Genomic DNA, 55,793 nt, shown 5'->3' with positions numbered 1-55,793 from the left:
GGACGACGAGGAGGCGTTCAAGGCGCCGATCAGGGAGCGGTACGAGGCCCAGGGCGACGCCTACTACGCCACCGCCCGGCTCTGGGACGACGGCGTGATCGATCCGACCGAGACCAGGACGGTGCTCGGGCTGGCGCTCACCGCCTGCGCCAACGCGCCACTGGCCGACGCCGGTTACGGCGTCTTCAGGATGTAGGGGGCGAGCCATGACCCGACCGACGGGGTTCGACACGGTGCTGGTGGCCAACCGGGGCGAGATCGCCGTGCGGATCATCCGCACGCTGCGCCGGCTCGGCCTGACCTCCGTCGCCGTCTACAGCGACGCCGACGCCGACGCGCGCCATGTGGCCGAGGCGGACAGCGCGGTGCGTCTCGGTCCGGCGCCGGCGGCCGAGAGCTATCTCGACGTGGCGCGGCTGCTCGCGGCGGCCGAGCGCGGCGGGGCTCAGGCCGTGCACCCCGGCTACGGCTTCCTCGCCGAGAACGCCGCCTTCGCCCGCGCGGTCACCGACGCCGGCCTGGTCTTCGTCGGCCCGCCGGCCGAGGCGATCGAGGTGATGGGCGACAAGATCCGCGCCAAGGACGCCGTCGGCGCCGCCGGCGTGCCCGTGGTCCCGGGCGGGCATGGCGCCGATCTGGCGTCGGCCGCGGCCGAGTTGGGGATGCCGGTGCTGCTCAAGCCGTCGGCCGGCGGCGGCGGCAAGGGGATGCGGCTGGTGCGGGACGCCGCGCTGCTGCCCGAGGAGATCGCCGCCGCGCGGCGGGCCGCGCTGGCCGCGTTCGGCGACGACACGTTGCTGGTGGAGCGCTGGATCGACCGGCCGCGCCATATCGAGATCCAGATCCTCGCGGACGACACCGGGCGTGTTCTCCATCTGGGGGAGCGCGAGTGCTCGTTGCAGCGCCGGCACCAGAAGATCGTCGAGGAGGCGCCGAGCCCGCTGCTGGACGAGGAGACGCGGGCGGCGATGGGCCGGGCCGCCGCGCGGGCCGCCGCGGCCTGCGGCTACCGGGGCGCCGGCACCGTGGAGTTCATCGTCGCCGGCCACGGGGTGGGCGCCGAGCACTACTTCATGGAGATGAACACCCGGCTGCAGGTGGAGCATCCGGTCACCGAGCTGATCACCGGGCTCGATCTGGTGGAGTGGCAGCTGCGGATCGCCGCCGGCGAGGAACTGCCGTTCCGACAGGACGAGATCACGTTCGCCGGCCATGCGGTGGAGGCCAGGATCTGCGCCGAGAGCGCCCGGGTCACGGGGGTGGACGGGGCCCGCCGGGTGGATTTCCTGCCCTCGTCGGGTCCGGTGCTGCTGCTGCGTGAGCCGGCCGGCGAGGGGATCCGGGTGGATTCCGGGATCGCCGAGGGCACCGAGATCGGCGCGCACTACGATCCGCTGCTGGCCAAGGTCGTCGCGCACGGTCCCGACCGGCCCACCGCGCTGCGTCGGCTGCGGGCCGCGCTGGCCGGGACCACGGTGCTCGGCGTGGACACCAACACCGGTTTTCTGCGCGCGCTGTTGGGCCATCCCAGGGTGGTCTCCGGGGAGTTGGACACGGGCCTGGTCGACGCCTGCGCCGCCGAGCTGGCCGGCGGCGGGGTGCCGGACGAGGTGTATGTGGCCGCCGCGTTGCTGCGGCAGCGGGAGTTGGCCCCGGCGCCGCGCGCCGACGGCTGGACGGATCCGTTCGCCGTGCCGTCCGGCTGGCGGCTCGGGGGTCAGCCCGCCGAGGTCCCGCACCGGCTGCGGGCGGTGGGCGGCGAGCCGGTGACGGTGTGGCTGCGCGACGGCGCGGCCAGGATCGGGGAAGGCCCCTGGGTACCGGCGCGGCTGCTTCCGGCGCGGGAGGGGAGCGCGCGCCTGGACTACGGGGGGCGCGTGGTGGCCTTCACGCACGCCGGTCGCTGGCTGGGCCTGGCCGGTTCGGCCTGGCAGGTGGTGGAGCACGATCCGGTGCTCTCCCGTGCCACGGCGGGGCCGCCGGGCGCCGAGGCCCTGACCGCGCCCATGCCGGGCACGGTCACGGTGGTCAAGGCCGCCGTGGGCGACGAGGTGGTGGCCGGGCAGAGCCTGCTGGTGGTGGAGGCGATGAAGATGGAACATCCGGTCCTCGCGCCGCACGACGGTACGGTCACGGCCTGCGAGGTGTCCGTCGGGGACACCGTGGCGATGGACCAACCACTGGCCCGGGTCACTCCGCACACGGCCGAGGAGACGTCATGACAGCACCAACCCTGCCCGCCCGGGTCCGGATTCACGAGGTGGGTCCACGGGACGGCCTGCAGAACGAGTCCACGGTGATCCCGGTCGAGGTCAAGGCGGAGTTCATCCGTCGGCTGGTCGACGCCGGCCTCGACACGGTCGAGGCGACCAGCTTCGTCCACCCGAAGTGGGTCCCCCAACTGGCGGACGCCGAGGAGCTGTTCCCGCAGGTGCGGGAGCTGCCGGCGCGGCTTCCCGTGCTGGTGCCCAACGAGCGCGGGCTGGCGCGCGCGCTGGATCTCGGCGCCCGGCGGGTCGCGGTCTTCGCGTCCGTCACCGAGTCCTTCGCGCGGGCCAACCTCAACCGCACGGTCGCCGAGTCGCTGGCCATGTTCGCGCCCGTGGTGGCCCGCGCCAACGCGGAGGGGCTGGCCGTGCGCGGCTATCTTTCGATGTGCTTCGGCGATCCCTGGGAGGGCGAGGTCCCGGTCTCCCAGGTGGTCGAGGTGGCGGTGCGGCTGCGGGAGCTGGGCTGTGGCGAGCTGAGCCTGGGCGACACCATCGGCGTCGCGACGCCGGGCCGGGTCGCAGAGGTGCTGACCGCGCTGAACGCCGCCGGGCTCCCGACGGACGGCCTCGCCGTCCATTTCCACGACACCTATGGCCAGGCATTGGCCAACACCCTGGCCGCTCTTCAACACGGCGTCACCACCGTGGACGCCTCCGCCGGCGGTCTCGGCGGCTGCCCGTTCGCCCGCAGCGCCACCGGCAACCTCGCCACCGAGGATCTGCTGTGGATGCTGCGCGGGCTGGGCATCGAGACCGGCGTCGACCTCGACCGGCTGGTCGCCACCAGCCGTTGGCTCGCCGACCGGCTCGGCCGGCCGAGCCCATCGCGTACGGTCACCGCGCTCTCCCACAAGGAGTCCTGACCGACCCGACCGCTCGTAGCAAGGAGTCGCTCATGTCCCTCGACCACCGCCTCACCCCCGAGCACGAGGAACTTCGCCGCACCGTCGAGGCGTTCGCCCATGATGTGGTGGCTCCCAAGATCGGCGAGTTCTACGAGCGCCACGAGTTCCCCTACGACATCGTCCGCGAGATGGGGCGCATGGGCCTCTTCGGGCTGCCGTTCCCTGAGGAGTACGGCGGGATGGGGGGCGACTATCTGGCGCTGTGCCTGGCCATCGAGGAGTTGGCCCGGGTGGACTCGTCGGTGGCCATCACGCTGGAGGCCGGGGTCTCGCTCGGCGCCATGCCGATCTTCCGGTTCGGCACCGAGGAGCAGCGCCGCCGCTGGCTGCCGGCGCTCTGCTCGGGGGAGGCGCTGGGCGCGTTCGGCCTCACCGAACCGGACTGCGGCTCGGACGCCGGCGGCACCCGCACCACGGCGGTGCGGGACGGCGGAGACGGCGGAGACTGGGTGATCAACGGCACCAAGAGCTTCATCACCAACTCCGGCACCGACATCACCGGGCTGATCACGGTGACGGCCGTGACGGGCCGCAAGCCCGACGGGTCCCCGTTGATCTCCACCATCGTCGTGCCCGCCGGCACCCCCGGCCTCACCGTTGCGCCCGGCTACTCCAAGGTGGGCTGGAACGCCTCGGACACCAGGGAGTTGTCCTTTGTCGACGTGCGGGTTCCGGCATCGCATCTGCTGGGCGAGGAGGGACGGGGCTATGCCCAGTTCCTGCGCATCCTTGACGAGGGCCGGATCGCGATCGCGGCCATGGCCACCGGTCTGGCCCAGGGCTGCCTGGACGAGTCCCTGTCCTATGCGGCCACCCGCACGGCCTTCGGCCGGCCGATCGGCGACAACCAGGTGATCGAGTTCAAGCTGGCCGACATGGCGACCCGGGCGTACACGGCGCGGATCGCCTGGCGGGACGCGGCGTCCCGGCTGCTGGCCGGCGAGTCGTTCAAGACGGAGGCCGCGATGGCCAAGCTGCACGCCTCGGACGTCGCGGTGACCAACGCCCGCGAGGCCACCCAGATCCACGGCGGCTACGGCTTCATGAACGAGTACCCGGTGGCCCGGATGTGGCGCGACGCCAAGATCCTGGAGATCGGCGAGGGCACCAGCGAAGTCCAACGCATGCTGATCGCCCGCCACCTCAAGGCCGCCTGACCCCCCGCGCCGGCCCGCCTCGACGCGTCGGTGGGCCGGCGGCCGGCGGTGATGGCCGCAGGCCGAAGAGGGGGAGGCAGGGGATGAGGCCGGTGATGGTGGTCGGGTGGGGAGTGGTGGCGGGCCGGCGGTCGGCGGTCAGGCGCATGCGGCGCATCAGGGTCGGCCGGCCGCGCACCAGCCGCCGTTCCACGCCGTCCGCGACATAGCCCAGCTTGGTCGACACCCGGTGCGAGGCCGGGTTGTCCTGGAACGCCCCCGAGACCGCGTCCCCGGCGCCGAGCCCGTCGAAGGCCAGCGCGAGCACCGCCGCGCGCATCTCGGTGCCGAGGCCCCGGCCCTGGTCGGCCCGGCCGATCCAGGAGGCGGTGGACACCTCCCGCAGGGTGCGGAAGTCGCGCGCCCACAGGGACTGGCGGCCCACCGCCCGCCCGTTCTCGAAGGCCGTGAGGTTCAGCTGCCAGTTGTCCGGGGTCCAGTTTCCCAACCTGCGCCTGTGGTGTCGGATCACCGAACGGGCCCGCTCCGCCGGCGGCAGCGGAGCCCCAGCAGCGGCCAGTGGTCGATCAGCATGGGGCATTCTCGGCACCAACACCCGCACCCCGCACCCCGTTTGGTCGTCGAGTCCCATCGGGGAACCGGCACTCTCCGGGCTCCGGACCCGCGCTCGGCTGCGACAATCGGGCCATGGTCGCCATGGCAGAGATCAGTCAACCGTCCGGCGCTTGGTACTTCGAGGGCGATGTGCTGCGCATTGTCCCCGGGCATGGCAAGGGCGTGCATCTGCTGCGCGCCTCGCTCGGCGAGCTGGTGGTGCCGCTCACCGCCGTGGCCTCGATCTCCTACGAGTCGGGCCGTAAGAGCGGCCGGCTTCGGCTCCGGTTGCGCCGCGGCGCGGATCCCCTGGTGCAGGCGACGGGCGGTCAGCTGCCCGACGCGGCCGATCCCTACCAGCTCGAAGTGCTGAAGGACCGGTCAGGCGTCGCCGAGTACCTGGTGGAAGCGGTACGGGACGCGCTGCTGATCGAGCAGGTGCCGAACAGCCCGTGCGACCGCTATCTGCTGCCCGGTCCGGCCGTGCCGCTGACCCTGCACGCCTCCGACGGCGAGGTCGTCTTCGACGGGGAGGAGGTGCGGATCTCCTGGAACTGGGGCGCCGAGGAGAGCAAGAAGAGCGCGGGCCCCCGCACCCTGGCCCTCGACGATCTGGCCGCCGTGCAGTGGACCCCGCCGGTGGGCTGGGAGAACGGTTCGGTGCGCTTTCTGCCCAAGGGCGCGGCGCTGGCCGCCGTGAAGCCGGCGCACGATCCCAACAGCGTGGTGCTCTGGGGGCTGAAGATGGCCAAGGACATCGCCGAGTCCGCCCTGCTGGCCGCCGCCGTGCTGGCGCGGCTGCCGCATCCGCTGAGCCCGACGCCGCGCCTGCTGGAGAAGGCCCCGGCCGAGCCGCAGGAGACGGGGGCCGGCGGCCATGACACGATCCTGCGCCGGCTGCGCGAGTTGGGGGAGCTGCACCGTTCGGGGGTGCTGACGGACGAGGAGTTCACCGCGGCCAAGAAGGCCATGATCGACCGGCTCTAACCGTTTTCCCGCGTTTACGACACGTCCCTGCCCGATATCGGGCAGGATTGTTGCGAAAGTCTGCGGAGATCCGCAGTATCGAGGAGTGCCCGAACGTCGTACGCCTCATGATGACCTCGTGGACCACCTGGTGCGCAGCAGCACGCTCACGCGTGGCGAAGCAGCGCGGGTGGTCCTCGATGTGTTGGCGTATTTCGACGAGACCACCGAGGAGTTCGTTCGTCGTCGGCACCGTGAGCTGCGCGTCCACGGGCTGACCAACGAGGGGATCTTCGAGCGGATCGCGGACGAGCTGCCCCACCGCGCGGTGGCGCCGCCGACGCTGTCCCTGCGACAGCTGCGACGGATCGTCTACGGATAGCGGGTCCGCCGGAGCGCGCGGGCGGGACGGGCAGGCAGCAGGCAGCCAGGTGAACAACCAGCAGGAGGAAACTCTATGTGCGGAATCGTCGGATATATCGGCAAAAGGGATGTCGCCCCGCTCCTGCTGGAGGGCCTCCAACGTCTTGAGTACCGAGGCTATGACTCCGCCGGTATCGCCATCCACAGCAGCGGCAGGGGCGGCGGGCTGAAGACCGCGAAGGCCGCCGGCCGGGTACGGGAGCTGGAGGGCCGGCTGCCGGCCAGGTTCGCCGGCACCGCCGGCATCGCGCACACCCGCTGGGCCACCCATGGCGCGCCCAACGATGTCAACGCCCATCCGCATCTGGACGGCGCCGAGCAGGTCGCCGTGGTGCACAACGGCATCATCGACAACTCGGCCGAGCTGCGCGCCAAGCTGGCCGCCGACGGCATCCCGCTGGTCTCCGACACCGACACCGAGGTGCTGGCCCATCTGATCGCCCGCGCCCAGGCCGCCACCCTGGAGGAGAAGGTCCGCGAGGCGCTGCGCTATGTCGAGGGCACCTATGGCATCGCGGTGCTGCACGCCGAGTTCCCCGACCGGATCGTGGTGGCCCGCAACGGCTCCCCCGTGGTGCTCGGCATCGGCGAGAAGGAGATGTTCGTCGCCTCCGACGTGGCCGCGCTGGTCAGCCACACCCGCCAGGTGATCACCCTGGACGACGGCGAGATGGCCACCCTCAAGGCCGACGACTACCGCACCTACACCACCGACGGCAGCCGCACCGCCGCCGCCCCCACCACCGTGGAGTGGGAGGCGGAGAGCTATGACATGGGTGGCCACGACACCTATATGCACAAGGAGATCGCCGAGCAGCCCGACGCGGTGGACCGGGTGCTGCGCGGCCGGATCGACGACCGCTTCGCCACCGTCCGGCTCGGCGGGCTCAACCTGGACGCCAGGGCCGCCAGGGGCGTGCGGCGGGTGAAGATCCTCGGCTGCGGTTCGGCCTACCACGCCGGCCTGATCGGCGCCCAGCTGATCGAGGAGCTGGCCCGGATCCCCGCCGACGCCGAACCGGCCAGCGAGTTCCGCTACCGCAACGCGGTGGTGGACCCGGACACCCTCTACATCGCGACCAGCCAGTCCGGCGAGACCTATGACACCCTCGCGGCCGTCCAGGAGCTGAAGCGCAAGGGCGCCATGGTCCTCGGCGTGGTCAACGTGGTGGGCTCCGCCATCGCCAGGGAGACCGACGGCGGGGTCTATGTGCACGCCGGGCCCGAGGTCTGTGTGGTCTCCACCAAGTGCTTCACCAACACCGCCGTCGCCTTCGCCCTGCTGGCGCTCCACCTCGGCCGGATCCGGGACCTGTCGGTCGCCGACGGCCGACGGATCATCGAGGGCCTGCGCAAGCTGCCCGAGCAGATCGGCGAGGTGCTCAAGGAGGAGGAGCGGATCGCCGAACTGGCCAGGGACATCGCCGGCTCCAAGAGCATGATGTTCGTGGGGCGGGTGCGCGGGTTCCCGGTGGCCAAGGAGGCGTCCCTCAAGCTCAAGGAGGTCTCCTACATCCACGCGGAGGCCTATCCGGCGTCCGAGCTCAAGCACGGCCCGCTCGCGCTGATCGAGCCGGCGGTGCCCACCGTCGCGATCATGCCCAACGACGAGCTGCTGGAGAAGAACCGGGCCACCCTGGAGGAGATCAAGGCGCGCAGCGGCCGCATCCTGGCGGTGGCCCACGAGGAGCAGGCCAAGGCGGACGACACCATCCTGGTGCCGCGCAACGAGCCGGAGCTGGATCCGGTGCTGATGGGCATTCCGCTGCAGCTGCTCGCCTACCACACGGCGTTGGCCCTGGGCCGGGACATCGACAAGCCGCGCAACCTCGCCAAGTCGGTGACCGTGGAGTGAGCTTCGCCGCCGGCGGCTGACGGCCGACGGTCGACAGCCGGCCCGCCACGGAAGGCGGCGGCCCCCGGGGGAGTGCGTGCCACCATACGCAACCCCGGGGGCCGCCCCAGGTTGCCGGCGTCGCCCATTACGCCGGCAGGGGAGAGCCGCTACCGGGTCCGTCACCTCCCGGCAGGCGGCCTGAGCCGTCAGATCCGCGCCGCTGAGGGCGGTTATGCGGAGCTGGTCTCACCTTTATGCCCATCACAAACGCACAATCCACCCCGAAGAGTCGGTGAATTTGGTGAATGCTCGGTGAGCGCGGCCGGGAGACCGGCCCCATGGGGCCGGTGGGGGCACCGGGACGGAAGGGACTCGCGAGGGCGACGCCCCGGACGATCTAGGGGATGACGATCACCGGGCGCTGGGCGCGGCGCGCCAGGCGGCCGGAGACCGAGCCGAAGACGCGGCTCAGCAGGCCCTGGGTGGTGCCCACGACGATGGCGTTGGCCGCGTACTCGCGGCCCACCTCCTCCAGCTCGTGGCAGATGTCGCCGCCACGCTCCAGCAGCACCCAGGGAAGCTCGGAGAGGTGCTCGGCGCAGGACAGCTCAAGGCCCAGCACCTCCGTGCGGTGGTCGGGCACATCGACCAGCGCGGGCGGCTCGCAGCCGGCCCAGACCGTCGTCGGCAGCCGGTTGGCCACATGCACGATGATCAGGCCCGCCTGGGAGCGCTGGGCCAGCCCTGCGGCGTACGCCAGCGCGCGCTCACTGGACGTGGAGCCGTCGAATCCGACGACCACGCCGTGCTGGAACGCGGGATCACGCGCGGCGTGGTCCTCGGGCGCCGGGTCGGGCGTGTCGGAAGGTTCGGCGACGCGCCTGCGATCCGCTGGTTCGGGGAACTCGTATCCAGCCATCGGAGCCTCAGCGGTGGGTCGGTGAGAAAACCTCGTGAATGTGTACAAGCTGGGGGCGGAGCGGGTGAAGGGGGAGGAGGATACTCCATCTCCTCACAGGTTCCACCTCCAGAGTACGGCGTTCAGGTACCTAGTTCCCAGAGATGGTGTGTACAACCCTGGAAACCGGTCCCAGGACCGTGACCGTGCAGGATGCCGCATCGGCGACGGCCGATGCAACGGTTTCGGACACTTTCGGATACCGGCGCCGCCTCAGGGTGATCGGTTCCGGGCGGGGGTGCCGGCGCCCCGGAGGAGGGGCGCATGGGTGCTCCTGTTCTGGACATGATCACTCTCCGTGCCTAAGGCGATGCGGCGTGGGCGGGCGCCGAACGCCCCCGGCGTACGCCCGGCGCGCGGTCTGAAGGTCGTGCTGACGGCTTTTATTTTCAGCCAACTTCCAAGTGGACGCTTCGCCTTGCTCGCGAGACACTCCAACACCTCGGGTATACCGGCCGGATGAGCCGCCCCTGGCCTGCTGCCTTCAGATGCGGGTGCCCGAGCGGAGAGGCGTACTTCCCCCAACTGCCGCTACGTGAAACGCTTCCTGATCGAATGCTTCGCGCCACGTTGTCATGTCGATTTAGCGCCGAGTGATGAACTTGTCCCGCCGACCTCACCCGACACAGTAGATTCGATCTTGGCAAACACGTCGGGGGAAACGTGCAGGACCGAGAGGATGCGACGACCGAGGGAACTGAGGAGCATGAGCCAGGACCCAACGCACGGCCCCGAGCCCGCTGTCAAGCTGGCTGCCCGACGCCGCCGCGAAGTCGTCGCGGTGCTGCTGTTCAGCGGCAGTCCGATGTTCGAGAGCTCCATCCCGTTGTCCGTCTTCGGCGTCGACCGCCAGGATGCCGGGGTGCCGCGTTACCGTCTGCTGGCCTGTGCCGGCGAGGACGGACCCCTGCGTACCACCGCGGGACTGGAGCTGCGCGCGCCCTATGGGCTCGGCGCCGTGGCCCGGGCCGGAACGGTGATCGTGCCAGCGTGGCGGTCCATCACAGGACCGCCGCCGGTGGCGGCGCTCACCGCCCTGCGCAGGGCACACAGTGAGGGCGCCAGGATCGTCGGCCTGTGCACCGGGGCGTTCGCCCTGGGCGCGGCCGGTCTGCTGGACGGCCGACCGGCCACCACGCACTGGATGTACGCCCCGACGCTCGCGAAGCGCTACCCGTCGGTCCATGTGGACCCGAGGGAGCTGTTCGTCGACGACGGGGACATCCTGACCTCGGCCGGCACCGCGGCCGGGATCGATCTCTGTCTCCACATAGTCCGCCAGGACCACGGCCCCGAGGCGGCGGCGGCGCTCGCCCGTCGTCTGGTGCTGCCGCCCCGCCGGGGCAACGGCACGGACGGCGGCGCGCACCGCCATCTGGACCGCTCTTTACCAGAGGACATCGGAGCGGATCCGCTGGCCGAGGTGGTGGCCTGGGCCCTGGAGCATCTCCACGAGCAGTTCGACGTGGAGACGCTGGCGGCCCGCGCCTACATGAGTCGGCGCACCTTCGACCGGAGATTCCGGTCGCTCACCGGCAGCGCGCCGCTGCAGTGGCTGATCACCCAACGGGTGCTCCAGGCGCAGCGGCTGCTGGAGGTGTCGGACTACTCGGTCGACGAGGTCGCGGGGCGCTGTGGCTTCCGCAGTCCGGTGGCGCTGCGCGGCCACTTCCGGCGGCAGTTGGGCGCCTCACCGGCGGCGTACCGCGCCGCCTACCGGGCGCGACAACAGGACGGCGCCAACCGGAACAAGCCGCTCGCCGACGGCTACTCGCCCCGGGTGCCGGGGCAGCGGCCACGCCCCGAACGCTGAGGGGGGACGAGCGAGGACATGCCAACACGGGCCCGGAGCGGATGGACCGCGACGGGCCCGTCGCGGTGCGCGACGTAAGGTTGTTCGCATGAACGATCGCATGGTGTGGATCGACTGCGAGATGACCGGTCTCTCGCTGGCCGACGACGCGCTCGTGGAGGTCGCCGCGCTGGTGACCGACTCCGAGCTGAATGTGCTGGGCGAGGGTGTGGACGTGGTGATCCGCCCGCCGGACGCGGCGCTCGACTCGATGCCCGAGGTGGTGCGCGCCATGCACACGGCCTCCGGGCTGCTCGACGAGCTGCCCGGCGGACGCACGCTCGCCGAGGCGGAGGAGCTGGTCCTGGAGTACATCCGCGGGGAGGCCCCCGAGGCGGGCAAGAGCCCGCTCTGCGGCAACTCCATCGGCACCGACCGGGGCTTCCTCGCCCGGGACATGCCAGCCCTTGAGGGGCATCTCCACTACCGCGTGATCGATGTGTCCTCGATCAAGGAGCTGGCCAGGCGCTGGTATCCCAGGGCCTACTTCAACAGCCCGCAGAAGAGCGGCAACCACCGCGCGCTGGCGGACATCAGGGAGTCCATCGCCGAGCTGCGCTACTACCGCGAGGCGGTCTTCGTGCCCCAGCCGGGGCCCGACTCCGAGACGGCCCGGCGGATCGCCGCCCAGCAGGTGGCCCCGGGCTGACGGCGGGCGCGAGCACCCTCCCCGAGCCTGTACACTTGTGGAGCGGTTGGCGGCGGTGCGCCGCAGGTGGAGCTGTCAGTAGGCGAGATGGACCACCGGTGAGCACTGTCCGGACCGGTCGTGGTGGGTGTAGCTCAGTTGGTAGAGCACCTGGTTGTGGTCCAGGTGGCCGCGGGTTCAAGTCCCGTCACTCACCCCAGGAACGAAGGCCCGGCTCGCGGTGACGCGGTCGGGCCTTCGGCGTTCCCAGGCCCGTTCTCTCACCCGTTCGAGGGACCCCGTTCCGGCGGACCAACTTCTAGACTCGACAGATCAGTTGGCGGCATTCCGGGTCGGTTCGGGGTCGGTTCGGGTCATCGGGGAAGGTGTCGGGGAGAGTCGTGCGGCCAGCGCGCTTTCAGGAGTTCGCCGGGGATAGCTATGCGGCGGCCGGTGCCGTCCAGGAGGTCGAGTCCTGGTCGGAGGGGACGGCGCGGCCCTTCGGTCTGGTGGTGACGTTCGCCTCCGGCGCCCGGCTGTGGCAGGCCGTCACGGCTCAGGCCGCGCCGGGCGAGGAGTCGGTGGAGCGGGCGGCGCCCGAGCCGGTGCCGTTGCCGGAGTTGGGCGCCGGTCGGCTGCGGCTGCCCGAGGTCGAGCGCTATCTGGTGGCGGTGCTGGCCAACGCCGGCTGCGCCGAGATCGCCCGCGTCTGGGGATATACGGACCGTGAGCCGCCGGCCAGCACGCCGGGCCTCGGCGTCGAGTTCCACAGCGGCGCCAGGGTTTTCGCCCCCTTCGTTCATGCGGCGGGGCGTGGGCAACAGCGCGGTGACGCCTATGAGTTGGCCGCCGAGGTGTAAGGGTGCTCCGGCCCGTCGGTGGTCGGGTGCGGTGGCGGTCAGGCCCGGTGGTGTCCGGTCCGCTGCCGGGGCAGCGCGTGCCGGGGCGGGTTGGTCAGGGTCAGCTGCCGGACGATCTGGTGGAAGGCGACCAGCGCGGAGATCGGCGGCACGGCGGCCACGGCGATGTCCACGGCGGTCAGCGGCGCCTGGGCCACGCAGAGGCAGACGGCCAGGCCGGAGAAGAGCACCACCACGACCCAGGAGTGCCGGGTGGTGCGCTGGTGCAGGGCCCCGCGCAGGATGCAGAGCGAGGCCACCAGCCACGGCCCGTAGACCAGCAGCGGCCACCAGGCGTTCAGCAGATGCGACTGGCCGGGGGCCGCCGCCTCGCGCAGCGGCTGGTAGCTCACCAGTCCGCCCAGCACGCTGAGCATCGCCACCAGCACGGCGGTCAGCGCGGCGAGGAACAGGCTCGACCAGCGCAGCCAGCGCACCTTGGCCGGCTCCCGGGAGGCGGACACCCGCTGCCTGGCCCGGCGGTGCCGGGGCGGCGCCTGCGCCGGCAGCTCGTCCGGCTTCAACAGATCGGTGAGCCGCGCGGTTTCGTCGGCGAAGCCCCAGCCGCCGGCGACCGGATGAAGATCGGGGGGCAGGAAGACGCCCATCTCCTCCGTGCCGGGCGACCAGGTCGCGCTTCGGGAGTCGTGCATCATCGGTCGCGGTCCTCGCCCTCGCGTGGCAGTGCGGTCACATTCCGCCAACGAGGCCGATGCCTCCTGGATGTGAGGCATTGGGGTGAATGGCGTCCTGCGGGTGGCCCAACGGGCGCCCCCTTGACCGAACCGTTTCTTCTGCCGTCCGGAGTCGTTAGAGGGCGTCGGTACCGGGCCGCGAGGGCCTAGGATCGGGCAGTCATGGACATCGCGGATTTCGAGGAGCTGTGGGATCGGGTCACCGGGACCCAGCCCACCCCCGAGTTGTGGCTGATAGTCGGGACGGCCGTCGTCGCGCTGGCGACGGTCGTCCCGTTCGGCGTGTGGCGGTTGGCCCGGAACACCATCACCATCGCGCACGAGGGCGGGCACGGTCTGGTGGCGCTGCTCAGCGGGCGGCGGCTGGAGGGGATCCGACTGCATTCGGACACTTCGGGGCTGACCGTCTCCCGGGGCAAGCCGACCGGGATCGGCATGATCCTCACCGCGGCGGCCGGCTATACGGCCCCGTCGCTGCTGGGCCTCGGCGGTGCCGCGCTGCTCGGCGAGGGCCGGATCACCGCGCTGCTGTGGGGGGCCACGGCGCTGCTGCTGGCCCTGCTGGTGATGGTGCGCAACGCCTACGGCCTGCTGACGGTGCTGCTCACCTGCGCGCTGTTCCTGCTGGTCTCCTGGCTCACCGAGCCGGAGGTGCAGGCCGCCTTCGCCTATCTGGTGGTGTGGTTCCTGCTGTTGGGCGGGGTGCGCCCGGTCTTCGAGCTGCAGTCGAAACGGCGCAGGGGCGCGGCGCGGGACTCGGACGCCGACCAGCTCGCCCGGCTGACCAATGTCCCGGCCTTCTGCTGGCTGATTCTCTTTCACGCGGTCACTCTCACGTCACTGATCGGTGGCGCACGTTGGCTCCTTGACCGTTGAACATCGGCGATCACGGTCTGTCACGCACTAGAGTGAGGGCCATGACCGATCGCAGTGAGACCCTGGCCCATTGGCCCGCGCCTTTCGCCTCAGGCGCGGTGGACGCGACCGTGACGGTGCCCGGCTCCAAGTCGGTCACCAACCGTGCCCTGATCCTGGCGGCGCTGGCCGCCGACCCCGGCTGGCTGCGCCGTCCGCTGCGCTCCAGGGACACCCTGCTGATGGCGGAGTCGCTCCGTTCGTTGGGCATCGCCATCGAGGAGACGGTCTCCTCCAACTCCGCCGTCTCCGGGCTGCCCGAGGGGCGGGGCGAGGCGTGGCGGGTGATTCCGGCCAATCCGCAGGCCCCCGCCCACGTGGATGTGGGCAACGCCGGCACGGTGATGCGCTTTCTGCCGCCGCTCGCCGCGCTCGCCGAGGGGCCCGTGCGGTTCGACGGCGATCCCCGGTCGTACGAGCGGCCGTTGCACGGGGTGATCGACGCGCTGCGGGTGCTGGGCGCGCGGATCGACGACGAGGGGCGCGGTTCGCTGCCGATGACGGTGCTGGGCGCCGGCTCGTTGGACGGCGGCAGCGTTTCGCTGGACGCCTCCTCGTCCTCGCAGTTCATCAGCGCGCTGCTGCTGTCCGCGCCGCGCTTCAACCAGGGGGTCGAGGTCCGGCATGTGGGCGAGCGGCTGCCGTCGCTGCCGCATATCCGGATGACGGTCGACATGCTGCGCCGGGCCGGTGCCCAGGTGGACACGCCGGATTCGGGCGGCGAGCCCAATGTGTGGCGGGTCACCCCCGGCGCGCTGCTCGGCCGGGATCTGGTGATCGAGCCCGATCTCTCCAACGCCCAGCCGTTCCTGGCCGCCGCCCTGGTCACCGGCGGCCGGGTCACCATCCCCGACTGGCCGGCCCGCACCACCCAGCCGGGCGACGCGCTGCGCCGCCTGTTCACGGAGATGGGCGGCGTCTGCGAGCTGGACGAGCGCGGGTTGACGTTCGCCGGCAGCGGTCGGGTGCTGGGCATCGACGCGGATCTGAGCGAGGTGGGGGAGCTGACCCCGGGCATCGCCGCCGTCGCGGCGCTGGCCGAGGGGGAGTCCACGCTGCGCGGCGTCGGCCATCTGCGGCTGCACGAGACGGATCGGCTGGCCGCGCTCACCGAGGAGATCAACGCGCTGGGCGGCGATGTCACCGAGACCGAGGACGGGCTGCACATCCGCCCCCGCCCGCTGCACGGCGGCGTCTTCCGCACCTACGAGGACCATCGGCTGGCCACCGCCGGCGCGCTGCTCGGCCTGGTGGTGAAGGACGTCGAGGTGGAGAACATCGCCACCACGGGCAAGACCATGCCGGACTTCCCCGAGCTGTGGCACGGCATGCTGGCCTCCGAGGGGCCGGGCGCGGCAGGGGCGAGGGACTAGGCGCGGGGGCGGCGGCGATGCGTCGTTACGGCAAGCACACGGACGAGGACGACGTCCCCTTCCGCCCCAGTCGTCGGAACACCAGGCCGCGCACCCACCGCCGTCCGGCGCACGAGGACGCGGCCGAGGGCTTTGTCCTGACGGTGGATCGCGGCCGGATCACGTGCCTGGTCGACGAGCGCAGCGTGACCGCCATGAAGGCCAGGGAGTTGGGCCGCAAGAGCGTGGTGGTCGGGGACCGGGTCGCGGTGGTGGGCGATCTCTCCGGCAAACGGGACACCCTGGCCCGGGTGGTGCGGGTCGAGGAGCGCAGCTCCACGCTGCGCCGCACGGCGGACGACGACGACCCATTCGAGCGGGTGGTGGTCGCCAACGCGGACCAGCTGGCCATCGTCACGGCGCTGGCCGATCCGGAGCCCAGGCCCCGGCTGATCGACCGCTGCCTGGTGGCGGCCTTCGACGCGGGCCTCGAACCGCTGCTGATCCTCACCAAGGCCGATCTCGCCTCGCCGGAACCGCTGTTGGAGACCTATGCCCCGCTGGGCGTCAGCCATGTGGTGACCAGCGCCGAGCGCTTCGACGAGACCTCGGTCGGCGCGGTGCTGCAGCTGCTGGCCGGCCGGATCACCGCGTTCGTCGGGCACAGCGGGGTGGGCAAGACCACGCTGGTGAACGCGCTGGTGCCGCAGCGGCAGCGGGCCACCGGGCATGTCAACGCGGTCACCGGACGCGGCCGGCACACCACCGTCTCGGCCCTGGCGCTGCCGCTGCCCGACGCCTCGGGCTGGGTGATCGACACCCCGGGGGTGCGGTCGTTCGGGCTGCACCATGTGGATCCCGCGCGGGTGATCCACGCCTTTCCCGATCTGGCGCCGGGCGCCGTCGACTGCCCGCGCGCCTGTAGCCATGACGAGCCGGACTGCGCGCTGGACGCCTGGGTGGCCGACGGCCACGCGGATCCGCAGCGGCTGTACTCGCTGCGCCGCCTGCTGGCCACCAGGGAGCGCCACGAGGGGGACTGATCAGCCGCTCCCGTCCGGCGGGGCGGCGGCCGGTTCCGGGGGCGCGATCAGATGGGAGAGGGCGAGTCGGATCGCCGTCTCGCAGGCGTCGGGGAACGCCGCGGTGCCGGCCCCGGGCGGCAGGGCGCGCAGCGCGCTCTCCCGCAGCTCGGCGACCAGCCGGCTCGGCGGCCGGACGGGCGGCGGGAGCCCCGCGCAGCGGCAGCCGGTGAGCGAGGCGCGTACCAGGCGGTCGGCGTGGGCGCTGCGCACGATCCAGTCGGTGGCCTCGGTCAGCGCGCCATTCTCCCCCTCGGCGCCGCGTGCCGCGCAGAAGGCGCGGAATCCGTCCAGAAAGGCCGTCACCCGATGGTTGGTCAGGGCGCGGCCGAGGCCCGCCTTGTCGCCGAACTCGTTGTAGAGGGTCTGCCGGGAGACGCCGGCCCTGGCGGCGACCTCGACCATTCTGACGACGGGCCACGGCCGTCGTTCGACGGCGAATCCGGCGGCCTCCAACAGGGACTCGCGAGCGGTGGGCATCGTCGCCTCCTCGCCTCCAGGTACGGCACCGGCCTGGTCCGGGGACAGAATTGACGTGCTCGCGCCGGGTGTCAAGGGTGGGGGGCCTCCCGCCCGCCGAGGCCGGGCCCCGGTCCCGGATACTGGGGGCATGCCCGACTATCACGATGATCTGCGCCTCGCCCATGTGCTGGCCGACGCCGCCGACGCCGCGACCATGGACCGGTTCAAGGCGCTCGACCTGAAGGTCGAGACCAAGCCGGACATGACGCCGGTGAGCGATGCCGACCGGGCCGCCGAGGAGTTGATCCGCTCGTCGCTGCGTCGGGCCAGACCGCGTGACGCGGTGCTGGGCGAGGAGTACGGCAGCGAGGGGCAGGGGCCGCGCCGTTGGGTGATCGATCCGATCGACGGCACCAAGAACTATGTGCGCGGGGTCCCGGTCTGGGCCACGTTGATCGCGCTGCTGGAGCGGGGCGAGGGCGGCGACGAGGCGGTGGTCGGGGTGGTCTCGGCGCCCGCGCTCCAGCGTCGTTGGTGGGCGGTGCTGGGCGGCGGCGCCTGGACGGGCCGCAGCCTGACCTCGGCGTCCCGGTTGCGGGTCTCCGGGGTGCGGAGGCTGAGCGACGCCTCGTTCTCCTACTCGTCGCTGGGCGGCTGGGCCGACCGGGGCATGCTCGGCGGCTTTCTCGAACTGACGCAGTCCTGCTGGCGCACCAGGGCCTACGGCGACTTCTGGAGCTACATGATGGTGGCCGAGGGCGCGGTGGACATCTGCGCCGAACCCGAGCTGTCGCTCTGGGACATGGCCGCTCCCTCGATCGTGGTGAGGGAGGCCGGCGGCGTCTTCACCGGCCTGGACGGCGTCTCGGGCCCGCACGGGGTGGACGCGGCGGCCTCCAACGGGCTGCTCCACGGGGAACTGCTCGGATATCTGCGGCCCTGAGGCCCGGCCAGCGGCGAGCGCCCGGAACGACAGGAGCGACAGGAACGGCAGGAACGCCCGGAACGAGCCGGAACGGCCGGCGCCTTGGGGCAGCCGGCCGCTCCGGGGTCATCGACAAGCGGTCCTCCCGGGGGAGGAGGATCAGGCGCGGAGGGCCTGGACCGCGGCCTGCAGCCGCTTGCCGAAGTCGTCGTCCGCGTTGCGGAAGTTGTCGATCGCCCGCTCGGCGATGTCGTCGCGGGAGACCTGGGAGATGAAGCCGGCCAGGTTGTCGATCAGCCGCTCCTTCTCGTCCTCGGACATCAGCCGGTAGAGGTTGCCGGCCTGGACGAAGTCGTTGTCCTCGGCGTGCGCGGGCGCCGCGTGGTCGCCGGTGGGGCCCGAGACCTCCGTCGACTGCCACAGCGGCTGGTCGGTCTGCGCCGGGCCGCCGAAGCTGTTGGGCTCGTAGTTCTTCGCGCCGCCGTGCCGGCCGTCGTAGCCGAGGCCGTCCCGGCCGTGGGTGTGGGCGACGGTGGCGTGCGGCTGGTTGACCGGCAGGTGGTCGGCGTTGATGCCGACCCGGTAGCGGTGCGCGTCGCCGTAGGCGAAGAGCCGGCCCTGGAGCATCTTGTCCGGGGACGGGCCGATGCCCGGCACGAAGTGGTGCGGGGAGAAGATCGACTGCTCGACCTCGGCGAAGACGTTCCGCGGGTTGCGGTTCAGCTCAAGCCTGCCGATCTCGATGGGCGGGTAGTCCTCGTGCGGCCATACCTTGGTCAGGTCGAACGGGTTGAAGCGGTAGCCGGCCGCCTCGGCGACGGGCATGAGCTGCACCTGGACCGTCCAGCTGGGGAAGTCGCCGTTCTCGATCGAGACCCGGAGATCGCGCTGGTGGCTGTCCGGGTCCTGGCCGGCCAGGACCGCGGCCTCCTCGGAGGTCAGGTTCCTGATGCCCTGGTCGGTCTTGAAGTGGTACTTGACCCAGAACGCCTCGCCGGCCTCGTTGGTCCACTGGAAGGTGTGCGAGCCGTAGCCGTTCATGTGGCGGTAGGAGGCCGGGATGCCCCGGTCGCCGAAGAGCCAGGTGACCTGGTGTGTCGACTCGGGGGAGAGGCCCCAGAAGTCCCAGACGTTGTCCGCCTCCTGCGAGCCGGTGTACGGGTCGCGCTTCTGGGTGTGGATGAAGTCGGGGAACTTGATGGCGTCCTTGATGAAGAAGACCGGGGTGTTGTTCCCCACCAGGTCGTAGTTGCCCTCCTCGGTGTAGAACTTCAGCGCGAAGCCCCGGGGGTCACGCACCGCGTCCGCCGCGCCGAGGTTGCCGGCGACGGTGGAGAAGCGGAGGAAGACCTCCGTCTCCTTGCCGATCTCGGAGAGGAAACCGGCCCTGGTGTACGGGGTGACATCGGCCGTCACCGTGAAGGTGCCGTAGGCGCCGGCGCCCCTGGCGTGCACCACGCGCTCCGGGATCCGCTCGCGGTTGAAGCGCGCGAGCTTCTCGATGAGGAGCTGGTCCTGGATCAGCACGGGGCCCCCGACGCCCGCGACCTGGCTGTTCTGGTTGTCCGCGACAGGAGCGCCCGACTCGGTGGTGAGGGGGCCCGCAGCGATCTGGTCGGTCATTTACCGGTCACGCCCTTCGGATGGTGAAAACGCTCTGGGTGCCGCCGGGGCACTTGGCCTTCTGCTGAGTCGATCCTATATTGGACTTTGTCCAAGTCAAGATGAGGCCTTGATCGAGATCGATACCGAACTAGTATCAGGTCCCGAACCGTACAGAGTCGGCCCACGAAAGGCCGCCCGGGCTAGGGTGGAACCATGAGCGACCTGCTTCAGCGACTGCGTGACCGTGGCTGGCGACTGACCGCCCAGCGGCGGGTCATCGCCGAGGTGCTGGACGGTGAGCATGTGCACTTCACCGCCGACGAGGTGCACGCGCTGGCGGTCGAGCGGCTGCCCGAGATCTCCCGCGCCTCCGTCTACAACACGCTGGGCGAGCTGGTGGCGATCGGCGAGGTCATCGAGGTGGCCACGGACGGCCGGGCCAGGCGCTACGACCCCAACGCGCACCATCCGCACCAGCATCTGGTCTGCTCCGGCTGCGGTGCGATGCGCGATGTGCGTCTCGCCGGCGATCCGATGGCGGCGTTGCCCGAGGCGGAGCGGTTCGGCTTCAGCGTCTCCGAGGTCGCCGTCACCTACTACGGGCGCTGCCCCGAGTGCGCCGCCGGCGGCTGATTTGCCTGGCCAGGCGCGGGGGGTCTAGAGTGGAGAACACGACGCGGGGTGGAGCAGCTCGGTAGCTCGCTGGGCTCATAACCCAGAGGTCGCAGGTTCAAATCCTGTCCCCGCTACCAGTGCCGAAGGCCCGGCCCTCTGTGAGGGGCCGGGCCTTCGTGCTGCCGCCGGCCCGCCATGGCACCCTTCGGGCGACCGCGTTCTCGGCGACCGGGGACAATCGACCCATGGACGCTACTCTTCAGTATCTTCTCGGTCTGCTCGACCTGGAGCGCATCGAGCACGACATCTTCCGGGGCGACAGTCACCAGTCGGTGATCCCCCGTGTCTTCGGCGGGCAGGTGGCCGCGCAGGCACTGGTCGCGGGCTCCCGGACGGTCCCGGAGGGGCGGCTGGCCCACTCCCTGCACTCCTACTTCCTGCGTCCTGGGGATCCGGGGGCGCCCATCGTCTACACGGTGGACCGGATCAGGGACGGACGGTCCTTCACCACCCGCCGGGTCGTCGCCGTCCAGCACGGCCAGCCGATCTTCCATCTCTCCGCCTCCTTCCAGGAGTTGGAGGAGGGCCTTGAGCACCAGGAGGAGATGCCGACGGTGCCCGACCCGGAGACGCTGCCGACCGCCGACGAACTGCTCCCGCGCCACGCGGAACGGTTTGTCGACCCCGCCGTGGTGCAGCTGCTGCTGGACGCCAGGCGGGCCGTCGACCTGCGGTATGTGAACGAGCCGCCGTTCGCGACGCCCGGCATCCCGCGCGAGCCCCGTTCCCAGGTGTGGTTCCGGGTCAACGGGAAGCTGGACGGGGAGTTCGACTCGCCCGTCTCCCATCTCTGCCTGGCCACCTATGTCTCGGACATGACACTGCTGGACTCGGTGCTGCTCGCGCACGGCCGGGGCGGTTGGACGGTGGGCGACATCGTGGGGGCGAGCCTGGACCACGCCATGTGGTTCCACCGTCCGTTCCGGGCCGACGAATGGCTGCTCTACGACACCGACTCGCCGACCGCCCAGGGCGGCCGGGGGCTCGCCAGGGGCCGCATCTTCACCAGGGACGGCCGGTTGGCGGTCTCGGTGATCCAGGAGGGGCTGATGCGGGTGCCGCGCGGCTGAGCGGACCGCTCAGTCCAGCGCGGCGGGGCCGGCGAGGCCCGCCGCCTCCAGCAGGTAGTCGGTCATCGGCTCGTAGAACCGTGGGTTGATCACATGGTCGTCGAGCGGCACGCAGACGCTCAGCGTTCCCTCCTGCTCGCCGAGGAAGAGCGCCGGATCGTTGCAGTCGGCGTAGCCGATGGTCTCGATGCCGAACTGGGCGGCGCAGCCGGCCCAGCCGTGGTCGGCCACCACCAGATCGGGCAGCGACTCGCCCTCCTGGGGCAGCGCGCCGAGGATCTCCGCCATCGGCTGCGGGGAGTGGGTGTGCCAGAGCGTGGCGCCCCGCTCGTACATCGCGACCCCGGCCAGCTGTGCGACCACGCCCTCGTCGGCGGTCAGCCCCAGCGGGACCCGGACCAGCTCGCAGCCGGCCGCGCGCAGCGCCGCCGCGGTCTGCGCGTGCACATCCAACAGGCCCCCGGGGTGGCCGGTGGCCACCAGCACCCGCTGTCGGTCCTGCGCCGCCTTGCGCAGCAGCGCGGCCGCGCGGTCGAGCCCGTCCAGCGTCAGCTCGGGGTCGATGGTGTCCTGGCCCTGGCGGTGCTCCGGATCCCCGTCGACGCCGCAGCGCTCGGCCATCACGGCGAGCACGTCCTGCTCGTCGGCCCAGCGGTCCCCCAGCTCCAGGCCGAGCCAGTAGTAGCGGTTGCCGTTGGCCAACTCCCGGTAGTGCGCCAGGTTGTTCTCCCTGGGGGTGGCCACCTCGCCGGCGATCCGGGTGCGTATCAGGTGTTCGATCAGTTCTCCACGCGAGGGGGCGGCGATGGTCGGCATACGCCCAGTATCGCCCGGAGGAGTCCATTCCGGTGCGGGCGTCGCCGAGCTGTGATCTCCGCCGGACGGGCGCCGTGCGCTGGTCGCGGGGGCGTCCGCACGGACGCGTGCCCCCGGCCGGTGGGCGGCCGAGGGGCACGGGAGGGACGGAGCCGGGGGCGTCAGGAGGCGGAGCCGCCGGCGCGCGCTCTGGTCCTGCGCGCGGCCTGGCCCGCGGACTCCCGCAACTCCTCGGCCGCGTGGCGCATGGCGCCCCTGGCGTCCTCGCCGAAGTCGCGGGCGGAGCGGGCCGCCGCGTCCGTGAGCGGGTCGACACGGGGCGCGGCGCGTTCGGCGACCCGGCCGGCGGCCTGCCGTTCCGGGGCGCTGCCCGGCAGTACGGCGGCGGCCAGCACGCCCATGGCGAAGCCGATGGCGCCGCCGGCCAGCGGGTTGTTCCTGGTCCCGGTTGAGGCCCGTTCCCTGGTGCGGTCCAGCGCGGCGGTGGCCTGGCCGCCGCCGTCGCGCAGCGCCTGGCCGGCGCCCTGGCCGCGTTCCCTGGCGCGCTCGCGTCGTTCGCTCAGGCCGCCGCGCAGCTGGTCGCCGCCGCGGCGGACCGCGTCCACCGGGCTGACCCGGTGGGCCAACTGGTCGAGATCGCTGGCCAGTTGCGATCGGGTGTTCTCGATATCGCTCTTTATGTCCTTGGATGACGTGCCCATGAGGCGTCCTCCTTCAGGCTGTCCAGGGTTTTGGTCGGGGTGGGTGAGAAGTCGCGCAGCCGGCCTCGGCCCAGCAGGAACAGGGCGCCGCCGATCAGCGCCCAGGCGCCGGTGACGATCAGCGCGGCCCAGCCCAGGTCGAGCACGTTGCCGAGCGCGAACATCAGGGCCAGGGAGAGGAAGAGGACGACCAGGGCGCCGGCGAGGGCGGCCGCGCCCATCATGCCGGCGGCCTTGCCCGCCTTGCCGAACTCCTCCCGCACCTCGGTTCTGGCCAGCTCGGCCTCCTGGCGGAAGAGCCGCTGGATGTCCGAGGTGACCTCGGCGAACAGGTCGCCGACCGATCCGCCGCCGGGGGCCTGGGTGCGTTCTTCGGTGTGCTGAGCCATGTCACGCCTCCGGGTAGCCGGTCCGCTGGGGTTGGTCGGCGGTGTCGAACGGGCCGCGTTCGGCGACCCGGTCGACCGGGTCCGACGGCTGGTCGGCGCGTTGGTGCCCGCGGCCGCCGCCGGTGGCGCCGCCGGCCGCGAGGCCGGCCTTGGCCAGGCGGCCCACGGCGAAGCCGGCCAGCGCCGTGGCGCCGACAAAGGCGGTGGGGCGCTGTCTGGCGAACCGCTGGGTGCTCTCCAGCAGCCCGTCGACACCGTGTTCGTCGAGATAGCCGGCCGCCCGGTGGCCCCCGTTCGCTGCCTGGGAGACCAGGCTGCGGGTGGGGGAGTCCTCGGGCGCCTGCCGGGCGAGTTCGGCCAGCTCGTCGGCTATCCGGCGGACCTGGTCGGCCGCCCGGTGGGTCCCGCTCTCGGCCTGGTCACCGGCGCGTTCGCGCACCTGGCGCGCGGCGGCCCTGGCCTTGGCCGCGGGGGCCTCCCGCTCGCCGGTCCACAGGTCGCTGCTCAGTGAATCGCTCATGGTTCGCTTCCTCGGTTCTGGGATTCCTGGGTTCTGGGATTCCGGCTGTCTCGGATGTTCCGGCTCGCTTTCCGAAGCGCTCGGGTAACCCCGCGCCGGCGATGGAAACCCGCCCCGGGGGACTCAGCCGCCGGGGCGCAGCGCCCGGTGCACCCGTAGCCACTGGGGCGGGGTGATCCGCCCCACCGGCGCCTCGGGGTCGATCCCGGCGGCGGCCAGGGCGGCGCGCACCCGGCCGGTGTGCCGGGTGCGGCGCAGGGTGGCGCCCAGCGAGCCGCCGACCCCGGTGAACCCCTCGGCGACCAGCGCCCGGTACGCCGCCAGCTCGCGGTGCGGCAGCAGCGGGGCCGGGCGGCGGACCAGCCGGAGCACCGCCGAGTCGGTGCGCGGGACGGGGGTGAAGTGGTGCCGGGCGATGCGGGGACCGAGCCGCCAGTCGAACTCCGGCCAGCTGCTCACCGTGAGCAGTGGCCAGCTGCCGAAGTCACCGGTGCGCTTGCGGGAGTACTCGCGCTGGGTGACCAGGGTCGCCGAGGTCAGCGCGGGTGCGGCGAGGCACCAGCGGACGATGTCGGTGGTGCGGGAGTAGGGGATGTTGCCCACCACCGCGAACGGGCGGCGGGGTGGGCGGGCGTGCAGGAAGTCTCCCGGCACCACCCGGACGTTGCGCTCGTTCGCCAGCCGGCGCGGCAGCGCGGCGGCGAGCCGGGGGTCGATCTCGTAGGCGATCACCTCGCGGACGCGGCGGGCCAGGACGCGGGTGACGGTGCCCTCGCCGGCGCCCGGTTCGAGCACCAGATCGGCGGGGGACAGCTCGGCGGCGCGGACGATCGTCCGCAGCACGGCGGTGTTGTACAGGAAGTTCTGCGAAAGGGTGGTGCGGTGGCGGGCCACGTGAGTCCTCGGAACTGCGAGGACAGGCCGGACGCGGGCATGGTGCAAGGCGGCCTGTCCGGGGCGATGGGGACACGGACGGCCCTGGGGGAGGGAACGGGGCGCTGAGCGGCGCTTCGGGAGCGCCGGCGCGGAGACCTACGCGACCAGGGCCTGGCGCCGGACGCGGGGACGTTGCGGGGTGCTCGACACGAACGTCCGCGCGTGGGCGCGGAGTTCGTTGATCAACGTGAAGGCTCCCATGGCGGCGATCCTAGGGTTCGCGTTCCCGGACGGTCAATCGGCTTCCGGCGGGCGGGCCGCCGAGCCGCCAGGACAGGGATCGGAGTGAGTACTTACTCACTATTGACGGAGTGAGCGCTCACTCCGTAATCTTCCGGCATGACCAGTACCGGACAGAACCGGCGTCGTGCGCCGGGCATGAGCCCGGCGGAACGCCGCGAGATGATCGTCAGGGCGGCGCTGCCGCTGATCGCCGAGTACGGCGCGGCGGTGACCACCAGCAGGATCGCGCGGGCCGCCGGCATCGGCGAGGCCACGATCTTCCGTGTCTTCACCGACAAGGAGGAGCTGCTCGACGCCTGCATGGCCGAGGCGCTCCGCCCCGACCACGCGGTCACCGAGTTGGCGTCCATCCCCCTCGACCAGCCGCTCGCCGACCGGCTGGCCGAGGCGGCCGACGCCCTGCGGGCCCATCTGGAACGCATGGGAAGCGTGGCCACGGCGCTGCACACCTCGGGGCACCGCCGCCGGGGGGACTCGCCCGACCAGCAGGTTCGGGGGATGGGCCGGGCGGAGTCGCTGGCCAGCATCGGGGGCGCGGTGGCCGAACTCCTGGAGCCCGACCGGGAGTCGCTGCGGCTGCCGCCCGAACGGGTGGCCGGGGTGTTCCTCGGGCTGCTCTTCACCCAGCTGCGCGAGGAGGAGCACCGACTGGATGTCCAGGCGCTGGTGGAGCTCTTTCTGCACGGCGCGCTCGGCGGCCCGACGGAGTCGGCATGACGCCCATCCGTCGGCGGCGGGCCGGCGCGGTGCTCGCCTCGGTGGTCGGCGCGCTGCTCGTCTGGCTGGTGGCCGATCCGCTGCTGGGGCGGGAACTGCGGATCACGGAGGGGGAGGGCGCCGGCGAACGGGTGCTGGAGATCGGCCCGTTCCCGGTCGTCGCGCTGTCCCTGGCCTTCGGGCTCGCCGGCTGGGGCCTGCTGGCCGTGCTGGAACGGTGGACACGGCGGGCGCGCGGGATCTGGCTCGCGGTGGCGGGCGTCGTGCTCGCGCTGTCGTTCCTGCCGTTGACCGGCCAGGGGATGACCGGCGGGACGCGGGTGGCGCTGGCCTGCATGCATCTGGTGGTGGCGGCCGTCCTGGCGCCGGGTCTGGCCGGCCGCCGTCCGGGAGCCGTGGCGCCGCGCTGAGTGACCGGTCCCGGACGGGTGCGCGGGGTGGTGCCGCCAGGCGCCCGTGGCGGGCCACGAGCGTCGTTCATATTGTTGCGCTGGGATGAAATGGCCGGCCAGCGGTGTTGGGCCCAGGGGTGATTCGAAGATCACCCGTCGGACCGGCCAGGGGATCCGCTCGGCGGATCCCCTCGTCGGACCACCGATCACTGGCGGATCACTGACTGATCAGTGGCTGATCAGTGGCGGAACAGCGGCGGAAGCTCGGGCTCGGGAGGCACGGCGGTGGCAGAACGTGAGGCCGGTTGGATACGGCGGCTGGTCGGCTACTGCTGGCGGCATCGGCGCGATCTTCTGCTCTCGCTGATCGCTTCGCTGGTCGGCATGGCGGTGATGGCGCTGATGCCGTTGATCATCAAGGTGGTCATCGACGATGTGGTGCTGGGCGAGGAGGGCGGCCTGGCCCTGTGGGTCGGGCTGCTGCTGGGCGCGGCCGTCGTGGTCTACGCGCTGACGTTCGTCCGCCGCTACTACGGCGGCCGGCTCGGCATCGATGTGCAACACGATCTGCGGACCGAGATGTTCGCCAGCATCACCCGGCTGGACGGCCGGCGGCAGGACCGGTTGAGCACCGGGCAGGTCGTCGGCCGGGCCACCAGCGATCTCCAGCTGATCCAGGGGCTGCTCTTCATGATGCCGATGACCATCGGCAGCGTGATGCTCTTCGTCGTCTCCCTGGTGGTGATGCTCACCCTCTCGCCGCTGCTGACCCTGGTGGCGCTGGCGGTCGCGCCCGCGCTGTGGGTGATCGCCCGGCGCTCCAGGACCCGGCTCTTCCCCGCCACCTGGTACGCCCAGGGGCAGGCCGCCGCCGTGGCCTCGGCGGTGGACGGCGCGGTCGGCGGCGTCCGGGTGGTCAAGGGCTTCGGCCAGGAGCAGCAGGAGATGGGGCGGCTGCGCCGGGTGGGCGGGCGCCTCTTCGCCGCCCGGATGCGGAGCGTGCGGCTCTCCGCGCGCTACACCCCCGCGCTGCAGGCGGTGCCCTCGCTGGGGCAGGTCGCGATGCTGGCGCTGGGCGGCTGGATGGCCACCAGGGGGCAGATCACCCTGGGCACCTTTGTCGCGTTCTCCACCTATCTGGCGCAGCTGGTCGGTCCGGTCCGGATGCTGACGGTGATCATCACCGTGGGGCAGCAGGCGCGGGCCGGCGTGGAGCGGGTGCTGGAGCTGATCGACACCGAGCCGGTGATCCGGGAGGCACCCGACGCCGTGCCGCTGCCCGCTGACGCGCCCGCCACCGTCGAGTTCGACCGGGTCACCTTCGGCTATGGCACGGATCGGCCGGTGCTCAGCGAGCTGTCGCTTCGGGTGGGCGAGGGCGAGACGCTGGCCGTGGTCGGCCCCTCGGGCAGCGGCAAGTCCACCGTCTCGCTGCTGCTGCCGCGCTTCTACGATCCGGACAGCGGCAGCGTGCGGGTCGGCGGCCTGGACGTGCGGACGTTGACGGGCGACTCGCTGCGCGGCGCGATCGGTCTGGTGCCCGAGGACAGCTTCCTCTTCTCCGACACCATCAGGAACAACCTCGCCTACGGGCATCCGGAGGCGACCGAGGAGCAGATCAGGGCGGCGGCCGGGGCGGCCAGGGCCGACGGTTTCATCGAGGAGCTGCCGGACGGCTACGACACCGTGATCGGCGAGCAGGGGATGACCCTCTCCGGCGGTCAGCGGCAGCGGATCGCGCTGGCCCGGGCGATCCTCACCGACCCCAGGCTGCTGATCCTGGACGACGCCACCTCGGCCGTGGACGCCCGGGTCGAGCACGAGATCCATGACGCGCTGCGCTCGGTGATGCGCGGGCGCACCACGCTGCTGATCGCGCACCGCGAGTCGACGCTGCAACTGGCCGACCGCGTCGCCGTGTTGGACGGCGGGCGGCTGGTCGACACCGGCACCCACCGGCAGCTGCTCGGCCGCTGCGAGCTGTATCGGCGGCTGCTGGCCGATCCGGACGAACTGGGCGGCGTGGACCGCGATCCGGCCGGGATGGCGGCGGCCGAACGCGAGGCCGCCTGGACGCCGGGCGAGGTGACGGCCGAGGCGTGGCGGCGCCCCGACGTCGGCGACGAGATCGACGACGGCACCGGGCAGGCGACGCCCGAGCTGTTGGCGCAGCTCGCGGCGCTGCCGCCGGCCGACGATACGCCGGACGTCGACGAGGAGCGCGCCGCGCGCGGCGAACACACCTACGGCCTGCGCCGGTTGCTGGCCGGGCTCGGCGTTCCGCTGGTCGGGGCGCTGCTGCTGGTGGTGGGCGACGCGCTGGCCTCGCTGCTGCTGCCCGTGCTGATCCGGCACGGCATCGACGAGGGCGTCCGGCAGACCGCGCTGGGCGCGGTGTGGGCGGCGGCCGGGCTGGCCCTGGTGGTGGTGCTGGCGCAGTGGGCCGCGCAGTACGGCGCGACCCGCGCCATGGGACGCACCGGGGAGCGGGCGCTCTACACGCTGCGGGTGAAGATCTTCGCCCATCTCCAGCGGCTCGGCCTGGACTTCTACGAACGGGAGCTGGCCGGCCGGGTGATGACCCGGATGACGACGGACGTGGACGCGCTCACCACCTTTCTGCAGACCGGTCTGGTGCAGGCGTTGGTGTCGGTGCTGACCTTCCTCGGCATCCTGGTGGTGCTGTTCGTGCTGGACGTCCAGCTGGCGCTGGTGGTGCTGGCCACGCTGGTGCCGCTGGTCGTCGGCACCTTCTTCTTCCGTCGACTGAGCACCCGCGCCTACGAGTTGGCCAGGGAACGGGTCGGCGGGGTCAACGCCGACCTGCAGGAGTCGGTGGCCGGGCTGCGGATGGTGCAGGCGTTCCGGCGCGAGCGGGACGGCTACGAGCGCTTCGTGGCCCGTTCGGACGGCTACCGGCAGGCGCGGGTCCGCGGCCAGTGGCTGATCTCGGTCTACTTCCCGTTCGTCCAGCTGCTGGCCACGGTGGCCACGGCCGGCGTGCTGGTGGTGGGCGCCGGCCGGGTGGGCGACGGCACTCTGACGGCGGGCGCGCTGGTCGCCTATCTCCTCTATATCGAGCTGTTCTTCGCCCCGGTGCAGCAGCTCTCGCAGGTCTTCGACGGCTACCAGCAGGCGGTGGTCTCGCTGGGCCGGGTGCGCGAGCTGCTGGCCGAGCGCACCACCGTGCCGGTGGCGCCTCGGCCACGTCCGGTGGCGAGCGCCGCCGAGGACCTGGAGTTCGACCGGGTGCGGTTCGCCTACCGGGGCGCGGACGAGGACGCGCTCGACGGGATCGACCTGCGGATTCCGGCCGGCCAGACGGTGGCCTTCGTCGGCGAGACCGGCGCCGGCAAGTCCACGCTGGTGAAGCTGGTGGCCCGCTACTACGACCCGACCGCCGGCGCGGTGCGGCTCGGCGGCGTCGACCTGCGGGAGCTGGATCCCACGGCGTACCGGCACCGGCTGGGCGTGGTGCCCCAGGAGCCCTATCTCTTCGCCGGCACCGTGCGGGACGCCATCGCCTACGGTGATCCCGACGCGGACGACGCGCGGGTCGAGGCGGCGGCCAGGGCGGTCGGCGCGCACCGGATGATCGTGGCGCTGCCCGGCGGCTACCGCCACCGGGTGGCCGAGCGGGGGCGCAATCTCTCCGCCGGACAGCGGCAGTTGATCGCCCTGGCCAGGGCCGAGCTGGTGGACCCCGACATCCTGCTGCTGGACGAGGCCACCGCGGCGCTCGATCTGGCGACGGAGGCGCTGGTCAACGACGCCACGGACCGGCTGGCGGTGAGCCGCACCACGCTGGTGGTCGCCCACCGGCTGACCACGGCCGCCCGCGCGGACCGGGTGGTGGTGCTGGACCACGGCCGGGTGGTGGAGGACGGCGGCCACGCCGAACTCCTCGCCGCCGGCGGGCGGTACGCGGAGCTGTGGCGCGCCTACGCCGGCGAGCCGGCGGCGCCGGTGGTCGGCTGACGACCGCCGGCGGGCTCAGCGCGCGTTGCGCGGGTGCGAACGCGCGACGCGCTCGTTGCCGTGCTTGTAGTTGCCCGTCCAGCGGGCCATCACCAGCTGGGCGTCGCCCGCCTCGACCTCGTTGAGGAAGCGGGCGGCGCGCCCGCCGCGCAGCACCCCCGCCTGGGCGCCGTGGTGGGTGATGGTCACGGTGCCGTCCGGACGGGTGGTGTAGGCGAATCCGCCTGGTCTGTTCCCCATGGCGCGCAGTTTACGGGCGGGCCAGCCGGGCCAGATAGACGTCCACCGTCTGGAGCCGGCCGGCGGGCGGCGGCTCGTTCGGGTCCCACCAGTGCAGGGCGGCGATCTCCGCGTTCTCCTGCCAGGGCGCCGGCTCCTCGGTCTCCGCGCTGTACAGCGCGCCGCGCAGCTCGTTCTTGTTCGGCAGCAGGGTGCGGGCGTGGCCGACGAAGCGCAGCCGCTCGGGCGGCAGCCGTTGTCCGGCCTCCTCCCACAGCTCGCGCACGGCCGCCTCCCTGGGCGTCTCGCCCGGCTCGATCCCGCCGCCCGGCAACTCCCAGCAGTTCCGCCCCCGTTCCAGCACCAGCAGCAGCCGGTCCCCGTGCCAGAGCGCGACCAGGACATAGCCGACGGGCGCGGTCGCGAAGGCGCTGTTCTCCGGGGCGCGGTCGAAGGAGAGCAGCCGCATCCCCAGCGGCCCGCTGGCCAGCACGTCGGAGTCCCCGTTCTCATGTGCGGTCATCCGACAAGACTAGGGCTCTCTAGGGGGCGAGTTCGGCCCAGATGGTCTTGCCGCCGGCGCGGTGGCGGGTGCCCCAGCGTTCGGTGAGGCGGGCGACGATGAAGAGGCCGCGTCCGCTCTCGTCGAAGGCGCGGGCCCGCCGCAGATGGGGGGAGGTGCTGGTGGAGTCGGAGACCTCGCAGATCAGGCCGCGCTCCCGGATCAACCGCAGCTGGATGGGGCCGTCCGCGTGCCGGATGGCGTTGGTCACCAGCTCGCTGACCACCAGCTCGGTGGTGAACGCGGCCTCCGCCATGCCCCAGCCGTCGAGTTGGCTGGTGACCAGATCGCGGGCGCTGGCCACCGCCGTCGGATCGTCCGGGATCTCCCAGGTGGCGACGTGCGAGGCGTCCAGCGCACGGGTCCTGGCGAGCAACAGCGCGACATCGTCGGTGGGTTGCTGGACCAGGACGGTCTTGACCACCTCGTCGCAGAGCTGCTCCAGGGAGGGCGTCGACCGGGAGAGCACCTGGCGCAGATCGTCGTAGGCCAGGCTCGGGTCCCGGTCGCGCGACTCGATCAGGCCGTTGGTGTAGAGCGCCAGCAGGCTGTTCTCCGGCAGGTCCAACTCGGTGGCCTCGAAGGGCAGTCCGCCCAGGCCGAGCGGCGGTCCTGCGGACAGCTCCAGGAACTCGGCGCCGCCGTCCGGGCGGACCAGCACCGGGGCCGGATGGCCCGCCCTGGCGAAGGAGCAGTGCCGGGACACCGGGTCGTAGACCACATAGAGGCAGGTGGCGCCGAACTCCCCGGTGGTGTCCTCGCTGCCGTTGCGTTCGTTCTCCGCGGGTTCGGTCTCGAACCGCAGTCGGATCACCACATCGTCCAGATGGGTGAGCAGCTCGTCCGGGGGGAGATCGATATCGGCGAGGGTGCGGACCGTGGAGCGCAGCCGGCCCATGGTGGCCGAGGCGTGCACGCCGTGCCCGACCACATCGCCCACCACCAGCGCCACCCGGGCGCCGGAGAGCGGGATCACGTCGAACCAGTCGCCGCCCACGCCCATCCCCGAGTCGGCGGGCAGATAGCGGCTGGCCACGTCGACGGCGGCCAGCCGGGGCAGCCGGCGGGGCAGCAGGCTGCGCTGCAGCGCCAGCGAGGTGCGGTGCTCGTGGGTGAAGCGGCGCGCGTTGTCCACACAGACGGCGGCGCGCGCCACGATCTCCTCGGCCAGCAGCAGATCGTCCGCGTCGAAGGACTCCTCCCGCCGGTGCCGCAGGAAGACGGCGACCCCCAGCGTGGTGCCACGGGCGCGCAGCGGGACGGCGATGCCGGAGTGGAAGCCGTACTCGCGCCAGGCCGCCTCGGCGCGCTCCGCCGACACGCCGAGCCAGCCGGCCAGCTCGTCGACGCCGTCGAGCGTGGGCGCGCACCGCGACTTTCCGCTGGCCAACACCTGGGCGGGCACCGAGCCGGGGCGGGAGTGCGTGGTGTCGCCCGCCTCCAGCACGGCGTCCGGCGCGCCGTCCAGCACCGACCGCTGGGCGACCCGGCGCAGCGCGAACGGCTCGTCGCCGTCCAGCCAGCCGGTGTTCGGATCCTTGCCGCGCAGCACCGGATCGGCCAGATCGACGGTGGCCAGGTCGGCGAACCTCGGCACGGCGGCCTCGGCCAGCTCACGCGCGGTGGTGTCGACGTCCAGGGTGTTGCCGATATGGGTGGTGGCCACGCTGAGCAGCGTCAGCCGGTCCCGGGCGATCATCACCCGGCGCAGCTTGGCCTCCCGGTTGGCCCTGACCCAGCAGCTCAGCAGGCTGATGATCACCGCCAGCACGATGGAGACGATCACCACCATCCGGGCGCCGGTCCGCTGCACCGGCAGCAGGAAGCCGTAGTTGGCCACCACCGAGACGATGGAGACGACGCCCAGCACCGCCGTCGGCCGCAGCGGCAGCAGCGCGCTGGCCACCAGCGGCGGCAGCAGCGAGAGGCTGGCGTAACGGACGGTCGCCTCGGGCTGGCCGGCCCAGTTCTGGTAGGCGCTGATCAGCAGGACGAACAACAGCAGCAGGAGGAAGAGGCCGTTCTGCCCACCGCGTCGGAGGGAAGCCACTGCGTACCTCCCGGCCCGGTCACAAGGGGCCCGTGACGTTCCGTGCCCTGCGCTCCACCGTAACCGCGCTTCGTCCGACCGGCGACGGCTCGCGTCCGCCCGGGGGAACGGGAGGGAATCCCACCGTTCTCCCGGGCGCGCGGGTCAGCGCCCGCTAACCGCGGGAAACGGCGCGGTAGCGGGCGACCGTCTCGGCGAGCACGCCACGGCCCTCGCGGGCCCAGAGCCCCTCGTTGAACAACTCGACCTCCACCGGGCCCGTGTAGCCGGCGGCGCGGACCGCCTGCTCGAACCAGCGGAAGTCCACCGAGCCGTCGCCCAGCTGACCGCGCCCGTTGAGGACGCCCGCCGGCAGCGGGGTGGTCCAGTCGGCCAGCTGGTAGCAGTGGATCCGCCCCGAGGCGCCGGCCCTGGCGATGCCGGCGGCCAGCCGGTCGTCCCACCACAGGTGGTAGGTGTCCACCACGACCCCCACCTGCTCGGCGGGGAAGCGCTCCGCCAGATCGAGGGCCTGGTCCAACGTGGAGACCACACAGCGGTCGGCCGCGTACATCGGGTGCAGCGGCTCGATCGCCAGCCGCACCCCGCGCTCGGCCGCGTAGGGGCCCAACTCGGCCAGCGCGTCGGCGATCCGTTCCCTGGCGCCGTGCAGATCGCGGCTGCCCGCCGGCAGCCCGCCGGAGACCAGCACCAGGGTGTCGGTGCCCAGCGTGGCGGCCTCGTCGACGGCGGCCCGGTTGTCGTCGAGCGCGGCGGCCCGCTCGGCCGGATGCTCGGCGGTGAAGAAGCCGCCCCGGCAGAGCGAGGTCACCGTGAGCCCCGCGTCCCGCACCAGCTCGGCGGCGGCCGTCAGACCGTAGGACGCCACCGGCTCCCGCCACAGACCCACGCCGGGCACGCCCAACTCGGTCAGACCCTTGACCAGTTCGGGCAGGGACAGCTGTTTGACGGTCATCTGGTTGATCGAGAAACCGGCCAGATCGTCGGCCGCCGTGGTGTCGGTCACTGGGTCACTCCGTGCAGGGCGAGCAGCTGGGTCATCCGGGTGCGGGCCAGCTCCGGATCGGGGAACAGCCCAAGGCCGTCCGCCAGTTCGTAGGCGCGGGCCAGATGCGGCAGCGAACGGGCCGACTGGAGGCCGCCGACCATGGTGAAGTGCTCCTGGTGGCCGGCCAGCCAGGCGAGGAACACCACGCCCGTCTTGTAGTAGCGGGTCGGCGCCCGGAACAGATGCCGGGAGAGCGCGACCGTGGGGTCGAGCACCGCCCGGAAACCGGCCGGATCGCCCGCGTCCAACGTGCGCACCGCGTGCGCCGCCAGCGGACCCAGCGGATCGAAGATCCCCAACAGGGCGTCGCTGTAGCCCTGTTCGTCGCCCGCGATCAGCTCGGGGTAGTGGAAGTCGTCGCCCGTGTAGCAGCGCACGCCCGCCGGCAGCCGCCGGCGCAACGCGACCTCGCGCCCCGCGTCCAACAGCGAGACCTTCACCCCGTCGACCTTCTCCGGATGCGCCGCGATGATCTCCAGAAAGGTCTCCGTCGCCGCGTCCAGATCCGTGCTGCCCCAGTAGCCGGTGAGCGCCGGATCGAACATCGGGCCGAGCCAGTGCAGGATCACCGGCCGGGCGGCCTGCCGCAGCAGCTCGCCATAGACCGCCGGATAGTCCTCGGGCCCGGACGCGGCCGCCGCCAACGCCCGCGAGGCCATCAGGATCGGCCGTGCGCCCGTCTCCTCGACCACCGCCAACTGCTCCTCGTAGGCGGCCCGCACCTCCGGCAGCGTGGCCGGTCCGGTGAGCTGGTCGGTGCCCACGCCACAGGCGATCAGCCCGCCCTCGGCCTTCGCCTCCGCCCCCGAGCGGCGGATCAGCTCGGCCGCGCCGGCCCAGTCCAGACCCATGCCGCGCTGGGCGGTGTCCATCGCCTCCGCGACGCCGAGCCCCTGCCGCCACAGATGCCGACGGAACGCGAGGGTGCGTTCCCAGTCGACGGCGGCCGGATCGTCCGGCGTGACATCGGCGAACGGATCGGCCACCACATGGGCGGCCGAGTAGACGACACGCGAGGCGAGGGGCGCGTCCGCCGGCGCGAACACGGCGGGCTCGGCGCGCGGCCGGTACTCACGCAACGCGCCGGTGGCGTCGGGCAGTCGGATCACGGGGCGGTCTCCTTGGTCGGTCTCGGGTGGCACGGCGTGTCTCGTCCCCGTCGTCACAGCGACAGTTCCGGCACCGGCAGCCGACGGCCCTCGGCCGACGACCGCAGCCCCAGCTCGGCCAGCTGCACCCCGCGGGCGCCCGCCAACAGGTCCCAGCCGTACGGCTCGTCCGCCACCACATGGCGGAGGAACAGCTCCCACTGGGCCTTGAACCCGTTGTCGAACTCGCCGTTGTCCGGCACCTCCTGCCACTGCTCGCGGAACCGCTCGGTGGCGGGCAGGTCCGGGTTCCACACCGGCTTGGGCGTCGCCGACCGGTGCTGCGCCCGGCAGCCGCGCAGCCCGGCCACGGCCGAGCCCTCCGTGCCGTCCACCTGGAACTCGACCAGCTCGTCGCGGTTGACCCGCACCGCCCAGGAGGAGTTGATCTGCGCCACGATCCCGCCGGCCAGCTGGAAGACGCCGTAGGCCGAGTCGTCGGCGGTGGCCTCGTAGGCCGCGCCCGCCTCGTCCCAGCGGCGCGGGATATGGGTGGTGGCCAGCGCCTGCACGCTCTCCACCCGGCCGAACAGCTCGTGCAGCACGTACTCCCAGTGCGGGAACATGTCCACCACGATGCCGCCGCCGTCCTGGGCGCGGTAGTTCCACGAGGGGCGCTGCGCCTCCTGCCAGTCGCCCTCGAAGACCCAGTAGCCGAACTCGCCGCGCACCGACAGGATCTCGCCGAAGAAGCCGCCGTCGATCAGCCGCTTGAGCTTGAGCAGCCCCGGCAGGAACAGCTTGTCCTGCACCACGCCGTGCTTGACGCCGGCGTCCCGCGCCTGCCGGGCCAGGGCGAGCGCCCCGTCGAGCCCGGTGGCGGTCGGCTTCTCGGTGTAGATGTGCTTGCCGGCCGCGATCGCCTTGCCGATGGCCTCCTCGCGGGCCAGCGTCACCTGGGAGTCGAAGTAGACGTCCACGTCGGGGTCGGAGAGCACCGCGTCCAGATCGGTGCTGACCGCGCCCTGGTCCAGGCCGTGGCGGGCGGCCAGCTCGCGCAGCGCGCCCTCCCGGCGGCCCACCAGCAGCGGCTCGGGCCAGATCACCGTGCCGTCGCCCAGCGGCACCCCGCCCTGTTCCCGGATGGCGAGGATCGATCGCACCAGGTGCTGGCGGTACCCCATGCGGCCCGTCACGCCGTTCATGGCGATCTTGACCGTTCTGCGTTCGGCGACCGACTGCGTCGTCATACCCCTTGCCCTCCCAGGACGGTAAGCGCTTTCTATCTGGGGAGAAGCTAACCTCTTCGCAGCGGGCTAGGCAAGTGGGAGCAGAGGATGGCAGTAACGCTGGCGGACGTTGCGGTCCGCGCGGGGGTGTCCGCGGCGACCGTCTCGCGGGTGCTGAACGGAAACTACCCGGTGGCAGGTGCCACCAGAAATCGTGTGCTCCAGGCCGTCGAGGAGCTGGAGTACGTGGTCAACGGGCCGGCCAGCTCGCTCGCCGCCGCCACCTCCGATCTGGTGGGCGTCCTGGTCAACGACATCGCCGACCCCTTCTTCGGGATCATGGCCGGCGCGGTCCAGTCCGAGATCGGCCAACCCGCGGCGGACCGGGGCGGCCCCAAGCTCGCGGTGGTCTGCAACACCGGCGGATCGCCCGAGCGCGAACTGCACTTCCTCACCCTGCTGCAACGACAGCGCGCCGCCGCCGTCGTGCTCACCGGCGGCGCGCTGGAGGACGCCGCCCACCGCGCCGCGCTGGTCACCCGGCTGGGGCGGCTGGAGGCGGCCGGCGCGCGGGTGGTGCTCTGCGGGCGCCCCCCGCTGGAAGGCACGGACTTCCCGGCCATCACCTTCGACAACCGCACCGGCGCCAGACTGTTGACGGAACATCTGCTGACGTTGGGCCACCGGCGGCTCGGCTACCTCGCGGGGCCGACCGCCCGCACCACCACCCGACACCGCCTTGAGGGCCACCGCGCGGCGCTCGCCGCCGCCGGGCTCGACCAGGACGCCGAACGGCTCACCGTCCGGGGCAGCTACGACCGGGCGGCCGGCTATGAGGGCGCGCTCGAACTGCTCCGCAGAGAGCCGAAGTTGACCGCCATCGTGGCCGCCAACGACACGGTCGCGCTGGGCGCCTGCGCGGCGCTGCGGGAGCGGGGGATACGGATCCCGGACGAGATCTCGGTGGCCGGCTTCGACGATCTCCCCTTCGCGGTCGACGCAACGCCGGGGCTGACCACCGTCCGGCTCCCGCTGCACGAGGCCGGAGCGCGCGCGGGTCGCCTGGCGCTCGGCCGCGAGGAGGCACCCCCCGAAGGCCCGATCACCTGCCCCGGCGAACTGATGCTGCGCGGCTCGACCGCGTGCCTGACCGGCACGGGCTGAGCCGACGGCCGGTTGCGGTCGGGTTTTTTGAACGGTTGTCGGGGCGGCGGTTGTTGGCCGCTGACGGGTGTGGGGCGGGGCGTGGTGTTGGCGCGGGTGCCTGGCCGGCGAGGGCTGGGCCGCGGCGTTGGCGTCTGACGGGCGGTGGCCGGGGTGGTGTTGGCGCCTGGCGCCGGCGCGGATGCTTGGTTTGCGTTGGGGCGGTAGGCGGTTGCCGTCGGTGGGCTTGAGTGGCTGTTGGGGCGGCGGTTGGCGCGGGCGCCGGCGCCTGGCCGGCGTGGGTTGGGCGGTGGTGTGGGCGGCTGACGGGCGGTGGTTGGGGTGGTGTTGGTGGCTGACGGGTGCGGGGTTGGCGCGGGCGGCTGACGGGCGGTGGTTGGGGCGGAGTTGTTGGCCGGCCGGCGTGGGTTGGGCTGCGGTGTTGGTGTCTCATGGGCATCGGCCGGGCGAGGGCTGCCGCCTGGCTGGCGAGGGCCGGGGCGTGGTGTTGGCGCCACATGGGTGGTGCCTGACCGGTGTGGGTTGAGCCGATGGGGGGTTGCGGTCGGTGGGCTTGCGCCGTCGTCTGGGTGGCGGTTGGTGATGGTTGACGGGCATCGGCCGGGCGGGGGTTGGCGCCTGGCGGGCATGGGCTGGGCTGCGACGTTGGGCGTTGACGGACGGCGGCCGGGCCGGTGCGGGGTGCGGCGATGGGGGCTGCGTTCGGCGGTCTTGGGCCGTTGCCGGGTCGGCGGTTGGGCGGCGCTTGTAGCATGAGCGCCCTCTCTGCGTCTCCTCCGGAGGAGTGCGCGGTGGTGCCGCTGGAGGAGGAGTGTGTGACGGAGTCCAGCTTGTCGGCGGAGGTGTCGCGTCGGTCCGGGGCGCCGCAGGTCGCGGTGCGGGGGGAGGCGCGGCTTGAGGTCGATCCCGAGACGGCGCGGATCGGGATCACGGTGGGGGCGCGGGGTGGCGACCGGCGGGCCGCGTTGCGCGATCTGACTCGTCGGAACAACGCCGCCCTTGAGCTGCTGCGGTCGTATGGCGAGGCGGTGGAGAAGATCGAGACCGGGGCGTTCGCGATCAGCCCCGAGCTGAGGCCGGGCCGTAACGAGCGGGTGCGCGCCTATCACGGGAAGGTCCATCTCCAGGCCGTGATCGTGGACTTCACGGCCCTGGGCGAACTCACCACCCGGCTCGCCGATCTGGAGTTGACGAGTGTGTCGGGCCCCTGGTGGGGGCTGCGGCCGGATTCGCCGGTGTATCGGGAGACCAGGCAGCAGGCCGTGCGGCAGGCCGTCGAACGGGCCCGGGAGTACGCCGAGGCGCTGGGCTCCGAGTTGGTCGGCCTGATCGATCTGGCCGATCCGGGGGCCGAGCCCCAGTTGGAGATGGCCTCCGCCGGCTATGGCGCGGCGTACGGTGCCCCGCCCTCCGGGTCCATGGCGGGCCCGCCGCCGGCGCTGGATCTGGAACCCCGCCGCCAGACCGTCAACGCCCGGGTCAACGCCCGCTTTACGATCACCCCGCCCGCCCTCTGACCCGGCTCGCGCCCGGGGGAAACCGGTTGAGGGGGTGGTGAGTCGGTCGGTAGACCCGGGGGATGGGCGAAAGCGTGTCGGCACGCGCCGACGAGGTGGAATCGTTACGGCGGCTGCTCGTCGAGCGGGAGTGCGAGCGGGTGATCCTCGACCTGGTCCACTGCCTGGACCTGGGGGAGCCCGGTGCCGCCGCCGAGTTGTTCACCGAGGACGGGGTGTGGGAGTGGCCGGCGGGGGAGCGTCGCATCGAGGGGCGGGCGGCGTTGCGCCGTTACTTCGGTGGTCGTTCCCCGTCGCGGCTCTCCCGTCGCGTCTCCAGCAATGTGCGGGTCACCGTGCACTCCGCCGAATCGGCCCGCGCCACCAGTTATTTGACCACCTTCCGGATCGACGAGCACCGGGGTGAGCTGCTGCCGGCCGGGCCGCCCGTGCAGGTGGGGCACTACGAGGACACGTTCGCCCGCTGCCCCGGGTCCGGGCGGTGGCTGCTGGCGCACCGGGTCCTGTATCTGGCCTTCGGTGGCCCGACGCCGAAGGCGCCGGGCGCGCCGGCCGGCTGAGCCGGCTCCGTTCAGTCGTCGGCGGGGGAGATGCCGCCGGTGCCCAGGACGGTGAGTTGGACGCGGTCGACGCCGGTGTCCTGGAGGCAGCCGACGAGGCGGTGTCGGTCGTGGTCGCTGAGCGAGGGGTGGATGGTCGCCGCGTAGAGCTGGTGGTCGAGGGTGGCCATGCTGGCCTGGTCGAGCGGGATCGCGGTGGCGTCCCGGCAGCGTTCCCAGAGTTGGTGCGCGGCCAGGTCGGCGCGGGCGTCCGGCACGTTTCTGGTGGTCACGGTGAACAGCACCGAGGTCGCGGTGGTCGGGCCGCGTTCGGGCGGTTTGGTCTCGGTCAGTTCGGAGAGCACCGCGACCAGGCCGGCGCAGAGCAGCAGCGCGGCCGCCACCGCCGCCGGGGTGCGCCAGCGGGGCGGGCCGAGCGGGGGCTCCTTGGGCAGGTCGGTCGTCAACGAGTCGTGCGGCCCGCCCGTCGGCGCCGTCAGGGGGACCAGCCGGCCGGCCAGCCGGCGGCGCCCGACGGGGCCTGCCGTGGTGGCCCTGGCCAGGCGTTCCACCACCCAGGCCAGTCCGGACAGCGCGGCCCCCGTCGCCATCAGCACGGGCACGAACACATACGTCCGGCCGCCCTCCTCCAGCCAGGAGAACCGGGCCCGCGCGTCCTTCCCCGCCGACTCGCCGCGCGCGGCGGCCTGGCGTTCGCCGGCGCGCAGCAGGGCGAGGATCTCCTCGTGTCTGCGGTCGTTCTCGCGGACCCCGCGCTCCAGCCGGCCCAGCCGGTCCAGCATCGCGAAGCCCAGCAGCAGCACCTCGATGACCAGCAGCAACACCCCGCAGAGCAGGGTGCGTTGCCACTGCCAGCGGTAGAGGTAGATCACCAGATAGACCGCCGCGCCGAACGCGGCGACACCGCCGAACAGATAGACGGCGATCCGCACCGATCTCATGCCCGCACCTCTGATCTCCTGGTCTTCCTGGGGCTTCTCGCCGTCGCCCTCAACCGCACACCTCGGACGTCAGTCGGCGTACCGCGATCTCCCCGCTGCCGCCGTCCATGAGCAGCCGGGTGCCGGGCGGGAAGCGGTCCACGGCGGCCGCCGCTCCGGTCACCATGGGCAGCCGCAACTCGCGGGCCAGGACGGCGAGATGGGAGAGCGGGCTGCCGGTCTGCGCGATCAGGCCGACCACCGAGGGCAGCGTCGGGGCCAGCGCGGGGTCGAGATGGCGGACCACCAGCACCGCGTCGGCGGGCGGTTCGCCCCCGCCGTCCCAGGCCACGCCCGAGACGCGGCCGGCCGAGACGCCCACCGCGCCCTCGCCGCCGGCGCCGCGCGGCTCGCTGGCCACCACCGCCTCGTCGTCGGCCAGCCGGAACGCGTCCGGCAGCGGCGCCCCCGGCGGGCGCGGACGACGCCAGGCCAGATCGGCGGGGAGTGGCTGGCCGCGCGCCACATCGAGCAGTTCGGGCCAGCGCAGCAGCGCGATCCGGTCGATCGCCACGCTGCGTTTCGCGATCTCGCGCACCAGCCGGGTCTGGAACTCCTGCACCCAGCGCACCCGTAGCCGCAGGCCCTCGCGCGGGGTGAGCGCGCCGGGGGCCGGGCCGCCGTCCGTCGGGGCAAGCGCCGGCAGTCGCAGCGGGCGGGTCAGGCTGGGCGGGACGAGCGCCAGCACCTCGGGGCGGGCGGCGGCCAGCGCGGCGTCGGGCAGGCCCTCGGCCCGCCCGTGGCGCAGCGCGGCCAGCGCCGCCGCCGCGCCGCCGCCGGCCTCCTCGCTGTCCGCGAGCAGCGCTCCGGCCAGCGCCTCCTGGGCGTGCAGCGCCAGCAGGACGCCGCGCGACCAGCGCAGCGCGGCCACCAGATCGGCCGGGGTCAGCTCGACCAGCGGCGGGGCGGTGGCCAACTCCCGGTCCACATCGGCCTGGAGGGCGAGGGCGAGCCCGGGGAGCGCGCCCCGCAGCCGCCCCATCCGCCAGGCCGCCGCCAGCCGGCGGGCCGGCGGCAGCGGGTTGAGCAGCGCGAGCACCCGGCTGCGCGGCGGGACGAGGCCGAGCAGCGCGAGATCGGCCACCGCGCGCCCCCGCACGGTGCGCACCACGGGCAGCGCCCGCAGCCGGTGGCGGGCGGCGGCGCCGCCGAGGTCGAGCGCGGTGGCCAGGCCGTGGGAGAGCGGGGTGACCCAGAGATCCTCCTCCAGCGGCAGCAGCGGCTCGGGCAGTGTCTCGGCGACCGGGCCGGGGCCGAGCAGCCGGGCGCCGCGCGGGGGGCGTGGGCCCATGGCGGTGATCGGGCGGGACTGGAAGAGATGGAGCCGGCCGGTGTCGGCGGCGAAGCCGAACTCGATGTCCTGGGGGGCGCCGAAGATCCGCCGCGTCCGGCGGGCCACCGAGGCGAGCCGGCGCAGTTCGGCGCGGTCGAGGAGGTCCGTCGCCGTGCCGTCCAGCGGGCGGCCGCGCGGGGTGAGACGGGCGCTCTCGCCCTGCGCGGCGCCGCTCACCAGGCGGTCGGGGCCGCCGGGCAGCGCGCTGAGCAGCAGCCGGTCGGTGCGTCCGGCGACCGGGTCGGCGCCGAACAGCACGCCGCCGACGCGACATTCGAGCATCGGTTGGACCAGCACCGCCATCGGGGCCGGCGGCCCCTCGACGGCCGAGGCCGACTCCAGGACGGCGCGCAGCGCGGCGCGGAAGGCGTCGAGGCCGCGCACATTGAGAACGGAGACAAAGCGGCCGGCCATCGCGTAGTCGGCGGTGTCCTCGGCGGACGAGGAGGAACGCACCGCCAGCGGGCGGCGGCCCCCGTCGCTCAGCCGGCGCCACAGCCGCTCGGGATCGGCGCCCGGCTGGTCGGCGCCCGCCGGCAGCACCACAAAGCCGGGCAGCACGGGCAGCCCGGCGGCCGACGCCCGGGCCAGGGCGGCCGCCTTGCCGCCGGCGAGCTCCGCGCGCGCGGCGCGCGGATCGGTCAACTCGACGGCGACACCTGTCGGTTGGGGACGGGATATGTGTTCGCCCGTCGCGAGATCCTTACCTTTCATCGTCCGCCTCCTCGAGAACTGCACGGCCGATCCCTCGGGTAAGGACGCGTACCGGGTGCGGACACCTGACAGCCGTCCCATCGTGACGCGATCTTTACCCTGCGCGAGGCGTTCACGCTCCGGCGCGCGGGTCGTGGGGCGTGCGCTCCGGCGCGCGTGCCTCGTCGCGCGCCCGGGGGTGGCGCAACCGTTCGCCGCCCGGACGAGTCTCAGTCCGAGGTGACCCGGGGCGCCCGGCAGGGCGTGGGGACAGGAGGGGAGCCGAAGGGCCCGGCCGGCGCGTCGGGCCCTTCGGCCCGCCGGGCCGACTGTCGGTGGCAGGCGTTAACGTCGGGGCATGTCGCAAGGTGCGGTGCTGGAAGGTGTGCTGGAGCGCATCACCTACGCCAACGAGGAGAACGGCTACACGGTCGCGCGGGTCGACACGGGGCGGGGCGGCGGCGAGCTGTTGACGGTCGTCGGCGCGCTGTTGGGGGCCCAGGTCGGCGAGTCGCTGCGGATGACGGGGCGTTGGGGCTCGCATGCGCAGTACGGTCGCCAGTTCCATGTGGACAACTACACGACGGTGCTGCCGGCGACGGTCCAGGGCATCAGACGCTATCTGGGCTCGGGGCTGATCAAGGGCATCGGCCCCAGGACGGCCGAGCGGATCGTCGACCACTTCGGCACGGAGACGCTGGAGGTGATCGAGGCCGATCCCAAGGCGCTGATCGCCGTTCCCGGGCTCGGTCCCAAGCGCACCGCGCTGATCGCCGAGGCGTGGGAGGAGCAGAAGGCCATCAAGGAGGTGATGGTCTTCCTGCAGAGCGTCGAGGTCTCCACCTCGATCGCCGTCCGCATCTACAAGAAGTACGGCGACGCTTCCATCTCGGTGGTGAAAAACCAGCCATATCGCCTCGCCACGGATGTCTGGGGCATCGGCTTTCTGACGGCCGACCGCATCGCCCGCGCGGTCGGCATCCCCGAGGACAGCCCGGAGCGGGTCAAGGCGGGCCTGCGGTACGCCCTTTCGCAGGCCACCGACCAGGGGCACTGCTATCTCCCGGAGGAGCGGCTGATCGCCGACGCGGTCAAGCTGCTGCAGGTGGACACGGGCCTGGTGATCGACTGCCTGGGCGAGTTGGCCGAGGATCCCGAGGGCGTGGTGCGGGAGCCGGTGCCCGATCCGCAGGGTGAGCCGGGCACGGACGCCAGGGTGACGGCGGTCTATCTGCTGCCGTTCCACCGCGCCGAGTTGTCGCTGGCCGGGCAGCTGCGGCGGCTGCTGGCCGCCGGCGAGGACCGGCTGCCCGCCTTCCAGGGCGTCGACTGGGAGAAGGCGCTGGGCTGGCTCGCCGGCCGGACGGGCGCCGAGTTGGCCGAGGAGCAGGAGCAGGCGGTGCGGCTGGCGCTGACCGAGCGGGTCGCGGTGCTCACCGGCGGCCCCGGCTGCGGCAAGTCGTTCACGGTGCGCTCGGTGGTGGAGCTGGCCAGGGCCAAGGGCGCCAAGGTGCTGCTCGCCGCGCCGACCGGCCGGGCGGCAAAGCGGCTCGCCGAGCTGACCGGCGCCGAGGCGTCCACGGTCCACCGGCTGCTGGAGCTGCGCCCCGGCGGGGACGCCGCCTTCGACCGGGACCGCCCGCTGGACGCCGATCTGGTGGTGGTGGACGAGGCGTCGATGCTCGATCTGCTGCTGGCCAACAAGCTGGTGAAGGCCGTCGCCCCGGGGGCGCATCTGCTGTTGGTCGGCGATGTCGACCAGCTGCCCTCGGTCGGCGCCGGCGAGGTGCTGCGCGATCTGCTGGCGCCCGGCAGCCCGGTGCCGGCGGTGCGGTTGACGCGGATCTTCCGGCAGGCCCAGGAGTCGGGCGTGGTCACCAACGCGCATCGGATCAACGAGGGCCTGCCGCCGGTCACTTCGGGGCTGACGGACTTCTTCCTCTTTGTCGAGGAGGACACCGAGCAGGCCGGCCGGCTCGCGGTCGATGTGGCGGCCCGCCGGGTGCCGGCGAAGTTCGGCCTCGATCCCCGGCGCGATGTGCAGGTGTTGACGCCGATGCACCGGGGCCCGGCCGGCGCCGGCGCGCTCAACGGTCTGCTCCAGGAGTCGATCACCCCGCCGCGTCCCGGGCTCCCCGAGAAACGCTTCGGCGGCCGGGTGTTCCGGGTCGGCGACAAGGTCACCCAGATCAGAAACAACTACGAGAAGGGGGCGAACGGCGTCTTCAACGGCACGGTCGGCGTGGTCACAGGCCTCGATCCGGACGAGCAGCGGCTCACCGTCCTCACCGACGAGGACGAGGAGGTCGGCTACGACTTCGCCGAGCTGGACGAGCTGGCCCACGCCTACGCGGTGACGATCCACCGCTCCCAGGGCAGCGAGTATCCCTGTGTGGTCATTCCGGTCACCACCAGCGCCTGGATGATGTTGCAGCGCAACCTGCTGTACACGGCGGTGACGCGGGCCAAGCGGTTGGTCGTGCTCGTCGGTTCCCGGCGCGCGCTGGCCCAGGCGGTGCGCAGCGTGTCCGCCGGCCGTCGGTGCACGGCGCTGGACGCGCGGCTCACCGGGGTGGTACATCCCTAAGGTCCTACTTGGTGCGGCACGCCGTGCCAGAAACTGGCCTATTGGCCGACCCCGAGTGCACATCTTGGCGCCAGATGGGGGACAGTAGGAGAGAGTCAGGGCACCTCGAAGAAGAGGCACTACGTCGGTGAGGGATGACGTGAGCGAAAACCGCTACGGCGACAATGCAGACAGTGCAGTAGTAGTGCGCTACGGCGACGGGGAGTACAGCTACCCGTTGGTGGAGAGCGCCGTGGGCGACCGCGGCTTCGACATCGGCAAGCTGCGTGCGCAGACCGGTCTGGTGACCCTGGACTCCGGTTTCGGCAACACGGCGGCCTGTGAATCCTCGATCACCTATCTGGACGGCGAGCGCGGCATTCTGCGCTACCGCGGCTATCCGATCGAACAGCTCGCCGAGCACGGGTCGTTCATCGAGACCGCCTACCTCCTGATCAACGGCGAGCTTCCCACCGTGGACCAGCTCGCCGGCTTCCGGGACGAGATCACCCAGCACACGCTGCTGCACGAGGACGTCAAACGCTTCTACGACGGCTTCCCCCGGGACGCGCACCCGATGGCGATGCTCTCCTCGGTGGTCAGCGCGCTGTCCACGTTCTACCAGGACAGCCACAACCCGTTCGACGAGAAGCAGCGCCATATCTCCACCATCCGGCTGCTGGCGAAGCTGCCCACCATCGCCGCCTACGCCTTCAAGAAGGCGTCCGGCCATCCGGTGGTCTACCCGCGCAACGACCTGGGCTATGTGGAGAACTTCCTGCGGATGACCTTCTCGGTCCCGGCCGAGGAGTACGCGCTCGACCCGGTCGTGGTCAACGCGCTGGACAAGCTGCTGATCCTGCACGCGGACCACGAGCAGAACTGTTCGGCCTCCACGGTGCGGATGGTCGGCTCCTCCCAGGCCAACCTGTTCGTCTCCATCTCGGCCGGCATCAACGCGCTCTGGGGCCCCCTGCACGGCGGCGCCAACGCGGCGGTGCTGGACATGCTGGAGAGCATCCAGGCCCAGGGCGGGGACGTCGACGCGTTCATCCGCAAGGTGAAGAACAAGGAGCAGGGTGTCCGCCTGATGGGCTTCGGGCACCGGGTCTACAAGAGCTTCGACCCGCGCGCGAAGATCATCAAGGCCGCCGCCCACGATGTGCTCTCGGCGCTCGGCAAGTCCGACGAGCTGCTGGACATCGCCCTCCGCCTGGAGGAGCGGGCGCTCAGCGACGACTACTTCGTCTCCCGGAACCTCTACCCGAACGTGGACTTCTACACCGGGCTGATCTACCGGGCCATGGGCTTCCCCACCAGCATGTTCACCGTGCTGTTCGCGCTGGGCCGGCTGCCCGGCTGGATCGCCCAGTGGCACGAGATGATCACCGACCCGAGCACCAGGATCGGCCGCCCCCGGCAGATCTACACCGGCGTGGTGGAGCGCGACTACCGGTCGCTCGAACAGCGCTAGAGCAGTGTGACGCAGGTCACACCATAAGGTGTGCAACCTTTGATGGAGCTGTGGGTCTAACCGGTCAGAGTTGGCGCGGATTCGGCTGGATTCACGCCAACGGTCGTCCGGCCGGGGTCCCGTGGGGGGACGCTCTGAGCGGACGGCAGGAAACGCCCCGCGCCGGGCCCTGTGGGGGGACCCGCCGGCGGGGCGTTTCCATGTTTGTTGCGTTTGTTGCTGCGGCTGCTGCTGCGGTTACCGCGTTCTCTGCGGCCCCGGAGACTTCCGGGGCCGCCGCCTTTTCGCCGGTTCGCCCGGGCCGCCGTGGATCAGGCCCGGCCGACCAGTTCGTAGCCCGCCTCGTCGACGGCCGCCCGCACCGCCTCGTCGTCCAACGCGGCCTCCGAGGTCACCGTGACCAGCCCGGTGGTGGCCGTGGCCGAGACCTCGGTGACGCCGGGCAGGGCCTGCAACTCGGCGCTGACCGCGCCCTCGCAGTGGCCGCAGCTCATCCCGGAGACCCGGTAGGTGGTGCTGCTCATGACGCGCTCCTCGGTGTGCGGTGGTGTCCCCTTGGTCCGACTCTATACCCCCAGAGGGTATGCCGGGCGGTCGGGGTCGCCCCGGTGCTCCCCTAAGGGCGCACCCGGCACCGTCCCCAAGATCCGCCGGGCGCCCTTTGCTTCGCCCTTTCAACGTGTCAGGTTTATTTGACAGGTTGACCTCCCGGAGGCCGGCCACGACGTGGATCGGAGACGGGTGGGGCATGGACTGCGGGCTCTGGATCTACGTTCTGCTGGCCCTCAGCACCGCCCCGCCCCTGGTGCCCAACGCCGCGCTGATCGCCTCCGCCGGGATGCTCGCGCAGGCGGGAGAGCTCAACCTCTGGCTGGTGCTCGGGGTGGTCGGCGGCAGCGCGCTCGCCGGCGACGCCGCCGTCTACGGTCTGGGGCGGCTCGCCGGGCCCCGCGCCCACCGCTGGTTGCGCGCCAACCGCCGCCGCCGGGGCGCGTTGGACTGGATGGCCGCGCGGATGAACCGGCACGGGGTGCCCTTCGTGGTCGGGATGCGCTTTCTGCCCAGCGGCCGGCTGGTCGGCGGCCTCACCGCCGCCCTGGTCGGCTTCCCCCTCCGACGGTTCCTGCTGGGCGCCGGCATCGCCGAAACCGTCTGGGCCTCCTACAGCGTGGCCCTGGGCTACTGGGGCGGCGCCGCCTTTGACGGTGTCTGGAGCGGGCTGCTGATCGGCACGGTGGTCTCGTTGCTGGTCGCCGGCCTCGCCCAGCTGCTCAGCGCCGCGTCGGCCGGACGGGAACGGGCCGACCGGCCGCCCCGGCCCTGCCGCGCCGACGGCTGAACCGTCGCCCCTCGCCCGGGGTGTGGACCCCGGGCCCGGGCCCGAACGGGCCCTGGTGCAGGCTGGAGCGGTCCTTCGGGCCATCGAGAAAGCGCCAGGGAGAGCCCATATGCCGCCGCCCACACCGCCCGCCGAGCCGTTCCCCGTGCCGCCGCACGGGTCGTCGTCCGTCCCGCTCGGCGTCGCCGTGCTCGGCGCGGGGAAGATGGGCGCCGACCATATCCGTCGTCTGGACACGGTGATCGGCGGCGCCCGGGTGGCGGCCGTCGCCGATCCGGACGAGGCCAGGGCCAAGTCCCTGGCCGCCGGGATCGACGGCTGCGCCACCTTCACCGACCCCGTCGCCGCCCTCGAAGCCCCGGGCGTGGACGCGGTGTTGATCGCGTCCCCGGGACCGGCGCACGAGGCGGCGCTGCTGGCCGCGCTGGAACGGGATCTGCCGGTGCTCTGCGAGAAGCCCATGGTCCCCGACGCGGAGGCGGCGCTGCGGGTGGTGGAGGCCGAGGTCGGCCTCGGCCACCGCAGGATCTCGGTCGGCTTCATGCGTCGCTTCGACGCCGAACACCAGCGGCTCAAGGCCCTGTTGGCCGCCGGCGAACTCGGCGCTCCCCGGCTGCTGCACTGCCGGCACCGCAATGTCTCGGTGCACCCGTACTTCACCGAGGCGATGCTGATCACCGATTCGGTGGCGCACGAGGTCGACGCCGCGCGCTGGCTGCTCGGCCAGGAGATCACCGCGGTCCAGGTCTTCCGGCCGACCGCCCAACTCCCGGGCCGGACGGGGATCCCCGACCCACAGCTGGTGATCCTCGAAACCGACGGCGGGGTGGTCGTCGACGTGGAGATCCTGGCCAACGGCGGCTTCGGCTACCAGGTGGCGACGGAGGCCGTCTGCGAACGGGGCACCGCCCGCATCGGCGAGCCCCAGGGCCTGACCACCAGCACGGCGGGCCGCTGGGGCGGCGAGATAACCCAGGACTACCTCGTCAGGTTCGCCGACGCCTACGACCGCGAGGTCCGCGCCTGGGTGGCCGCCACCCGCCGGGGTGAGACGACGGGCGCCAGCAGCTGGGACGGCTACGCGGTCGCCGCGATCTGCGCCGCCGGCGTCGAGGCCCAACGCACCGGCCACCGCGTCCCCATCCAACTCGCGCCCGCCCCCGCGGCATTTGTGAACGGCGTATGACCCCGGATGCCAATCCCATGGCATCCCGACCCCCACCCTTGACCACCCTCCCCGACCGGGGCACGCTCAACAGCGTAAGCACACACCGGCCGTGTGCCCGAGTGGTTCAGGGACTCGCCTGCAAAGCGAGTTACACGAGTTCGATTCTCGTCACGGCCTCCAGCGTTTCGCACAGCACGGGACGACGGTCCGTCGTCACGCGCCGGCGGTCAGTGTGGTGGCCAGTTCGGTCAGGCTGTTCGATGTCCGGTCGAAGGCGTCGGAACCGCCGGGAGGGTCCCCGCCCGGTCGGTGGACATAGGCGGTCCGCAGGCCCATCGCCTGGGCCCCGCGCAGGTCCCAGGCGTGGGCGGCGACCATCAGGATCCGTTCCGGTGGACATCCCGCCGCGTCGATCGCGAGTCGGTAGACCTCGGGGGCCGGTTTGTAGGCCCGGGCGTCCTCGGCGGAGAGGGCCTGGTGCCAGCGCAGCCCGGCGTAGGCGTTGAGGCGCAGCAGCGTCGCGCGGCTGGCGTGGGTGAGCCCCAGCACGGGAAACCGCTCCGCCAGGCGCGCGAGACCGGAGGCGGAATCGTCCCAGGGGCTGAGCCGTTCGCTCGCGGTGGCCAGCCGCTCGATGGCCGACGGGCTGGTGAGCCCGGCCAGTCGGGCCACCCGCAGGGCCGCCGCGCGGTCGATGGTCGCGGAGTCCGCGTAATCGCGATCCCCCCTCCCGACGCGCCGCTGCTCGTGCCGGACCTGCTCCCGCCAGGCGGTGAGCAGCCGGTCCACGGTGGCGTCGTCGGTGCCGGGCACCGCCTCGCGGACGGCCGCCCGCAGTCCGCCCGGTTCGTCGACCATCGTGCCCAGGACATCGAGGACGACCACCTCGATATCGGAAGCCTCCGGCATCGGCTCTCTCCTCCTCGGGGGGCGTCACCTGTTCAGCAGGTGATGAAGCTGGGGGTGAGTCTTGTTCCGCGGCGGATCACCTGTCAAGGTGGTGACGTGGAATTCGCCTTTGTGAGCGGCGACCCGGCGCTGGATCTGGTCGCCACCGTCGAGTCCCGTCGCGGCGCGGCCGTCGATCTGCTGGCCGCCCCCGAGGATCTCGAACGCTGGATCCGCGCCTGTGACGGGCTTCCCGACGAGGTGGCGGTCGACGCCGCGAGCTTCGCCGCCGCGCTGCGACTCCGCGAGGCGATCTACCGGCTGACGCTCGAACGTCTGCGGGGCGACCGTTTCACGCCGGCCGGACTGGCCGTCGTCAACGGCGCGGCGGCCGGCCCCGCGCTCGGGGTCGAGCTGAGCGACGCCGGCCTGCGTCTCTCGGGTGGTGCCGATGCCGTGCTGGCCCAGCTGGCGCGCCAGGGGATCACCCTGCTCGCCGACCGCCTGGCCTGCCTCAAGGAGTGCGGACGCGCGGACTGCACCCGTGTCTATCTCGACCGCTCCCGCGGCGGACGCCGCACCTGGTGCGGCATGGACGCCTGTGGCAACCGCGTCAAGGCCGCGGCCTACCGGGCCCGCAGACGCGCCGCCAGGGAGGAACCCGACCCGGGATAGGTCGTGTCCGTGGCGGCGGGCGCGGTGCCGGCCGGGGTCAGGCGTCGAGTTGGGGCACGCCGGCGCCGGCCGTGGTCAGCCGGTTGGCCAGGTCGCTGCGGTGTTTGACCTGCAGCTTGCGGTAGATCCGGGTCAGATGCTGCTCGACGGTGCTGACCGTGATGAAGAGCTTGCTGGAGATCTGCCGGTTGGTGTGGCCCTGCGCCGCGAGGGTCGCCACCCGGCGTTCCGCCTGGCTGAGGCGGTGCTCGGTCCGCCGGGGCCTGGCCGACGGCAGTCGGGCCGGCACGGTGCCGACGGCGGCCAGCATGCTCTGGGCGAGCACGGAGGCGCCGGCGTTCTTGGCCACCTGGTGGGCGCGTTGGAACAGCTGGTGGGCGGCCTTGGCATCGCCCGAACCACGCTTGATCTGGGCCGTGTTGGCCAGTGCGCGGGCCAACTCGACCTGGTCCCCGCAGGACTCCAGGATCTCCACCGCCGCCGAAAGCAGCGAGCGGGCGCTGGTCGCCGGCTCCAGGGTGGCCAGCAGCCGCATGGCCGCCCCCCGGGTGCGGTCGTCAAGCCCGGTCTCCCTGGCGAGCTGGGCGGTGAGCAGCCGGGCGGCCTCCGCCCGGTCGTCGAGGGCGATCTGCACCCGGGCGAGTTCCAGCCGCCAGGGGACGAGCGTCGTGGTGTCCATCTGCCATCTGCGCATGGTCTCGCCGCACTGGCGCAGGTCGTTGGCCGCCGCGTGCCGGCGCCCCGCGGCCAGCCGGTAGCGCGCCCGGGCGGCGAGGTAGTGCAGCCCGGCCGTGGTCTGGAACGCCTCGGTGGGGACCGGCCTGGCCAGCCAGTGGCTCGCCTCGTCCATCCGCCTGGCCTCCGTCGCCAGCGAGACCAGGGTGGCCAGCGGGCCGACCGCGTTGACGCCCCAGGCGGCCTGCGGGGTCAGCTCGGCCAGGGCCAGCCGGCCCTGCTCCTCCGCCTCCTGCAACTGGCCGAGCCGGAGCGCGGCCGAGGCGCGCAGGGTGCGCAGCTTGGCCTTCCAAGTGGGGGAGTGCTGCGCCGAGGCACGTTCGAGCAGCGCCCGCGTCCAGCGGATCACCAGATCGGGCCGGCCCGCGTACAGGGACGCCAGCAGCGTCGGCTCCAGGGGTTCGGTCGGGCCCTCCTCCGCGAGATGGCGTTGCATCAACCGCCCGGCGCACGCGACCACCTCGGCCGGGGCGCGGTGCTGGGACAGCACGTCGGCGAGCAGGGTCAGGGCCTCCAGCTGCTGGCCGCCGGAGGAGGTGCCGGACTCCGGGTCGGTGTGCGCGGCCAGCCGCTCCCTGGACCGCGCCTCGGGCAGGAAGTCGGGTCGGGAGAGCGAGATCAGCAGCCGGGCGGCCTCAAGACGCTCCTTGGTCTCCGGGGTGTGCCCGCCCTGGGTGCCGAGCCGGGCCACGATCTCAAGGGCGGAGTCGACCGGTCCGCGCCACACCAGGAACGGCACGGCGGACAGCGCGGCCGGGCCCAGCTCCCCGCCCGAACACGCGGTCTCCTCCAGTTGGTTGAGCTGGGTGGTGATGGAGAGCGGGTTGATCTGCCAGCGGGAGTGCAGCAGCAGCGCGTTCTCCTCGGACCAGCGGGCGGTGCCGGCGTCGCACGGGATCAGCCGGAGGCAGGCGCCGGTGATGTCCGGGCGGCCCCGGGCCATCGCCTGGTCGGCGGCCTCGCGGAGCACCTGCCCGGCCCAGGAGGGCTCCGCCCAGTCCGAGCTGACCAGATGCTCGGCCACGATCCCCGGCTCGGTGCCGTGCTCGTGCAGGATCTCGGCCGCCCGGCGGTGCAGCCGGCGGCGTTCGTCGGCGGGCAGGTCGGTGAGGACGGTCCTGGTGATGTGCGGATGCCGCAGCCCGCCCGCCTCGGCGAGGCCGGAGGCGTGCAGCAGCCGCACGGCCTGGCCGGTGAACTCCGGCGTGTGGTCGAGGAGTCGGGCGAGTATCTGCAGGGAGGTGGGCCGGGCGAGCACGGCCATCGCCTGCGCGGTGGCGCGCACCTCGGGCTCGTGCCGGTAGAACGAGCGCAGGATGGCCTGGGCGAAGGTGCCGGGGGTCGGGTCGGCGTCGGAGCTGTCCCGGCGCCAGAGCCGTTCGTCATCGAGGAGGCCGCGGACCAGCAGGGGGTTGCCGCCGGTGGCGGCCAGCGTCTCCTTGGAGACCTTGCGGAAGATGTCGGCCGGCGGTCGGGGGCCGACGAGCCGGGCGATGGCGGCGCCGTCCAGCGCGGGCAGGGCAAGACCGGTCAGATGCGGCTGACTCATCAACTCGGCCCAGAACAGGGGGTAGCGCGAGCGGAGCGTCTCCGACTCGGTGAGCACCACCATGATCCGGTAGGGGCGCAGCCGGCGGATGACGTAGAGCAGGCAGTTCAGGGACGGGATGTCCGCGTGGTGGACATCGTCGACGGTCAGCACGAGCGGGCTGGTCCGCGCGGCGTCCTCCAGCGGGGAGAGGAAACGGTTGACCGCCGAGGTGAACTCGTGGTCGGCGTCCCGGGACGGCGGGTGCTCGTTCGCCCCGCCGCGCCCCTCGGGGTCGGTCCCCTGGGCCCGCCGCATCACGTCGATGATCTGCCACGCGGATTCGAAGTCGAGACCAGCGCCGGAGATCAGCTGGCCCATCACACCAAACGGAAAGTCCCGTTCCGCCCGTGAGCCGACGGCGCTCACCACGGTGCTGGAGCGGCGCGTCGCATAGTCGCTGAACGTCTCCAGCAGGGCGGTCTTACCGCTGCCGACGGCCCCGGTGACAAGGCACACCCGGCCGCCCTGTTGTGCTGTGCAGTTTTCGAGTATGGAACGCAGTTGCGTCAGCTGCGCTTCCCTTTGCATCAGAACCACTCGCGTTATTCCCCCTTGCACGCGACGACGTCGAGTCGATTGCTGGCTTCGTTTACCGACTCGACCTGCCCTGTGGACACGGATGTGGATAAGCCGGACTGGCCCCGAGGCGCCTCATCTGAAATGCGCGAGACGAGTAACAGCGGGTAACAATGGTCTGTTGTCACCCGGTGTCAATTGTGCCTCGTGTGCAGACGAAGGTCGGTTGTAGTGAATGAGGTGGAAAGGGTGGTAATCCGCCTCGTGTGCTCTCTGAGGACTGAGAAACCGACCCCGTTGGTTCCGGGGTCGGCGGCGCGGTCGGCGGAGCGGGGTGATCGGGGCGTCTCGGGCGCCGCCCGGCCGGTGCGCGGCGTGCCCTCCGGCCACCGTGGTTGTCCGCGCCGCACGCTGTCACGGGCCGGTTGGGGCGAGTCGACCGCGTTTGTCCGCCGGGCGCTCAGGGCGTCCCGTGCTTGGCCGAGTCTCATGGAGATCACCTCCGCGCTGTAGCCCTTGAGCCCCCGCGATGTCGACGAACTCCGTCGGACCCCTGCTCGGTTGGCACGGCAGGTCTTTCGTCGAGCCGCCCCGTGAAATGCGAAGCAAAGGGCGCTCTTTGTGACGATGTCGTGCGATGCGTGTGACTGATTCAGCGAGGGTCTTGAGAAGTCCGGCGAACACCCCTGATGTGGCAGAGCCGCACACCGGGGCAGTCGTGGGACTGCTGTTCACCGGTTGACAGCTTACAGGGGGTGGGGGTGCGGATCGCTTTTCGAGCATATTGCGGCCGTCGAACGGGACGGTGGACGACGTCTCTGCGTATGGCGCGCATGACGTGGCTGCGATCAATGATTAGGGGTTGACGATTCAGCGTTGAACAAACCTGTCCGCATGGTTGTGCTCGGGCAAGTCGACTCATGCGGGGCAAGAATGCAGATCCCTTGTTTTAGGGTAAAAAATACGCAAAATGCTGCCCGAACCCCACGTCATGAACAAGGCAATGAGGGTGTAAAGCAGGCGTCATGGAACACCCTTCCCCGCCCGTGCCGGCACGCCACGCGCCCGGCCGCCGGGGCCGCGTGGGCCGGCGCGGCGATCGGTCCCGGGTAGGGGCCCCGACGCTCCGGCGCGCGCGGGGTTTAGGGGGTGGGCGCGGATCGCCCGTGGCGGCCGGCGAGGCCCCTACCGGGCGGGCCGGTCCCGGCGTACATCTCCCTGTCATCCCGGTGTCATCCCGGGTGTCGTTCCGGGTGTCGTTCCCGGGGTCGGACGGGGTCGCCCGGGGCGCGACGCAGGCCGCGAACGCGGGGCCCGGCACCATTCGCGGCACCACGCCGCGAACGGTGCGGAATAGCCGTCCGGCGCGCGGTGTTGTGAACCGGCGACCGCACCTTCGCCGACCCGACACTCGCGGAGCGAGAGAGGGAGACCGCCAGATGGGTTCCATCGCCTGCCCGTCACGCCCCAGCCAGCAGACCGGCCCCAGGGCCAGCGAGGTGGACTGGGCGACGTTGCGGTTGGCCGCCGAGGGCCTGTCCGCACCGGCGGATCGTCGGGTTCGTCTATCCTCCGAATCGAGCGAGCCCATGCCGGGGCTCGGCAGGTACGGAAGGGAGGTGGGTCACGTCACCGCGACCGACGATGACGCGCACGAGGAGACCGACGCCGAGCGCAACGCCAGATTCGAGCGGGACGCCCTCGGCTACCTGGACCAGATGTACTCCGCGGCCCTGCGGATGACCCGCAACCCGGCCGACGCCGAGGATCTGGTGCAGGAGACATACGCCAAGGCGTACGGCTCGTTCCACCAGTTCCGCCGGGGCACCAACCTCAAGGCGTGGATGTACCGCATCCTCACCAACACCTTCATCAACTCCTACCGCAAGAAGCAGCGGGAGCCGCAGCGTAGTGCCGCCGAGGACATCGAGGACTGGCAGCTCGCCAGGGCCGAGTCCCATATGTCGACGGGTCTGCGGTCCGCCGAGTCCCAGGCGCTCGACCACCTGCCGGACTCGGACGTGAAGCAGGCGCTCCAGGCGATCCCGGAGGAGTTCCGGATAGCGGTCTACCTCGCGGACGTCGAGGGCTTTGCCTACAAGGAGATCGCCGACATCATGGGTACCCCCATCGGCACGGTGATGTCCCGGTTGCACCGCGGTCGGCGTCAACTGCGCGACATGCTTGAGGACTACGCGCGGGAGCGCGGCCTCGTACCCGCCGGAGCGCAGGAGGGTTCAGGATCATGAGCGGCGACCAGGCCAATCCCCCGAACTGCTCGGAGGTCCTGGACCACCTCTACGAGTATCTCGACCACGAGATGCCCGACGGGGACAGCGTCAAGATGCAGGAGCACATCGACGAGTGCTCTCCGTGTCTGGAGAAGTACGGTCTGGAGCAGGCGGTCAAGAAGCTGGTCAAGCGCTGCTGCGGCCA

At 72.3% G+C, this 55,793-nt stretch carries 50 protein-coding genes and 3 tRNA genes (2 of these 53 cut by a window edge); 32 read left to right on the top strand and 21 right to left on the bottom strand.

All coding sequences use genetic code 11. The features are described 5' to 3' along the window. The 4 genes in view from AOM46_RS06225 to AOM46_RS06210 are tightly spaced (at most 32 nt apart) and all read left to right on the top strand, a layout consistent with a single transcriptional unit that may run on beyond the window. Positions 1-196, top strand: the 3' portion of a protein-coding gene (locus AOM46_RS06225) for a carboxyl transferase domain-containing protein (protein ID WP_062206827.1). Its footprint begins 1,421 nt before the window's first position; only the last 196 of its 1,617 coding nucleotides appear in the window; its start codon lies off the left edge, out of view; its stop codon occupies positions 194-196. A gap of 10 nt (positions 197-206) precedes the next feature. Continuing rightward, complete coding sequence (locus AOM46_RS06220) at positions 207-2,222, top strand: biotin carboxylase N-terminal domain-containing protein (RefSeq protein ID WP_062206825.1); 2,016 nt, start codon at positions 207-209, stop codon at positions 2,220-2,222. Further along, on the top strand, positions 2,219-3,133 hold the full coding sequence (locus AOM46_RS06215) for a hydroxymethylglutaryl-CoA lyase (RefSeq protein ID WP_062206823.1): 915 nt from the start codon (positions 2,219-2,221) through the stop codon (positions 3,131-3,133). Before AOM46_RS06220 ends, AOM46_RS06215 begins: the two co-directional genes overlap by 4 nt. Before the next feature lie 32 nt (positions 3,134-3,165). Further along, positions 3,166-4,332 carry an acyl-CoA dehydrogenase family protein gene (locus AOM46_RS06210; protein ID WP_062206821.1) on the top strand — a complete coding sequence of 389 codons (1,167 nt, stop codon included), beginning with the start codon at positions 3,166-3,168 and terminating at the stop codon, positions 4,330-4,332. Here AOM46_RS06210 and AOM46_RS06205 read toward each other — a convergent pair. Continuing rightward, positions 4,319-4,912, bottom strand: coding sequence for a GNAT family N-acetyltransferase (locus tag AOM46_RS06205; RefSeq protein ID WP_078856534.1), 594 nt, complete (start codon positions 4,910-4,912; stop codon positions 4,319-4,321). The genes AOM46_RS06210 and AOM46_RS06205 overlap by 14 nt on opposite strands. A 116-nt stretch (positions 4,913-5,028) precedes the next feature. Between AOM46_RS06205 and AOM46_RS06200 the strand changes: the two genes are divergently transcribed. From AOM46_RS06200 to glmS, 3 genes are all read left to right on the top strand, one after another. Next, positions 5,029-5,913: a DUF4429 domain-containing protein gene (locus tag AOM46_RS06200; protein WP_062208562.1), complete on the top strand. Its 885-nt coding sequence runs from the start codon at positions 5,029-5,031 to the stop codon at positions 5,911-5,913. An 85-nt stretch (positions 5,914-5,998) separates the two neighbouring features. Beyond that, positions 5,999-6,274, top strand: a complete 276-nt coding sequence (locus AOM46_RS06195) for a hypothetical protein (protein ID WP_062206819.1) — start codon at positions 5,999-6,001, stop codon at positions 6,272-6,274. A gap of 75 nt (positions 6,275-6,349) precedes the next feature. Continuing rightward, positions 6,350-8,170, top strand: a complete 1,821-nt coding sequence (glmS, locus tag AOM46_RS06190) for a glutamine--fructose-6-phosphate transaminase (isomerizing) (protein WP_062206818.1) — start codon at positions 6,350-6,352, stop codon at positions 8,168-8,170. Between the two features lie 379 nt (positions 8,171-8,549). Here glmS and AOM46_RS06185 read toward each other — a convergent pair whose 3' ends face one another. After that, entirely contained in the window at positions 8,550-9,071 is a 522-nt protein-coding gene (locus tag AOM46_RS06185; RefSeq protein WP_062206816.1) for a universal stress protein, read from the bottom strand. Between the two features lie 745 nt (positions 9,072-9,816). On the opposite strand from AOM46_RS06185, the gene AOM46_RS06180 reads away from it, so the two are divergent. The 4 genes from AOM46_RS06180 (at position 9,817) to AOM46_RS06165 (ending at position 12,450) form a co-directional block, all read left to right on the top strand. Next, a complete protein-coding gene (locus AOM46_RS06180; RefSeq protein WP_107080001.1) occupies positions 9,817-10,923 on the top strand; it encodes a GlxA family transcriptional regulator in 1,107 nt (368 codons plus the stop codon). Positions 10,924-11,011: 88 nt separating this feature from the next. Further along, the gene (gene orn, locus AOM46_RS06175) at positions 11,012-11,611 is read left to right on the top strand and encodes an oligoribonuclease (RefSeq protein WP_062206813.1); all 600 of its coding nucleotides are present in this window, start codon (positions 11,012-11,014) and stop codon (positions 11,609-11,611) included. A gap of 123 nt (positions 11,612-11,734) precedes the next feature. Then, positions 11,735-11,810: transfer RNA gene (locus AOM46_RS06170), tRNA-His, on the top strand. 181 nt (positions 11,811-11,991) lie between these two features. Further along, positions 11,992-12,450, top strand: a complete 459-nt coding sequence (locus AOM46_RS06165; protein WP_062206811.1) for a hypothetical protein — start codon at positions 11,992-11,994, stop codon at positions 12,448-12,450. Positions 12,451-12,488: 38 nt separating this feature from the next. On the opposite strand, the gene AOM46_RS06160 is transcribed toward AOM46_RS06165, so the two are convergent. Next, positions 12,489-13,145 carry a DUF2637 domain-containing protein gene (locus AOM46_RS06160; protein WP_062206810.1) on the bottom strand — a complete coding sequence of 219 codons (657 nt, stop codon included), beginning with the start codon at positions 13,143-13,145 and terminating at the stop codon, positions 12,489-12,491. 201 nt (positions 13,146-13,346) lie between these two features. On the opposite strand from AOM46_RS06160, the gene AOM46_RS06155 reads away from it, so the two are divergent. The 3 genes from AOM46_RS06155 to rsgA are packed head-to-tail and all read left to right on the top strand — an operon-like array spanning position 13,347 to position 16,494. After that, a complete protein-coding gene (locus AOM46_RS06155) occupies positions 13,347-14,060 on the top strand; it encodes a M50 family metallopeptidase (RefSeq protein WP_062206807.1) in 714 nt (237 codons plus the stop codon). A 41-nt stretch (positions 14,061-14,101) separates the two neighbouring features. Continuing rightward, positions 14,102-15,472 (top strand): 3-phosphoshikimate 1-carboxyvinyltransferase, encoded by a 1,371-nt coding sequence (aroA, locus tag AOM46_RS06150; protein WP_062206805.1) that lies wholly within the window; start codon positions 14,102-14,104, stop codon positions 15,470-15,472. A 17-nt stretch (positions 15,473-15,489) separates the two neighbouring features. Beyond that, positions 15,490-16,494, top strand: a complete 1,005-nt coding sequence (gene rsgA / locus AOM46_RS06145) for a ribosome small subunit-dependent GTPase A (RefSeq protein ID WP_062206803.1) — start codon at positions 15,490-15,492, stop codon at positions 16,492-16,494. Here the strand turns inward: rsgA and AOM46_RS06140 are convergent, their stop codons facing one another. Next, complete coding sequence (locus tag AOM46_RS06140) at positions 16,495-17,013, bottom strand: TetR/AcrR family transcriptional regulator (RefSeq protein WP_062206801.1); 519 nt, start codon at positions 17,011-17,013, stop codon at positions 16,495-16,497. A 130-nt stretch (positions 17,014-17,143) separates the two neighbouring features. On the opposite strand from AOM46_RS06140, the gene hisN reads away from it, so the two are divergent. Continuing rightward, positions 17,144-17,938, top strand: a complete 795-nt coding sequence (gene hisN / locus AOM46_RS06135; protein WP_062206800.1) for a histidinol-phosphatase — start codon at positions 17,144-17,146, stop codon at positions 17,936-17,938. Between the two features lie 141 nt (positions 17,939-18,079). Here hisN and AOM46_RS06130 read toward each other — a convergent pair whose 3' ends face one another. Then, a complete protein-coding gene (locus AOM46_RS06130) occupies positions 18,080-19,543 on the bottom strand; it encodes a catalase (RefSeq protein WP_062206798.1) in 1,464 nt (487 codons plus the stop codon). Between the two features lie 195 nt (positions 19,544-19,738). On the opposite strand from AOM46_RS06130, the gene AOM46_RS06125 reads away from it, so the two are divergent. The 3 genes from AOM46_RS06125 (at position 19,739) to AOM46_RS06115 (ending at position 21,270) form a co-directional block, all read left to right on the top strand. Continuing rightward, a complete protein-coding gene (locus tag AOM46_RS06125; protein WP_062206796.1) occupies positions 19,739-20,158 on the top strand; it encodes a Fur family transcriptional regulator in 420 nt (139 codons plus the stop codon). Between the two features lie 42 nt (positions 20,159-20,200). Continuing rightward, positions 20,201-20,277 (top strand) — tRNA-Met (locus AOM46_RS06120). A 108-nt stretch (positions 20,278-20,385) separates the two neighbouring features. Then, the gene (locus AOM46_RS06115; protein WP_062208560.1) at positions 20,386-21,270 is read left to right on the top strand and encodes an acyl-CoA thioesterase II; all 885 of its coding nucleotides are present in this window, start codon (positions 20,386-20,388) and stop codon (positions 21,268-21,270) included. A 9-nt stretch (positions 21,271-21,279) separates the two neighbouring features. Here the strand turns inward: AOM46_RS06115 and AOM46_RS06110 are convergent, their stop codons facing one another. From AOM46_RS06110 to erm, 5 genes are all read right to left on the bottom strand, one after another. Then, entirely contained in the window at positions 21,280-22,077 is a 798-nt protein-coding gene (locus AOM46_RS06110) for a phosphatase (protein ID WP_107080034.1), read from the bottom strand. Between the two features lie 170 nt (positions 22,078-22,247). Beyond that, complete coding sequence (locus tag AOM46_RS06105) at positions 22,248-22,787, bottom strand: DUF3618 domain-containing protein (RefSeq protein WP_062206790.1); 540 nt, start codon at positions 22,785-22,787, stop codon at positions 22,248-22,250. Continuing rightward, positions 22,763-23,176: a phage holin family protein gene (locus AOM46_RS06100; protein ID WP_062206789.1), complete on the bottom strand. Its 414-nt coding sequence runs from the start codon at positions 23,174-23,176 to the stop codon at positions 22,763-22,765. Before AOM46_RS06100 ends, AOM46_RS06105 begins: the two co-directional genes overlap by 25 nt. A 1-nt stretch (position 23,177) precedes the next feature. Continuing rightward, positions 23,178-23,696, bottom strand: coding sequence for a hypothetical protein (locus AOM46_RS06095; RefSeq protein ID WP_062206787.1), 519 nt, complete (start codon positions 23,694-23,696; stop codon positions 23,178-23,180). A 123-nt stretch (positions 23,697-23,819) separates the two neighbouring features. After that, positions 23,820-24,590 carry an ErmE/ErmH/ErmO/ErmR family 23S rRNA (adenine(2058)-N(6))-methyltransferase gene (gene erm, locus AOM46_RS06090; protein WP_078856532.1) on the bottom strand — a complete coding sequence of 257 codons (771 nt, stop codon included), beginning with the start codon at positions 24,588-24,590 and terminating at the stop codon, positions 23,820-23,822. A gap of 381 nt (positions 24,591-24,971) precedes the next feature. On the opposite strand from erm, the gene AOM46_RS06085 reads away from it, so the two are divergent. The 3 genes from AOM46_RS06085 to AOM46_RS06075 all read left to right on the top strand — a co-directional run bounded on the left by AOM46_RS06085 (position 24,972) and on the right by AOM46_RS06075 (position 29,962). After that, a complete protein-coding gene (locus AOM46_RS06085) occupies positions 24,972-25,592 on the top strand; it encodes a TetR/AcrR family transcriptional regulator (protein ID WP_062206782.1) in 621 nt (206 codons plus the stop codon). Then, positions 25,589-26,002, top strand: a complete 414-nt coding sequence (locus AOM46_RS06080; protein WP_062206780.1) for a DUF6069 family protein — start codon at positions 25,589-25,591, stop codon at positions 26,000-26,002. Before AOM46_RS06085 ends, AOM46_RS06080 begins: the two co-directional genes overlap by 4 nt. Before the next feature lie 267 nt (positions 26,003-26,269). Then, positions 26,270-29,962 carry an ABC transporter ATP-binding protein gene (locus AOM46_RS06075; protein WP_062206778.1) on the top strand — a complete coding sequence of 1,231 codons (3,693 nt, stop codon included), beginning with the start codon at positions 26,270-26,272 and terminating at the stop codon, positions 29,960-29,962. 15 nt (positions 29,963-29,977) lie between these two features. Here the strand turns inward: AOM46_RS06075 and AOM46_RS06070 are convergent, their stop codons facing one another. The 6 genes from AOM46_RS06070 to AOM46_RS06045 all read right to left on the bottom strand — a co-directional run bounded on the left by AOM46_RS06070 (position 29,978) and on the right by AOM46_RS06045 (position 36,179). Then, complete coding sequence (locus AOM46_RS06070) at positions 29,978-30,202, bottom strand: hypothetical protein (RefSeq protein WP_062206776.1); 225 nt, start codon at positions 30,200-30,202, stop codon at positions 29,978-29,980. Between the two features lie 10 nt (positions 30,203-30,212). Continuing rightward, positions 30,213-30,704: an NUDIX domain-containing protein gene (locus tag AOM46_RS06065; RefSeq protein WP_062206774.1), complete on the bottom strand. Its 492-nt coding sequence runs from the start codon at positions 30,702-30,704 to the stop codon at positions 30,213-30,215. Positions 30,705-30,723: 19 nt separating this feature from the next. Then, complete coding sequence (locus AOM46_RS06060; protein WP_062206772.1) at positions 30,724-32,793, bottom strand: SpoIIE family protein phosphatase; 2,070 nt, start codon at positions 32,791-32,793, stop codon at positions 30,724-30,726. Between the two features lie 154 nt (positions 32,794-32,947). Continuing rightward, positions 32,948-33,748 (bottom strand): sugar phosphate isomerase/epimerase, encoded by an 801-nt coding sequence (locus AOM46_RS06055; RefSeq protein ID WP_062208557.1) that lies wholly within the window; start codon positions 33,746-33,748, stop codon positions 32,948-32,950. 47 nt (positions 33,749-33,795) lie between these two features. Next, positions 33,796-34,950 carry a dihydrodipicolinate synthase family protein gene (locus AOM46_RS06050; protein WP_062206770.1) on the bottom strand — a complete coding sequence of 385 codons (1,155 nt, stop codon included), beginning with the start codon at positions 34,948-34,950 and terminating at the stop codon, positions 33,796-33,798. Positions 34,951-35,003: 53 nt separating this feature from the next. Continuing rightward, positions 35,004-36,179, bottom strand: coding sequence for a Gfo/Idh/MocA family protein (locus AOM46_RS06045; RefSeq protein ID WP_062206768.1), 1,176 nt, complete (start codon positions 36,177-36,179; stop codon positions 35,004-35,006). Between the two features lie 87 nt (positions 36,180-36,266). Between AOM46_RS06045 and AOM46_RS06040 the strand changes: the two genes are divergently transcribed. From AOM46_RS06040 to AOM46_RS06030, 3 genes are all read left to right on the top strand, one after another. Beyond that, the gene (locus AOM46_RS06040; protein ID WP_062206766.1) at positions 36,267-37,322 is read left to right on the top strand and encodes a LacI family DNA-binding transcriptional regulator; all 1,056 of its coding nucleotides are present in this window, start codon (positions 36,267-36,269) and stop codon (positions 37,320-37,322) included. A gap of 752 nt (positions 37,323-38,074) precedes the next feature. Further along, entirely contained in the window at positions 38,075-38,839 is a 765-nt protein-coding gene (locus tag AOM46_RS06035; RefSeq protein WP_078856530.1) for an SIMPL domain-containing protein, read from the top strand. 62 nt (positions 38,840-38,901) lie between these two features. Beyond that, positions 38,902-39,399, top strand: a complete 498-nt coding sequence (locus tag AOM46_RS06030) for a nuclear transport factor 2 family protein (RefSeq protein ID WP_062206763.1) — start codon at positions 38,902-38,904, stop codon at positions 39,397-39,399. 11 nt (positions 39,400-39,410) lie between these two features. Here AOM46_RS06030 and AOM46_RS06025 read toward each other — a convergent pair whose 3' ends face one another. Both AOM46_RS06025 and AOM46_RS06020 read right to left on the bottom strand, forming a co-directional pair. Beyond that, on the bottom strand, positions 39,411-40,340 hold the full coding sequence (locus AOM46_RS06025) for a hypothetical protein (RefSeq protein WP_234313653.1): 930 nt from the start codon (positions 40,338-40,340) through the stop codon (positions 39,411-39,413). 49 nt (positions 40,341-40,389) lie between these two features. Further along, a complete protein-coding gene (locus AOM46_RS06020) occupies positions 40,390-42,426 on the bottom strand; it encodes a PEP/pyruvate-binding domain-containing protein (protein ID WP_078856529.1) in 2,037 nt (678 codons plus the stop codon). 337 nt (positions 42,427-42,763) lie between these two features. On the opposite strand from AOM46_RS06020, the gene AOM46_RS06015 reads away from it, so the two are divergent. Next, on the top strand, positions 42,764-44,992 hold the full coding sequence (locus AOM46_RS06015) for an ATP-dependent RecD-like DNA helicase (protein WP_062206760.1): 2,229 nt from the start codon (positions 42,764-42,766) through the stop codon (positions 44,990-44,992). Between the two features lie 127 nt (positions 44,993-45,119). Then, positions 45,120-46,445: a citrate synthase gene (locus tag AOM46_RS06010; RefSeq protein ID WP_370592649.1), complete on the top strand. Its 1,326-nt coding sequence runs from the start codon at positions 45,120-45,122 to the stop codon at positions 46,443-46,445. Positions 46,446-46,756: 311 nt separating this feature from the next. On the opposite strand, the gene AOM46_RS06005 is transcribed toward AOM46_RS06010, so the two are convergent. Continuing rightward, positions 46,757-46,969: a heavy-metal-associated domain-containing protein gene (locus AOM46_RS06005; protein ID WP_062206755.1), complete on the bottom strand. Its 213-nt coding sequence runs from the start codon at positions 46,967-46,969 to the stop codon at positions 46,757-46,759. A gap of 224 nt (positions 46,970-47,193) precedes the next feature. Here AOM46_RS06005 and AOM46_RS06000 point away from each other — a divergent pair, with 224 nt between their 5' ends. The 3 genes from AOM46_RS06000 to AOM46_RS05990 all read left to right on the top strand — a co-directional run bounded on the left by AOM46_RS06000 (position 47,194) and on the right by AOM46_RS05990 (position 49,132). Next, on the top strand, positions 47,194-47,784 hold the full coding sequence (locus tag AOM46_RS06000) for a DedA family protein (protein ID WP_062206754.1): 591 nt from the start codon (positions 47,194-47,196) through the stop codon (positions 47,782-47,784). A 109-nt stretch (positions 47,785-47,893) separates the two neighbouring features. Further along, the gene (locus AOM46_RS05995) at positions 47,894-48,970 is read left to right on the top strand and encodes a Gfo/Idh/MocA family protein (RefSeq protein ID WP_078856527.1); all 1,077 of its coding nucleotides are present in this window, start codon (positions 47,894-47,896) and stop codon (positions 48,968-48,970) included. Between the two features lie 87 nt (positions 48,971-49,057). Further along, positions 49,058-49,132 (top strand) — tRNA-Cys (locus AOM46_RS05990). Positions 49,133-49,165: 33 nt separating this feature from the next. Here the strand turns inward: AOM46_RS05990 and AOM46_RS05985 are convergent. Next, a complete protein-coding gene (locus AOM46_RS05985; RefSeq protein ID WP_062206753.1) occupies positions 49,166-49,861 on the bottom strand; it encodes a haloacid dehalogenase type II in 696 nt (231 codons plus the stop codon). A gap of 96 nt (positions 49,862-49,957) precedes the next feature. Here AOM46_RS05985 and AOM46_RS05980 point away from each other — a divergent pair, with 96 nt between their 5' ends. Then, positions 49,958-50,515: an ABATE domain-containing protein gene (locus tag AOM46_RS05980; RefSeq protein WP_062206752.1), complete on the top strand. Its 558-nt coding sequence runs from the start codon at positions 49,958-49,960 to the stop codon at positions 50,513-50,515. Positions 50,516-50,552: 37 nt separating this feature from the next. Here the strand turns inward: AOM46_RS05980 and AOM46_RS05975 are convergent, their stop codons facing one another. After that, on the bottom strand, positions 50,553-53,369 hold the full coding sequence (locus AOM46_RS05975) for a LuxR family transcriptional regulator (protein WP_067226050.1): 2,817 nt from the start codon (positions 53,367-53,369) through the stop codon (positions 50,553-50,555). 1,427 nt (positions 53,370-54,796) lie between these two features. On the opposite strand from AOM46_RS05975, the gene AOM46_RS05970 reads away from it, so the two are divergent. Both AOM46_RS05970 and rsrA read left to right on the top strand, forming a co-directional pair. Beyond that, positions 54,797-55,606, top strand: coding sequence for a sigma-70 family RNA polymerase sigma factor (locus AOM46_RS05970; RefSeq protein WP_078856525.1), 810 nt, complete (start codon positions 54,797-54,799; stop codon positions 55,604-55,606). Next, positions 55,603-55,793 carry the 5' portion of a mycothiol system anti-sigma-R factor gene (gene rsrA / locus AOM46_RS05965; RefSeq protein ID WP_062206750.1) on the top strand. Its footprint extends 124 nt past the window's final position, so only the first 191 of its 315 coding nucleotides appear in the window; it begins with the start codon at positions 55,603-55,605; the stop codon falls past the right edge of the window. Before AOM46_RS05970 ends, rsrA begins: the two co-directional genes overlap by 4 nt.

This window comes from Streptomyces sp. NBRC 109706 (assembly GCF_000974485.1).
Classification (GTDB): Bacteria; Actinomycetota; Actinomycetes; order Streptomycetales; family Streptomycetaceae; genus Streptomyces.
Note: the sequence above shows the minus strand (reverse complement) of the source record. Positions and strands in the feature narration are given on the sequence as shown.

What these genes read in the sequence shown, in the direction of transcription:
- AOM46_RS06040 (WP_062206766.1), top strand. Translation starts at nt 36,267, where the DNA reads ATGGCAGTAACGCTGGCGGACGTTGCGGTCCGCGCGGGGGTGTCCGCG.
- AOM46_RS06220 (WP_062206825.1), top strand. Translation starts at nt 207, where the DNA reads ATGACCCGACCGACGGGGTTCGACACGGTGCTGGTGGCCAACCGGGGC.
- AOM46_RS06160 (WP_062206810.1), bottom strand. Translation starts at nt 13,145, where the DNA reads ATGATGCACGACTCCCGAAGCGCGACCTGGTCGCCCGGCACGGAGGAG.
- AOM46_RS06025 (WP_234313653.1), bottom strand. Translation starts at nt 40,340, where the DNA reads ATGAGATCGGTGCGGATCGCCGTCTATCTGTTCGGCGGTGTCGCCGCG.
- AOM46_RS06215 (WP_062206823.1), top strand. Translation starts at nt 2,219, where the DNA reads ATGACAGCACCAACCCTGCCCGCCCGGGTCCGGATTCACGAGGTGGGT.
- AOM46_RS06100 (WP_062206789.1), bottom strand. Translation starts at nt 23,176, where the DNA reads ATGGCTCAGCACACCGAAGAACGCACCCAGGCCCCCGGCGGCGGATCG.
- AOM46_RS06200 (WP_062208562.1), top strand. Translation starts at nt 5,029, where the DNA reads ATGGCAGAGATCAGTCAACCGTCCGGCGCTTGGTACTTCGAGGGCGAT.
- AOM46_RS06065 (WP_062206774.1), bottom strand. Translation starts at nt 30,704, where the DNA reads ATGACCGCACATGAGAACGGGGACTCCGACGTGCTGGCCAGCGGGCCG.
- AOM46_RS06210 (WP_062206821.1), top strand. Translation starts at nt 3,166, where the DNA reads ATGTCCCTCGACCACCGCCTCACCCCCGAGCACGAGGAACTTCGCCGC.
- AOM46_RS06055 (WP_062208557.1), bottom strand. Translation starts at nt 33,748, where the DNA reads ATGACCGTCAAACAGCTGTCCCTGCCCGAACTGGTCAAGGGTCTGACC.
- AOM46_RS06020 (WP_078856529.1), bottom strand. Translation starts at nt 42,426, where the DNA reads ATGAAAGGTAAGGATCTCGCGACGGGCGAACACATATCCCGTCCCCAA.
- AOM46_RS05975 (WP_067226050.1), bottom strand. Translation starts at nt 53,369, where the DNA reads ATGCAAAGGGAAGCGCAGCTGACGCAACTGCGTTCCATACTCGAAAAC.
- AOM46_RS06030 (WP_062206763.1), top strand. Translation starts at nt 38,902, where the DNA reads ATGGGCGAAAGCGTGTCGGCACGCGCCGACGAGGTGGAATCGTTACGG.
- AOM46_RS06000 (WP_062206754.1), top strand. Translation starts at nt 47,194, where the DNA reads ATGGACTGCGGGCTCTGGATCTACGTTCTGCTGGCCCTCAGCACCGCC.
- AOM46_RS06095 (WP_062206787.1), bottom strand. Translation starts at nt 23,696, where the DNA reads ATGAGCGATTCACTGAGCAGCGACCTGTGGACCGGCGAGCGGGAGGCC.
- AOM46_RS05995 (WP_078856527.1), top strand. Translation starts at nt 47,894, where the DNA reads ATGCCGCCGCCCACACCGCCCGCCGAGCCGTTCCCCGTGCCGCCGCAC.
- AOM46_RS06005 (WP_062206755.1), bottom strand. Translation starts at nt 46,969, where the DNA reads ATGAGCAGCACCACCTACCGGGTCTCCGGGATGAGCTGCGGCCACTGC.
- hisN (WP_062206800.1), top strand. Translation starts at nt 17,144, where the DNA reads ATGCCCGACTATCACGATGATCTGCGCCTCGCCCATGTGCTGGCCGAC.
- AOM46_RS06085 (WP_062206782.1), top strand. Translation starts at nt 24,972, where the DNA reads ATGACCAGTACCGGACAGAACCGGCGTCGTGCGCCGGGCATGAGCCCG.
- AOM46_RS06070 (WP_062206776.1), bottom strand. Translation starts at nt 30,202, where the DNA reads ATGGGGAACAGACCAGGCGGATTCGCCTACACCACCCGTCCGGACGGC.
- orn (WP_062206813.1), top strand. Translation starts at nt 11,012, where the DNA reads ATGAACGATCGCATGGTGTGGATCGACTGCGAGATGACCGGTCTCTCG.
- AOM46_RS06185 (WP_062206816.1), bottom strand. Translation starts at nt 9,071, where the DNA reads ATGGCTGGATACGAGTTCCCCGAACCAGCGGATCGCAGGCGCGTCGCC.
- AOM46_RS06180 (WP_107080001.1), top strand. Translation starts at nt 9,817, where the DNA reads ATGAGCCAGGACCCAACGCACGGCCCCGAGCCCGCTGTCAAGCTGGCT.
- rsgA (WP_062206803.1), top strand. Translation starts at nt 15,490, where the DNA reads ATGCGTCGTTACGGCAAGCACACGGACGAGGACGACGTCCCCTTCCGC.
- AOM46_RS06080 (WP_062206780.1), top strand. Translation starts at nt 25,589, where the DNA reads ATGACGCCCATCCGTCGGCGGCGGGCCGGCGCGGTGCTCGCCTCGGTG.
- AOM46_RS06045 (WP_062206768.1), bottom strand. Translation starts at nt 36,179, where the DNA reads ATGACGACGCAGTCGGTCGCCGAACGCAGAACGGTCAAGATCGCCATG.
- AOM46_RS06105 (WP_062206790.1), bottom strand. Translation starts at nt 22,787, where the DNA reads ATGGGCACGTCATCCAAGGACATAAAGAGCGATATCGAGAACACCCGA.
- AOM46_RS06205 (WP_078856534.1), bottom strand. Translation starts at nt 4,912, where the DNA reads ATGCCCCATGCTGATCGACCACTGGCCGCTGCTGGGGCTCCGCTGCCG.
- AOM46_RS06125 (WP_062206796.1), top strand. Translation starts at nt 19,739, where the DNA reads ATGAGCGACCTGCTTCAGCGACTGCGTGACCGTGGCTGGCGACTGACC.
- glmS (WP_062206818.1), top strand. Translation starts at nt 6,350, where the DNA reads ATGTGCGGAATCGTCGGATATATCGGCAAAAGGGATGTCGCCCCGCTC.
- AOM46_RS06115 (WP_062208560.1), top strand. Translation starts at nt 20,386, where the DNA reads ATGGACGCTACTCTTCAGTATCTTCTCGGTCTGCTCGACCTGGAGCGC.
- AOM46_RS06155 (WP_062206807.1), top strand. Translation starts at nt 13,347, where the DNA reads ATGGACATCGCGGATTTCGAGGAGCTGTGGGATCGGGTCACCGGGACC.
- AOM46_RS06015 (WP_062206760.1), top strand. Translation starts at nt 42,764, where the DNA reads ATGTCGCAAGGTGCGGTGCTGGAAGGTGTGCTGGAGCGCATCACCTAC.
- AOM46_RS05985 (WP_062206753.1), bottom strand. Translation starts at nt 49,861, where the DNA reads ATGCCGGAGGCTTCCGATATCGAGGTGGTCGTCCTCGATGTCCTGGGC.
- AOM46_RS06130 (WP_062206798.1), bottom strand. Translation starts at nt 19,543, where the DNA reads ATGACCGACCAGATCGCTGCGGGCCCCCTCACCACCGAGTCGGGCGCT.
- AOM46_RS05970 (WP_078856525.1), top strand. Translation starts at nt 54,797, where the DNA reads ATGGGTTCCATCGCCTGCCCGTCACGCCCCAGCCAGCAGACCGGCCCC.
- AOM46_RS06140 (WP_062206801.1), bottom strand. Translation starts at nt 17,013, where the DNA reads ATGCCCACCGCTCGCGAGTCCCTGTTGGAGGCCGCCGGATTCGCCGTC.
- AOM46_RS06035 (WP_078856530.1), top strand. Translation starts at nt 38,075, where the DNA reads ATGAGCGCCCTCTCTGCGTCTCCTCCGGAGGAGTGCGCGGTGGTGCCG.
- aroA (WP_062206805.1), top strand. Translation starts at nt 14,102, where the DNA reads ATGACCGATCGCAGTGAGACCCTGGCCCATTGGCCCGCGCCTTTCGCC.